Source organism: Halomonas sp. ISL-56, assembly GCF_018612805.1.
Lineage (GTDB): Bacteria > Pseudomonadota > Gammaproteobacteria > Pseudomonadales > Halomonadaceae > Vreelandella.
In genome coordinates this window covers 1-55,404 of sequence record NZ_JAGGRO010000017.1, presented here as the reverse complement: position 1 = coordinate 55,404, position 55,404 = coordinate 1, and the positions used below count along the sequence as shown (strand labels likewise).

Here is a 55,404-nt window from a genome sequence, read left to right as displayed (position 1 = left end):
GCGTTCCATATCGACACGGCCATGCCCCCAACGCAGCCAGTTGCGGTAGCGACGGGAATCGTTAGGTAATTGGTAGTAACCGGGGTCATTAATGGTGCTATCCGGGGTGATCACCCCCTCCACCAACCCCGCCAGGGCTAGAAACGGTTTAATCGTAGAGCCTGGCGGATAGTGGCCACGAATAGCGCGATTAAACAGCGGTAGGTCAAGGTCTTCCTGCAGCCCACGGTAAGAAGCAACGTCAATCCCAGTGACAAACTGGTTACTGTCAAACCCAGGAGTCGATACCATAGCCAGGATCTCGCCTGTAGCTGGCACGATAGCCACGATAGAGCCGCGCCGGCCATCCAGCAGCTCATAGGCCAGCATCTGCATGGACTTGTCTAACGTTAACGTCAAATTCGCCCCAGGCACGGGGTCAGTTCGGCCAAGTTCTCGCAGTACCCGTCCACGGGCGTTCGTTTCTACTTTGCGCAAGCCTGCCTGACCGTGCAGTTCCTCTTCGTAAAAACGCTCAATACCGGTTTTGCCGATAAAGTGGGTGCCCGCATAGCGACCCGCATCCAGCGTTTCCATCTCTTCAGCGTTAATACGACCAACATAGCCCAAGGCATGCGCCATGATTTCAGCATCGGGATAATAACGCAGCGGCTGAGCCTCTATCTCAACCCCAGGCAAGCGGTGTCGGTTAACCGCCAAACGGGCAATTTGCTCTTCGCTTAGGTCACTGGTAAGTAGCGCGGGCTGGAAGGGGCGCTGGCGTTGGCGCGAACGCACATTGAACGCCTCAATTTCTTCGTCAGGCAATTCAAGCAGATCAACCAACAGCGCCAGCGTTTCGTCAAGGTTATCGACACGCTCGCGAACCAGTGTGAGGTTGTAGGTAGGACGGTTTTCAGCCAGCAAGACGCCATTACGGTCGTAGATCAAGCCGCGGTTAGGTGGCAGTGGCTCGACACGCACTCGGTTATTTTCGGAGCGTGTGCTGTACATATCGTGCTGAACGATCTGTAAATAAACTAAGCGCCCCGATAGTAAGCCTGCAAGCGTTAGCACCACTAACACCGCGAGAAGCGCTCTAACACGAAAAATACGCAGTTCTTGCTCGGAGTTTTTTAGCGTGTTGGGGCGCTTGAGCATGGCAACGATGACTCTCAAATCAAACAATCAATTCAAACAAAGGGCACAGCAGGCTATAACAGTGATCGCTCACCATTTCTGTCAGCCGTTAGCGGTGATAAGGGTGACCTATCAGTAATGTCCAGGCGCGATAGAGCTGTTCGGCCAGCATAATCCGCACCAGCGGATGAGGCAGCGTCAACGGAGAGATCGACCACCTTTTATCAGCCATCGCCGATAGCGAGGGCTCAAGACCATCCGGCCCACCCACAAGCAAGACAATATCACGCCCAGCCATGCGCCAAGCGTCAGCTTCTTGCGCCAGCTGTTCAGTGGTCCAAGGCTTACCTTTGACTTCCAGGGCTACCACGTATTCGTCGCCACGTAGCTTATCGCGAATACGCTGCGCCTCTTGAGCACGCGCTTTCGCGATATCTGCGTTTTTGCCACGCTGACCGAGGGCAATTTCTTCTATTTCGAGACTAAAATCTCTCGGGAGCCGCTTGCGGTAAGTGTCAACGCCCTCTTCTACCCATCCAGGCATTTTGCTTCCCACCGCTAACAGCCGGATCCTCATGACATGCTGGCTCGCTCTTGAAAGCGCTCAAGGGACTCAACAATGGCACCCGAATCGCTCGGCAGGTCGGCCCACAGGCGCTCTAAGTCATAGAGGGCACGTGCCTCAGGCATCATTACGTGGACAACAACATCGCCAAGGTCAACCAGTACCCAATCGGCGTTATCGCCACCTTCAACGCCCAGCGGCCCTAGCCCTGCGGCCTTGGCTTTTTCCACTACGTTTTGTGCCAGCGCCGCCACATGGCGTGTTGAAGTGCCGCTGGCAATCAGCATGAGGTCGGTAACCTCGGTTAATTTGGCAACATTTAACTGCGTAATGTCACGTGCTTTCAGTTCTTCTAGCGCGTCAACCGCTAGATTTTTCAATGTATCGATGTGCATGACTCCTAAAGATAACCTTATTGGTTAATCGATCAATAAAGCCGGCCATTGTAACGGCTTCTTTGATGACTGCCAGCGCTATTCGCGTTGGCGATAAAGACCGCCTTGTTCAATGGCCTGTTCAACGGCGTCTGGCAGCAAATAGCGCACGCTTTTCCCCGCTTCTAAACACTCACGAATATAGGTCGCTGAGATCGCCATTAGCGACGGCAATTCCAGCGGCAGGTAGCCACCAAAGGGCCGCTGCATCAATGTCTCTACGCTATCGACTCTGCGATGCTCTACCAGTTCCATTAATGATGCTGGTAGCGGGTCACTATAGCCCGGCCTAGCAATCACCACTAAATGAGCAAGCTCGAACAAGCGCTCTGGCTGGTGCCACTGGGTGAGTCGTAAGAAGGCATCAAAGCCAATAACCATGGCCAGACGCGCTTGGTTGCCAACCTCGGCGCGCAACTCAGCCAGCGTATCTGCACTATAAGAGGGCCCTTCACGCCGCAGCTCGCGGTCATCGGCGACTAGTCCGGGGGTGTCAGCTATGCCCGCGGCCAAAAGTGCCAAACGCTGCTGAGCAGAAACCTGGGGCCGCCCGCGTAACGGCGGCTGCTGAGCGGGTATCATGTGTAGTCGATCAAGCGACAGCGCCTCATGCAGTTCTACCGCGCTGCGCAAATGACCTAAATGAATAGGGTCAAAGGTGCCGCCCAACATGCCAATGCGTAGCTCCGTTTGACTCATGCCAGCTCCCTATTCCTGCCGATACCATTCATACCAGTACCATTCATACCAGTACTATTCATATCAGTACTATTCATACAAACATCCTGTTTACAGCACCCCCTTGTCCACAGTAACTCACTACTCACGCACCTGGCCGTCACCGAATACCACGTATTTCTGCGTGGTTAGGCCCTCTAACCCCACAGGCCCTCGGGCGTGAAGCTTGTCGGTAGAAATGCCAATCTCGGCACCCAGCCCGTACTCAAAACCATCGGCAAAGCGGGTCGAGGCGTTAACAATCACCGAGCTGGAATCCACTTCCGCCATAAAACGCCGGGCGAGTGAATAATCCTGGGTGACAATCGCATCAGTGTGGTGAGAGCCGTACTGCTCAATATGAGCAATCGCCTCGTCGATACCATCGACCACTTTTATGGCCAGCACCGGGGCCAAATACTCGGCATACCAATCCGACTCTTCAGCGGCTGCGGCCTGGGGCAACAGAGCCTGTGTGCGCTGGCAACCACGCAGTTCGACGTCATGCTCGGCATAGGCGCGGGCCAATTCCGGTAGCAGCAGGTCGGCAATCGGGGCATCAACTAGCAGCGTTTCCATGGTATTGCAGGTGCCGTAGCGATGAGTTTTCGCATTAATGGCGATGGCTAACGCTTTGGCGGGATCGGCGGTGGTATCGATGTACACATGACAAACGCCGTCGAGATGTTTGATAACCGGTACGCGGGCATCACGGCTAACACGCTCAATCAGCGACTTGCCACCGCGCGGAATAATCACATCGACATATTCAGGCATGCTGATCATTTCCCCCACCGCTGCGCGATCAGTGGTGGCGACGACCTGCACGCTACCGGCGGGCAGCCCCACATCGGCTAACCCGGCTTGGATACAGTCGCTAATGGCGGCATTTGACTGGCTAGCTTCCGACCCGCCGCGCAAGATACAGGCGTTGCCTGATTTCAAACAGAGGCTTGCGGCTTCCAAGGTCACATTCGGGCGCGACTCGTAAATAATCCCGATAACACCCAGTGGTACACGCATTTTGCCCACTTGGATGCCACTAGGCCGATAGCGCATATCGCCAATTTCGCCCACCGGGTCGGGCAAGCCCGCAACCTGCTGCAGCCCTTCAATCATGGCGTCAATGCGCGCATCATTTAGGGCTAAACGGTCTAGCAGAGCACTCTCCAAACCGTTCTGGCGGCCACGCTGCAAGTCTTCAGCGTTGGCAGCCAATATTTGGCCACGTGCTTCGGCCAAGCGGTGGGCCATCGCCATCAAGGCACGGTTTTTCAAACCTGTATCCGCCCGCCGCAGTTCGCTAGCTGCACGCCGCGCCGCTTGACCCAAGGCACGCATATAGGCGGGCACATTCCCGTCAGATAAGTGCTGATAGGCCTCATCTTGGAACGGTGTTGAAGCGCTCATAGTGTCTCCGTGCAGTAAGGGTGTTTAAGTTTTTAATTAACCGAGTGCCGCCGATTTAAACGTTTTGCTTATGTTACGCCATTTCGCCGTTATACTCAGGAGGCTTAAGGCACTAATGTGGGTCGTGTAGATTAATTATTCTACAATTACCCTACTTGATGAGATGCATCTGGTTATTCAGGACAAATAGTAAGTCACCATGCAAAGCAAGTACAAAATCCGCCTGCTACGTGCCAATCTTTTAGCCGCTGCCGTAGCCTTGGCATTCTGGACACCTGCCACCCCCCCCGCTGCGGCCCTAGTGCTGTGGCTATCAGTCGGCTGGTTATTTATCACCGCGCTAATGCTTGATTTTAGTCACCGTCATTCACGAGGATTGCCGTGGCAAATGGTGCCTGGCGCACTGCTACTAAGTTTAATAGCCGCTGCCCCAGAGCGGCACGGCATTTTAATCTGGGCGTGGGCCGCGATGCTGATGCTGCCACAAAAAAACTGGGTAGCTGCTTTCAATCTCAGTGCTGGGCTGATTAGTTCTGTCATGGTAGCGCCTCTGCTGAATGGGCCGACATTTATTCTGCTGATTTGCGCTCTGCTGGTACTTGGCCTGCTTGCCTTATCCAGAGCACAGCAGCTTATCGATATGAATGGCTCCATTCGTCAACGCCTTCGGTTAATCCCAGGCCTTAACCTATGGGCCGGTGAGCAACTGCTGCGCGATATAAGCCGGGAACAAACGCGCTGTGAGCGCGAAGGTGTTCATGCAGAGCTATTTATTTTGCATGTAAAACGCCATCAACTGTGGCCAACGGCTCAAAAACTGTGCGAGCTAACCTATGATTTTGAAAACGTTTACCGTTTAAGCAGCACAACACTGGTGACGTTAATTCTCGCCCGCTCCCCCAAAGAAGCCTTGCGACGGCGCAGCCTGCTACTCGCCGATTTACCCGACAATATCACTAGCGAACATCTTGAGCTAATTGATATTGAGCCGGCAACGCTTTCGGTGGGTGAGATCAGCAAACTGCCGACCGAGCGGGTGCAGGAGCCAATATGACTGTGCACCACATTCCCAAGCGGTTGATGACGCTCGCCTATACCACCAGCATCCCGCTGATGGCAGGCTACGCGCTATGGCTGTATGCCATGGGAGATTACCGCGACCTGCTGATCCCCACTTTTATGACCCTGCTGCTTATATCTGCCCTGTTAATGCATATTGGGCAAGGGGTGAAAAGCTATCTACCACGTATTATTTTACTTTGCGCTACTTATTCGGTAGTGCTAGGCGCTTTCTACTATCAGCCTCAAGTATCGCCTATTTGGCTAGGCCTGCCGATTACCGCCGCTTTTTTACTACTACCGCTTTGGGCGGCGTTACTGATCAATATCGCCTTTGGGCCATTGTGGTGGCTGCTCCCCTCGGTCGCGTCTGCGCCACCGGCCATTATTGTTGGCTATACTGCCTTGACGCTGCTACTCGCACTCCCCCGCTGGGAACACGCGCGACGCCGTGCTCTCCTCCGTGCTACGGATCCCAACGACAGCGACTGCAATGCCTACCACATTGACACGCTAAAAGAGCGCTTACACAGCGAGTTCCAACGGGCGGCCATGCTCAACCAGCAACTCGCAGTACTGGTACTTTATTTGCCGCAGCTGGATATGGCAGAAGAGCAGTTTGGTCATCGCGCACAATCAGCTCTGCTGGGGGCGCTATGCAGTGAAGTGAATAGCCGCTGTCGCGACCATGACGTACTTGGGCGCGCGGACAGTGCCACTTTCTGGCTAGTGCTACCGGACACCAGTGAAAGCGGTGCTCTACTGGTACGCGAACGCTTGCAACGAGCACTCTCACAGCGTGTATTGGTAGAGACTGGCCAGCTAGAAGCTCGCATTGCAGCCTGCTTACCCAGCCGTACGGAACATTTTGAGCAGTATCTAAAGCGCCTTGGCGCTCGCGGCATGGCACTTGCCAACGTCTAGGGCTCGCTTTTATCACTTTCTATTACTTGCCGCCGGAGTACTCAGTGCCACTAGCAGATATGCTCCACTCATTAACACCATCACCGCCGCTTATTATCTTTTTGGTGTTGGTGATTTCATTAGTAGAATCCCTTGCCCTAGTGGGGTTACTGGTACCAGGAGTGGTGTTAATCACTACCGCTGCATCCCTGGCGGGGCATCAGGATATCGGCTTAGCGTGGTTAATCGGCGCTGCCTTAATAGGCGCTGTTTTAGGCGATGGGATTAGTTTTTCGTTAGGCTTCAAGCATCGAGAACAGGTCACAAAGAGGTGGCCACTGTCACAGCATCCGGAATGGCTAGGTCGAGGGGCGCGGTTCTTTGAGCGTTATGGCATATGGTCGGTTTTTATCGGCCGATTTGTCGGCCCTGTGCGGCCAATTATTCCGCTGGTAGCAGGTATGATGCGGATGCCACCACGGACGTTTGTTTGGGCCAATCTAACCTCTGCAGCGCTGTGGGCACCTGCCTATGTACTACCCGGCTATTTGTTGGGGCGTACCTGGCAGCACCACTTAAATCTTCCGCCAGGCCTAGAGGCGGCTTTACTTATCCTTGCTGCGATCATTGTTGTGCTCGCGATAATTTTTTCCTGGGGTCGACACCAGGCGACACGGCATGGCCGACTTTACCGGGCGATTGCCGGAAGCATTCGCCGTGTGCCACTGCTACGAAGGCCATGGCTCGCTATGAGCCAAACCGGTGACGTTCCATTAGCCTCACTATTGCTGCTGGTAATCGCGCTAGGCAGCCTGTCGGGTTGGACACTGCTGGTCATTACCCACCATGGTCCGCTGGAAATGGATCTGCTTATTCAGCAATTGTTCGCCCAGCTGCAAAGTGATGTTACTTATCTAGCGGGGAATATTTTTGCGCGCATCGGTGACACCCTGGGCATTATCGCCTTAATACTCCCCTGGGCGATGTGGTTGCTGGTGAGTAAGCGATGGGCGGCATTGCTGCACTGGTGTAGCGCCTTTACTGGCGTTGCCCTGCTGAACATTATCGGTAAGGCGCTGTTTGGGCGCGCTCGCCCGGAGACACCGGACTACCTGATCGGGTCGTTTTCCTACCCCAGTGCCCATACTTCAACCGCGGTGGTGCTATTTGGCCTTACCGCAGCCTTCGTTGCTGCCGAGATGCCCCGCCAAAAACGTTTTTGGGTTTACTGGATTGCACTAACCCTGGCGCTGCCCATGGCGCTATCAAGGCTGGTCGTGGGTGTGCACTGGTTCAGTGACTTGGTAGGCGGTGCGCTACTGGGCCTGGTCGTCTGCGCGCTCACACTGCTGCACTGGCAGCAGCAGCCCCGCCCTTCCATGCGCCCTTGCCCGTGGCGTCTGCTCAGCGCCGCTTCGCTGGTACTGATTAGCGCACGCGTGGGCCTCTTACCGCCAGTTTAAAAGCCCCTCCTAACCGAGCGCCAGCCATAAACCAACGCCAATCATCAGCGTTCCGGCGATGCGGTTAAGTAAACGCACATTGCCACTCTTACCCAGCACATTGCGCAACGTTTTGCCGCCAGTGGCATAGACCAGCATGCTGGCAAACTCAATGGTCAAAATGACCGCGATCAGCAGACTCAGCTGGCCTGGCAGCGGGCGGCTGCTATCCAAAAATGGCGGCAGCAGCACCATAAAAAATGCCCACCCTTTCGGGTTTGCCACCGCGGTAACAAACCCTTGCATGGCTAACTGCAGAGGGCTTGCGGGCGGGCCCGCATCCAGCTCACTGGGAATCGCCATGCGCCCTCGGGAACGCCACATCATAATGCCCAAATAGCCCAGGTAAGCGCCGCCCACCCATTTAAACAGCACAAATAGCTCTGGCTGACGCAGCATTAACGCCGCCACACCCGCGCCTGCGGCGGCAGCCACTAAGCCTACGCCCAGCAGCTCACCCATCATCATCCATAGCGTACGCTTAACACCTTGGGTCATGCCCAGCACCATAGCCAGGGTCATGCACATACCGGGGGTCAGCGAAACAAACAGAAACGTTGGCACAAAAACTGACAGTGTGGCCCAAGACATCATAGATCACTCATCCTTATCTCCGACCTCTCCCCAGCGAGGTACCAGCGTATGCTTGATGCCCAACTGATTAAGGATTCGCGCGACAATAAAATCAATCAGATCATCAATACTTTGTGGGCAGTGATAAAACCCTGGCGCGGCCGGCAAGATGACCACTCCCAAACGGCTCAAGGCCAGCATATGCTCTAGGTGAATCGGTGAAAATGGGCTTTCCCGCGGCACTAGCACCAGCGTGCGGCGCTCTTTAATCGCCACATCCGCCGCCCGCTCAATCAGGTTATTGCTGGCCCCTGTTGCCACGGCTGAAAGCGTGCCAGTAGAGCACGGGCACACCACCATGGCAGAGGGCGCACCAGAACCTGATGCCACCGGTGCCATCCAGTCTTCGCGGCCGAAACAGCGAATCTGACCCGGCTGCGCGCCACTGCGCTCACTCAGCGCTTCGGCTAAACGCTGGGGCTGTGCAGGCAGCTCAATATCAGTTTCCGTGGCGATGACCATATGGGCGGCTTTGGAAATCATTACCCACACTTCATGACCCGCTGCGACTAACACATCGATCAGACGTAAACCGTATTGCGCCCCCGACGCACCGGTGAGCGCCACGGTAATCGGCTTTTTAAACGCTGCCTCTGCTCTATCTGTCACGCTTTTCCCTCTTTGGCTATCGCTAATGCGGCCAGCAGTCGCTCATGAACACCCTCAAAGCCACCGTTGGACATCACCACAATGCGGTCTAGCGGTGACGCTTGAGTGACCACGGCCGCCACCAGCGCGTCAATGTCGCTAAACAGCTGGGCGTGCTCGCCCTGGCGCGCGACGAGTTCGTCCATCGACCAGTCAAGTCCAGCAGGCTGAAACCAAAATACGCCATCCGCGTCTGCCACGCTCTCCATTAGCCGTTCGCGCAGCGCGCCTAAACGCATGGTGTTAGAGCGTGGTTCAATTACCGCCAGCAGACGCCCTTTGGTCGTCGCTGCACGTAGACCTTTAAGCGTGGCGGCTATCGCCGTGGGGTGGTGGGCGAAATCATCAATGACCTGGATGCCATTGATCTCACCGCGCACTTCCTGGCGTCGTCTGGGCGTTTCAAAACGCGCCAGCGCCGCGCAGCCACGGGCTAAATCCACCCCACACACATGGGCCGCCGCCAGTGCTGCCAGTGCATTGCGGGCATTATGCTCACCGGTGAGCGGCCACTCCACGACCCCATCCTGCTCTTGGCTGCTGCCCGCCTGACCCGTCTTATCACCGCTATAAATGACCTGGAAGCGACTGGCGTCAGCACGCTCCAGCTTGAGCTGCCATTCGCTCGTGACCTGATCGCCAAAGTGCACCACCGGCGTCCAGACTCCCTGCTCTATCACACGCTCAAGCGCAGGCTGCTGATCGGCAACTAACAACTGGCCCTGGCTGGGCACGGTGCGCACCAAGTGATGAAACTGGCGCTCAATAGCGGCCAGGTCTGGAAAGATATCGGCGTGGTCAAATTCAAGATTATTGAGTATGGCGATATGCGGGCGGTAGTGAACAAATTTGGAGCGTTTATCGAAGAACGCCGTATCGTACTCATCGGCTTCCACCACAAACGGTGCTTGCGGGTCGCCCAAACGCGCCGACACGCCAAAATTACGCGGCACGCCACCAATCAGAAAACCCGGTGCTAAGCCCGCGCTGTCTAGCAACCAGGCTAATACACTTGCAGTGGTCGTTTTTCCATGGGTGCCCGCCACGGCAATGACGCGCCGTCCAGGCAGCACATGCTCGGCTAGCCACTGCGCGCCCGAGGTATACGGCAAGCCGCTATTGAGTAGCGCCTCAACCTCTTCATTGCCCCGTGACAAAGCGTTGCCGACGATCACAAGATCCGCCGCTGGCGACAGATGCTCGGCGTGATAGCCCTCCATCAGGGTAATGCCCGCATCAACCAACTGGGTGCTCATCGGTGGGTAAACATTCTGATCGGAGCCACTCACCTGGTGCCCCATTTCACGCGCCAACAGCGCAAGGCTACCCATAAAGGTGCCACAGATACCCATAATATGCAGATGCATGGCTCTCGCCCCGTTAATCGCTCATAAACTGAGTTACTAAAAGCCAAAAAATGACGTAAAAATAACCAAATGGTTTAGAAATAGCCAAATAGTCTAAAAATGGCTAGCAGCCTAGCATGTTGACGCTTTTCGCTCATCACCTCATCGCTATAAACGCTGGCAAATCGACCCTCAAGTGACAAATCCCTCCAGTTGTTGCAGGATGCAGCCACTGTTTATCAATAGTGGCTATCACTTACTTCCCACTCGTTACGCTGGTGAGAGCCGACACATCAGCAAAGGAGCTTTTCGATGCGCGTTTTAATTCGCTATTTTTTCCGTGGCCTTCGCCTGGTGCTTGCGCCGGTCATGATGGTCTCCGAGAAGCTTTCCACGCCTAAGTCTGTAGAGCGCTCGCCTGAAGAGCAAGCTAGCGTGGATCAAGCCTGCCAGAAGCTGGCGCTATACCAATTTCGCACCTGCCCTTTTTGCATCAAGGTGCGCAAAGAAATGGCACGCTTAGGCCTGAACATTGAACGACGTGATGCCCAGCTCGACCCTGCCCATAAGCAGGCGCTGTTGGAAGGGGGCGGTAAAGTCAAAGTGCCCTGCTTGAAAATTACCCACGACGATGGACGTGAAGAGTGGATGTACGAATCTGACGCCATTAATACCTGGCTACACCAGCAATTTTCCTAACATCGCCCTGCCAGGCGCTTTCAGCAGGTTGGCAAAGGTCGGCCTGCTGGATTAGAACTCTATTTTTTGCGCTTCTACATCGAACGCCACGTCAATTTCAATGCCCTCGTCTAGGCTTGGCGGTTCACCCAGCTCGATTTGCAACGCCAATATACCCGTTATTTTACCCGCCACATGCACGATTTGGCTGGAGCGTTCATAGCGCGTCAGCGTTATGACCACTTCACCGCCTTCAGAGGTGAATAACGGCGGGGAGATAGAACTTCCAATGGAATAAATAACCACCGCATTGATTAACTGCTCTTCGTTCACGGTTAAGCTAATAGAGAGCGACTCCTCGCCTTCCCATGCCTCATCGTCAACAGAACCAGTGATATCAATACTGATATCGTTACCCAGTTCAACAAAAGACGCATTTGAGTCATTGCCGTGACTTAAAATAAACCACTCATGTAGTTCATCGTCTAACGTGCCTGCTATTTCAGGCGCTGCGCGCTCTGCCCCCCCGTGATTAGGGCTACGTTGCTCCACAGGCTCAGCGGCAAAACCATTGATAGGTAGCCAAGAAGCGATCAACGCTATCCCAAGTTTTTTCCACATAAGGTGTTTCCGTCCTGTTATGCGTCGCTTTTCGCTTACTACTTTCGGCTTAAGCTAAGCCATCAGCGTGCCGCTATTAGCCTCATCATTCAGTAGACGAATGATGCCTGTCATTATTTCGATTGTATGACGTGATAAGCACTCTCTATGTTGTAAGCCTAGGTTGTAAGCTTATGTTGTAAAGAGGGCTTACAGACTGACCGTGTCTGTTTTGCTGACGTTTGCCTAGCGGGAAGAGTGCCTCAAGCCAGGCAAACGGCGACAAAGCGAACAATAAACAATGATTTAAGGGAACGAATATGACGCTCAAGAAAACCTTACTGGCTTCCGTTATTGGTGCAGTGGTAGCGGGTACGGCGTTGCTGCCAATGACCGCAAGTGCTGAAACGCTTCGCATTGGTTACTCCGCTGACCCTGAAACCCTCGATATCCACGAGCAGCTCTCTGGCGGCATGTTGCGCTTCTCTCACCTTGCGTTTGATCCGCTTGTCCGCTGGACAAAAGATTTCCAGTTTGAACCGCGCTTGGCCACCGAGTGGGAGCAAGTCGACGAAACCACCATGCGTATGACGCTGCGTGAAGGCGTTACTTTCCACTCTGGGAACGATTTTACTGCCAAAGACGTGGTATGGACCATTGAGCGTCTAAAAGAGAGCCCTGACTACCGTGCTATTTTTGAGCCGGTTGCCAGCGCTGAAGCCGTTGACGACTATACCGTTGAGATCGTCACCACCGAACCTTACCCTTTGCTACTCAACCTGGCTACCTACATCTTCCCGATGGATAGCGAGTTCTACACCGGCGAAACCGACGACGGCAATGACAAAACTGAAATCGTCAAAGCAGGCAACTCCTTTGCTTCGCGCAACGTTTCCGGCACTGGCCCATTTATTGTCACCGACCGCCGCCAGGGTGTCCGGGTTGATTTTGAACGCTTTGCAGATTATTGGGATACCGAAAGTGAAGGCAATGTATCTAGCATTGTACTGACACCTATCGCTGAGAACGCCTCACGGGTTGCTGCCTTGCTCTCCGGCGGGGTCGACTTTATTGATGCCGTTCCGCCTAACGATCTGGATCGTGTACGCGAGGCCGATGGCGTCAACCTGATTGAGATTGACGGTACACGTATCATTGGCTTCCAAATGAACGAAGAGCGCGTTGAAGCCTTCCAAGACGCACGTGTTCGTCAAGCAGTCGATTTGGCCATTAACCAAGAAGCCATTGCCGACCGTTTGATGCGCGGTTTCGCCACACCAGCAGGTCAATTCTCGCCTGAGGGCTACTCAGGTCATAACCCAGATCTAACGCCACGCTACGACATTGAACGCGCCAAAGAGCTAATGGCTGAAGCGGGCTACGAAGAGGGCTTCAGCGTTGAAATGATTGCCCCCAACAACCGTTATGTAAACGATGCCCAGATTGCCCAAGCGGTCGCTAACATGCTGGCACAAATCAATATTAACGTTGATTTGCGTACCATGCCCCTGGCGCAGTACTGGCCTGAATACGATACTCGCCAATCCGATATGGCGATGATCGGCTGGCACGCTGACACCGAAGATACCGCTAACTTCTTCCAGTACCTCTCTTTCTGTATTGATGAAGAGACCGGTGCGGGTCAGTACAACTACGGCAACTACTGCAACGAAGAGATTGATGCATTGGTGACAGAAGCCGATAGCGAAACCGATCTCGAAAAACGCAAAGAAATGCTGCGTGAAGCCGAAGCTATGCTTTACGAAGATGTAGGCTACATCATGCTGCACTGGCAGAACCTTGCCTACGCCGCCGCTGACGGCATTGAGGTTGAACCCGTGGTCAACGCCATCGATTTCCCCTACCTGGGTGATCTAGTAATTAATCGCAGCGACGACTAAGCATCAACATCGCTGATTAAGTGCCTAGCATTAAATCAAAAGAGTCACTTCAGCATAAACCGCAAGGATGCTTCGCTCCCTAAGCGCTTAGGGGGCGAAGCCTTTTGCATGGCGGTTTGAGGCTGGGAAAACTCTGTATTACATGCCCCTACTCCCTTTGATGAACCCTTCACATAGGTGGCGTACGCCATGATTGCCTTTTTAATCAAGCGGCTGATGCACGCGATTTTGGTGATGTTTGTCATCAGCGTGCTGGCCTTCGCCATTCAGGACAACCTGGGTGACCCCGTACAGCAGATGGTCGGCCAGTCGGTGCCGGAAAGTGAGCGCGCAGAGATTCGCGAGCGCTTAGGCCTCAATGACTCGTTTCTGGTGCAATACGTCCGCTTTGCCAAAAATGCCGTGCAAGGTGATTTTGGCTACTCGTATTTCTACCGCGAACCAGCGTTAGAAGTAATCGCCCGCCATTTACCCGCCACCCTGGAGCTGGTATTTGCCGCGACGCTGATTATTGTGCTGTTTTCAGTCCCCATAGGAGTGTATAGCGCCATCAAACCGCGCTCGCCGATATCGCGCCTGTTTATGGGCGTGTCGATCATCGGCATTTCGATTCCGGTGTTTTTGACCGCGATTGTACTGATTCAGATTTTCGCCATTGGCGTCACCGTTACGTTGTTCCCAGAAAGTACCGGCTGGGGCGCATGGCTCAATGCTTTCTTCTCCACCGAAGGTAATATGCCCTCCTTCGGCCGTGGCTATGATCTCGTCAACGTGGTGGGTCACTGGGACACCAACCTGGCGACCTGGAACGGTTTACAGCATCTGGTACTACCGGCGGTCTCCCTAGCCTCCATCATGCTACCGCTGTTTATTCGCCTGATTCGCGCTGAAATGATGGAAGTCCTGCAGTCGGAGTATGTGAAGTACGCCCGCGCTAAAGGCATTTCGATGCGTCGGGTGTATTTCGTTCACGCCCTCAAGAACACCATGCTGCCAGTGATTACCGTGGGCGGCGTGCAGATCGGCACCATGGTGGCGTACACCATTTTGACCGAAACCGTTTTCCAATGGCCGGGGATGGGACTGATGTTCCTAGACGCGATTAACCGCGCCGATATCCCGTTAATTGTGACCTACCTGATGATTGTCGGGGTTATTTTTGTGGTCACCAACACGATTGTAGATCTGATCTACGGCATGGTGAACCCCACTGTTAAACTGACTGGGAAGCCCGCATGAGTATGACACCTAATTCCCCCGCGAGCGCTCCACCCAGCCGCTGGGCGCGCCTACGCGACTCTTATATGTGGTACAGCTTTAAACGGGATTACACTGCCCAGCTCTGCCTGGCTGTGTTTATTTGCATGGTGATCGCGGCCTTTGCCTCACCGCTGCTGGCACCCACAAACCCTTATGACCTCTCTCAGATCGACATCATGTCATCCGAGCTACCGCCCTTCTGGATCGATGGAGCTGATGACCGCTTCGCCCTGGGTACCGACGCTCAGGGCCGCGATTTGTGGTCGGTAGTGCTGTATGGCACCCGTGTCTCGCTACTGATCGGCTTCGGCGCAGTTATTTTGCAGGCCCTTCTAGGGGTCACTTTCGGCCTGATGGCGGGGTATCTAGGCGGTCGTGTTGATACTATCTTAATGCGTCTAGCGGATATTCAGCTGTCCTTCTCGACTCTTATGGTCGCCATTGTGGTAGGCGCCTTGGTCAAAGCGACCATGGGCAGCGCCTTCTATAGCCAGTACGCGGTGATGATGCTGATCCTGATTATCGGCCTGGCCGAATGGCCTCAATATGCGCGTACCGTGCGCGCTTCAGTGCTGGCAGAGAAGAACAAAGAGTACGTTGACGCTGCCCGTGTGATGGGGCTGCGCAGCAAACGGATTATGTTCCGCCACGTGTTGCCCAACACCATGTCGCCGATCTTTGTTATCTCCACCGTGCAGATTGCCAACGCGATTATCTCTGAAGCGGCACTGTCGTTTTTGGGACTGGGTATGCCAGAGACGCACCCGTCGCTGGGCTCACTGATCAAGTCTGGCTTTGACTATATTCAGTCAGGCTCCTGGTGGATCACCTTGATTCCAGGTGCTGTACTGGTGGTGCTGGTGCTGTCGATCAATCTACTCGGCGATTGGCTGCGTGATGTCATGAACCCACGACTCTACAAAGGCTGAGGACACCATGGCACTACTTGAAGTCAACAACCTCGATGTCCGTTTTGCGCTGCGCCAAGGTGACGTACACGCCCTGCGCGATATTTGTTTCAGCCTTGAGCGTGGTGAGCGCTTGGGCATTGTCGGTGAGTCCGGCGCAGGCAAATCCGTCGCTGCGTTCTCGCTACTCAACCTGATTGCCAAACCGGGCTTTATCGCCGGCGGCACGGTGACTTTTGACGGTCAGGTGCTTAACCGCATGTCTGAGCGCGGTCTGCGAAAAGTGCGCGGCAATCGCGTTTCAATGATTTTCCAAGACCCGATGATGACGCTCAACCCGGTGCTCTCTATTGGCGAACAGATGGTCGAGTGCTTAAAAGCGCACCGACGCATCTCCTCCAAAGAGGCTCGCGGGATTGCTCTGGATAAGCTGCGTCAGGTGCAAATCCCTTCGCCAGAAACGCGTCTGGATCAGTACCCCCACGAGCTTTCCGGTGGTATGCGCCAGCGGATTATTATCGCCATCGCGCTACTCCTTAATCCAGACATTATTATCGCCGACGAGCCTACCACGGCACTCGACGTGACGATCCAGGCCGAAATCATGGCGCTGCTGCTAGATCTTTGCGAGCAGCATAACGTGGGGCTGATTTTGATCACCCACGATCTGGGCGTGGTCAGCCAAGTTACCCAGCGCATGCTGGTCATGTACGCCGGTCGAGTCATTGAACAAGGGCCAACCCGGGAAATTATTAATGACCCGCAGCACCCCTATACACAGGGGTTAATCAACGCCCTGCCACAAATGGCAACACCGGGCGAGAAGCTCAATCAAATTCGTGGCAGCATGCCGTCACTCTCTAACCTGCCGAGCGGCTGCGCGTTTCATCCACGCTGCGATTTTATCAATCGTGCCGATGGTCAGCCCCGCCCCGCCTGCACCCAGCAGGTGCCAGAATTTGTCGAATCCGGCAACTGCCGCGTAGCGTGTCATATGGTCGCCGAAATGCTCGAAGATCGCCGTTTGAAAGAGGAAACCTTATGAGTGCACAGGCAGAAACGCTGAACGCGCCTCACACGCAGAATGAAGAGAGCGCCGACTCGCTGCTGCAGATTCGCGATCTTAAAAAGCGTTTTTCTCTCTCTGGCGATTTTCTGGATCAGCTGCGTTTTAAGGGCGGTAAACTGGTGCGTCACCAGGAACACGTTCACGCTATTAACGGCGTCAATCTGGATATCAAACGCGGTGAAGCGCTGTGCGTGGTGGGCGAGTCAGGCTGTGGCAAATCCACCGTGGCTCGCACCGTTATGGGGCTGCTAACCCCGTCTGAAGGTGAAATACGCTACGATGGTAATCGCATCGACAACTTGAGTTCCCGCCAGTTGCTGCCGTATCGCAAGCGCATGCAGATGATCTTCCAGAACCCTTATGCGTCGCTCAATCCACGCATGACAATTCAACAAACTCTGGAAGAGCCGCTGCGTTTGCACCATCCTGATTGGAAACGGCCGCAGATTCTCGACAAGGTGGAAGAGGTGATGCGCTCGGTGGGTATCGACCCAGACTGGGGTAAGCGCTTTGGTCACGAGTTCTCCGGCGGGCAACGCCAGCGTATCGCCATTGCTCGTGCGCTGGCCGTGGATCCGGAGTTTATCGTTGCCGATGAGCCCATTTCTGCGCTGGACGTCTCCATTCAAGCCCAGGTACTCAACCTGCTGATGGAAGCCCAGCAAGAACGTAATCTGACCTATCTGTTCATTACCCACGACTTGGCAGTGGTGGAACATTTTGGCACCCGGGTAGCGGTGATGTACTTAGGCACGGTGTGTGAAATTGCCACTACGGCCACGCTGTTTGAAAAGCCGCGCCACCCCTATACCCAGGCGCTGCTCTCGGCGATTCCACGTTTGAAGGATGACCGCCCCCAGCATATTCGTCTTACCGGCGAAGTGCCAACTCCGGTTAATCTACCCAGCGGCTGCGTCTTCCATGGTCGCTGTCCCCATGCCAACGCCCGCTGCAAGCAAGAGATTCCCGTGCTGCAAACCCAGGGTGATGGAACCCGTGTAGCGTGCCACGCTGTTGAGGAGGGGCGCCTGTGAGGCGGCTATTTATTCCTGCACTAATTCCTGCACTGATTCCTGCACTAAGAGGTAGCGCATGGAAATTCGCTGGCTAGAAGATTTTATCGCCCTGGCCAGAACGCGGCATTTCTCTCGCGCAGCGGATGATCAACACGTTACCCAGCCCACCTTCTCCCGGCGGATTAAACTGCTTGAGGAGGAGATGGGCGTAACGCTGATTAATCGTCAAACGCTACCGCTTTCGCTCACCCCGGCAGGGGAGGAATTTTTGACCCTGTGCGAACAGGTGACTGAGCGAGTGCGTTTGACCCGTGACCGAGTGCGCGAGATTAACGCAGGTCAGCAGCGGCGTATTATGGTCGCCGCGCCGCAGAGCCTATTGCCGCACTTTTTACCGGAATGGCTAGCCTCTACAGGCTGGCAAGATCGCGTTCAGCCCTATTTGCGGGCGACCGGCTGGGTAGCCAATGACTATTTTCAAGCCTTAGCTCGAGCCGAGTGCGACTTGGCGATCTGCTACTGGCCGATCGGACGCTGCGACCTGGATATCGACACTAGCGCCTGCAACTATCGCGTGATTGGGCATGAGCGACTGATTCCAGTGACGGGGCTAACCCCAGAGGGCAAACCCCGCGCACTGTTGCCAGGATCGCGCTCCCAGCCATTGCCATGGCTTGCCTACCCTAAGCGCGGGTTGCTGGGATCTGCGGTAAAAGCCCACTTAGCCAGGCTTCCGCAAACCACCTTTCTAACTGCGCAGAGTGAAAATCTCTACGCGGCGGGCATTAAAGAGCTGGTGCTGCTGGGCTATGGAATGAGCTGGCTGCCTGAGCGCAACGTGGCCGCGGAGCTTGCTCAAGGTACTCTGGTAAGAGCAGGTGATAGCCGCTGGGATGTACCCATGGAACTACGGCTATATCGCCACCAAAGCCATCACCATGCTGAACTGGATGGGTTCTGGAGCGAGCTTACTCCGCCACGTGCCTAAGCACGTATTTGAGAAAGCTTGTTTGAGAAGGCGTATTTGATAAAGCTTACTTAACAGAAGGCACCGTTTTAAATGTCAACTAGCTTATTTAACTTGCAACGCGACCATATCGCGCATCTACAGCATGCTTATGCTGAAATTCTGGCTGACCAAAAACTGGATAGCCTAGCAATTTATAGTGGTCACGCGAGCACGCACTTTGCTGATGACCATGCCCCGCCTTTTCAAACCTATGGGCATTTGATGCACTGGGTGGGGTTAGCTGATGTGCAGCATAGCTGGCTGATTATTCAGCCCGAAAAACGCCCACAGCTCTACTTATATGCGCCCGCCGACTTTTGGCATTTGCCTACTCAGTTACCCGAAGAGCCCTGGGTAACTGAATTCGACATCCACCTATGCAGCGATAAAATCGCCCCACCATTGACCGGCAAAACCGCCGTTATTGGTGATATCGGGCGACTCACCAGCGGTGCCCAACTGGCGTCAAAGGCTGACGTTCAACCCGAGCCAGTGATTACGGCACTGGATGAACTACGTCTGTTTAAAACGCCCTATGAGATCGCCTGTCTTCGTGAAGCCAACCGCCTAGCGATAGCGGGACACCAGGCCGCACAAGCCGCTTTTATGGGGGCATCCGCTGAGCTGGATATTCAATTGGCGTACCTGGGTGCCAGCCGTCAGCGCGAATCAAACGTGCCTTACCAAAATATTATTGGCTTAAACGCACATGCTGGGGTTCTGCACTACCAACACTACGACCTTAGCGCGCCGAAACAGCGCTACAGCCTGCTGGTCGATGCAGGCCGCCGCTTTCGCGGTTACTGCGCCGATATTACCCGCACTTATGTAGGCCCCGATGCACCCTCTGTGTTTGGCGAGCTGGTCACCGCCATGCAGGGGTTAAAAGATGCGCTGGTCAAAGACGTAGCACCAGACGTTAGTTTTGTATCACTGCACGAGCAAATGCATCAGCAGCTAGGCGAAATATTGGTGGCTAACAATCTGTTTAAAGGTACCGCCAATCAAGCGGTGACCGAAGGCATTACGCGTGCATTCTGCCCTCATGGACTGGGTCATTCTCTGGGCCTCCAGGTACACGATGTGGCTGGGTTACGCCACCCGGATGGCACGCCAGCCCCTGCCCCAGAACAGCACCCAGCGCTGCGGCTTACACGCACGCTGCGCCCTGGCATGGTCATTACCATTGAGCCCGGGCTGTATTTTATCCATATGCTCCTCGCCCCGCTGCGCAATACGGATCTGCCTATTAACTGGCAGCTCGTCGACCAGCTTGCGCCCTGTGGCGGTATTCGTATTGAAGATAATGTGGTGGTGACAGAAAGTGGCTTTGCAAATCTCACGCCCTAAGCTCTGTAACAGCGCTTTCCAAGTACTAAAACAAACAACGCCCGGCACATGGCCGGGCGTTGAATTGTGTCTGGCTATCAAGTGTAGCCAGATGGAACTTAGAAACGAAACTTAGAAGCGGTAAGTAACACCACCGCCAATGGTGACAGGTTCAATGTCGACTTCACCGCCCACGTTGATATCAGCGTTCACATCAGCATAGCTTGCATAGCCATTGAGCATGATGTTATCGGTCACAGCCAGATCAACACCCACTTGGCCGATGGCGCCATAACTCTCATCAACGTTTACACCGCTAGGCTCGCCAGAGAAGCGTGTGTAATTAAGGCCAGCACCCACGTAAGGCTGAACTTTGGAATCCAGACCACCCATCGGGTAGTAGTTAACTAATAGGTTAATAGGCAGACGATCTACGCTACCCACATCACCTAAAGCAGATGTATTCAGATCGTGCTCGAACTTCTCAGAGCTGTTGAGCTCAACGCCCACCTTATCGGTAAACAGGTAACCAGCACCGAAGGTAAAGCCGCGAGCGCTCTGCACGTTCAGTGAATCACCATTCAGATTACCATTACCTGAACCCGTATCCGTTTGGGCAACGCCGCCACGAACAAATACGTCACCAGCGTTATAGGCCAGTGCTGCTTGGCTTGCCAGTGCAAAGCTAGCGGTGATAACAGCGGCAGAAATCAGTTTCATATTACTCATCAGGGTCATCCTCTATGCAGTGCGCAGTTCCATGCGCTTGGGATTGCGGTACTTGCTATCCTACTTTCCTGTACAGAGTGTAGTATACGAACACTGTTTCCAAATGTCTTGTGAAATATTGTTATAAGAAAGTGCGCCCTGATAGTTTTTCTATTTTATAAAATGCGTACATAAAATTCGGCCATAAAAAAAGTCCCCCGAAGGGGACCCAGGTGGAGCACGCCAGCTCACTCGGTTTATCGCTACTAAGTGGTAGCGATGTAGGTGAAGAAGGGAGAGAAGCAAGCTATCTAAGCCGTTGTTTCTCTATTCACTCACCCTTTGCCATATATATTGCGATTTGCGTGCCAATTTTTAAAAAATACATATAAAACAATGTATTAATAAAATATAGTTTGATCTTTATTGATCTCTCTCGCATTGCAGCAAATAAACTGCACCAGCATTGCGCAATTTGTAGCCTTTTTGCATCACAAAGCATCATGTGAGTTAGCTAGCGTCTAGAAATCATCAAAGTCACTAGGGTGTCACGATGATCTTCACTTGAGCCTTATCGTTTAACAGCGCCTCAAAGCCCTCCTCCACAATGTCCGCCAGGGGAATGCGCTGGGTGACCATATCTTCGGCCCGGAAATAGCCCCGTTGCATTAGCGCCATTACCGCTGGATACACATGGCGATAGGCGATAATGCCCTTCATGGTGCGCTCTTTAATGACCAGATCGTTAGGCTGAAAGCTGGCCTCCCCTTCCCATATACTGACCACCACCACTTCACCGCCTTCGTGGGTGCTATGCAGCGCCTGATTCAGCACCGCAGGAATGCCAGTTACCTCAAACGCCACGTCCACGCCGCCACCGCTCAGTGATTGAATTTTTGCCACCGCATCCTCCTGCTGCGGGTCAACCACAATGGCGCCTAACGCTTCGGCTTTGGCTTTTCGAGAAGGCGCCACCTCAACGGCATAAATTTGCGCTGCCCCGGCCGCTTTTAGCGCTTCAATGGTCATCAAGCCAATGGGCCCTGCGCCGAATACCGCCGCACTATCCCCGGCTTTCAGGCAGCTTTGACGCACCGCATGTAGCGCTACCGCCGCGGGCTCTACCAGGGCGCCTTGCTCGTAGCTAAGCTCATCTGGCAGCTTATGCACCATGTGCTCACCCATCACAGTGAACTCAGAGAAGCCGCCACCACCGCCCGAGAGGCCGTGAAAGCCGAGCATGGGCGTCAGGTTATAGCGCTCCATTTGGTAGGCGCCGTCTTTATTAGGCGAGAGAATCGGCTCAATAGCGACACGGTCGCCCACTTTCACTCGCGTTACCTTATCGCCGACCTCAACCACTTCCCCGGCGAATTCGTGGCCCATAATAATCGGCGCCTGTTCGCCACTAATCGGGTGCGGCTTACCCACCGGAATAAAAATTGGCCCGGCGGCGTACTCGTGCAGATCACTACCGCAGATACCACAGGCGGCGACTTTTACCTTCACCGCATGGGGATCGTTGATAGTGGGAACCGGTACTTGTTCGACGCGAAGGTCTTTTGCCGCGTACCACACCGCGGCCTGCATCGTTTGCTGACTGATGGACTGACTCATAGGTTACCCTTCCTGTTAAGACGTGTGGTGAACCGGCTGCAAACCATAGACAGGCGTTTCCAGCCCCTCCATGCGTGCCTTCAACTGCAGCGCCAAATAGTGTGAGTAGTGCCGCGACTGGTGCAGGTTACCGCCGTGGAACCACAGCGCCTCCTGCTGGGTGGGTTTCCACATATTGCGCAGCTCGCCCTCCCATGGGCCGGGGTCTTTAGTCGTGTCAGAGCCTAAGCCCCAGCATTTGCCCACTTTATCCGCCACCTCTTGGGAGATAAGCCGCGCCGCCCAGCCGTTCATGGAGCCATAGCCGGTGGCATAAACGATTAAGTCTGCTTCTAGCTCGCTGCCATCGGTCAGTGTGATGGAGTGGGGATTGATCCGCTCAATGCCTACGCCGCTGCGCAGCTTGATATCGCCATTGGCGACCAGATCACAGGCGCCCACATCGATGTAGTAACCCGAGCCCCGGCGCAGATACTTCAAGAACAGACCGGAGTCATCGTCACCAAAATCGAGTAGAAAGCCTGCGTCTTCCAGCTTTTGATAGAACTCTGCGTCGCGCTGTTTTATCGCCTCAAATGCCGGGCGCTGAATATCTGGCAGCACCTTGTAGGGAATCGAGGCAAAAATCAGATCGGCTTTTTCAGTGGTAACACCATTGGCCACCGCCTCTTCGGAATAGAGCGGCCCTAGCACCTCTTCCATCAGCGAATCCGACTTAACGATATGGGTAGATGAACGCTGTAACATGGTCACATCAGCATCGTGCTCCCATAGCGCGGCGGCAATATCGTGGGCGGAGTTATTGGAGCCCACAATGACGCACTTCTTACCTTTGTAGGCATCCGGCCCGGGGTGCTGGCTGGAGTGCTGCTGCTCCCCTGCAAAGCTTTCCGCGCCAGGGAATGTCGGCACATTAGCCATTCCCGACATCCCGGTGGCCATCACCAGTTGCTTGGGTCGCAAAGTGATCGCTTCGCCGTTACGCTTGACGTTCACCACCCACTCGCCTGCGGCTTCGTCGAAGTGTGCATTCTGACACTCGGTGGAACTCCAATAATTGAGCTCCATCACTTTTGTGTACATCTCCAGCCAATCACCTACCTTGTCTTTGGGCGCAAACACCGGCCAGTTTTCAGGGAAAGGAATATAGGGTAGGTGGTCGTACCAGACCGGATCGTGCAGACAGAGCGACTTATAACGCTTGCGCCAGGAATCCCCCGCACGCTCGTTACGCTCGATAATAATGGTCGGCACGCCCATCTGCTTCAGCCGTGCCCCCAAGCCAATACCGCCCTGGCCGCCACCAATCACTACGCAGTAGGGCTGCTGCGTGTAGCCAAGCTCTGCCTCTTCACGCTCTCGCGCTTCAAGCCAGGTTTCACGCTGCTTATTGGCACCGTGCTCAGCGCCTTTGGGGCGGTGGTGATTACGCGGTTCAGGGAAGTCGTGTAGGGACTGCATCGTGGTTAGCAGCGTCCAGCACTTACCCTCTTTCAGCCGCAGGTAGCCTTTGCCGCTGGCAACCGCAGTCTCAAAGGTGAACCACGACTCAGTAATATCGCCATTTTGGGTCGCTTCGCCTTCTAGCTGCCAGTTTGAAGGGCGCGCGTTCTCCAAAGTGGCATTGAGCATGGCTTGAATAGCATCCTTGCCCTCGCAGGTCTTTAAATTCCAAGTGAAGGTAAGGAAGTCGCGCCAGTAGCACTCTTCATTAAACAGCGCGAGCACACCCTGAATGTCCTGGGCTTGCAGCGCCTGATCAAAATTACTCAACCAGCCTTGAACAGTGGCCGTGGCGGTTTGCTGGGTTTGTGCTTGAGTATGTGTCTCTGACATAGCGGGTACTCCATGCAGGTTTGTTATTGTTGACTGTCTTGTGACACTCAACCCTAAGCACCCGCTATGCCAATCACTCAAAACAAACTACAAGCTATTGAAAAATTAAAATAAAAACTAAAAAACCGTTACCAACTGGGCGTTATGCAGCGCGTACACCTGTCACATGGTTTACAGTCAGCCGTTACAGGTGTAACCCGCGACTAACGGCGTAATAGCGCTGCGTTGACAGCCACGCCAGAGCGCATAGGCTGGAAGGACAATAACAATCTCCAGAGTGAATCACGCCATGCCCTCTCAATTGCCCCTGCCTGCACGGCTGCAATCGGTGCAGCGCCAGCATATCGAGCATGTTTTCCAGCTCGGCGAAGGCTTGGACGTACCGCAGCTACCGGCTCAAGCGACCATCCGACGCTCCTGGCTGCGCTGTCTAAACGAGTACCAGCTCGACCCGACTCGACCCCGCCCTGCCCGCGTTGTACCCCAGCAGACCCTGATTGAGCATCGGGAATCTGTCGATGAACTTTTGCACGTGGCACGCGCTGGGGTTGACCAGCTCTATCAACAAATCGCCCAGCTAGGCTATGTGCTGCTTCTCACCGATCACCGGGGGATAACAGTCGAGTTTCGCGGCGACCCTAATCAAGACCAGCAGCTGCGCAGAGCGGGCCTCTACCTGGGAGCCGATTGGGACGAGCGCTTTGCGGGTACCTGTGCCGTAGGCACCTGCCTACACGACCGCCAGGCGATTATCTGCCACCGCCAGGAGCACTTCGACGCCTCGCATATTTCGCTCACCTGCACCGCCGCACCTATCGCTGACCCTCAGGGCAATGTCATAGCGGTGCTGGATATCTCCGCGCTGCAATCACCTACTCAGCATGAGAGCCAAAATTTCAGCCTCTCGCTGGTAACGCTCTACGCGCGCATGATTGAGGATGCTTATTTCCTGCAGCGCTATCGCGACTGCCTGATGGTGCGCCTGGATACCTCGCGAGAGTTTGTACACGTTAACGGACGAGGGCTCATTGCCATTGAAGAGAACGGGCAAGTGATTGCTGCCAATGCCGTAGGGCGTGAATTGATCGCCGAGCACCGGCGCCGCTGGCCACCCTGGTCGATAGACCCTACGCCCATGCTAGGAGAGTTATTCGAGTGTGATATCGCCGATGTGCTTAGCATCAACAGCGCCACCGACGACCAACTGCGCGCTTTTCGTGCCAGAGTAGACAACACCATTTACTTTATTAGCCTGCTGGAGCCGCGACGCCCACGCCCGGCTCAAGCGCATCCGACTCCCTCCGGCCTTCCGGAGCCTCTGGCACGCTTAGGCGCAGACGACCCTGCCATGCGCAAAGTCCAGAAGCTGACCGAACGGCTGCGCAACGAAGCCAGCGTTAATGTGCTGATCAGCGGTGAAACCGGCACGGGGAAAGAGGTGGTTGCCCGAGCACTACATAACAGCGGTCAACGCGCCAAAGGGCCCTTTATCGCAGTGAACTGCGCCGCTATCCCCGAAGCGCTGATTGAAAGCGAGCTGTTTGGTTACGAGCCAGGCGCCTTTACCGGTGGCCGTTCCAAAGGTATGCGCGGGCTAATTCCCCAGGCCCACGGCGGCACACTGTTTCTGGATGAAATCGGTGATATGCCGCTGTCACTGCAAACCCGTTTGCTGCGCGTACTGGCAGAGCGGGAGGTCATGCCGCTGGGTGCCAACACGCCTGTAAAGGTCGATATTCGGGTAATCACCGCCACCCACCGTGATATTGATGCGATGATCGAGCAGGGCGAGTTCCGCGAAGACCTCTACTATCGCCTTAATGGGGCTCAACTACGCCTGCCTGCGCTGCGTGAACGCGCCGATAAGCTCTACGTGATTCGTCAGGTGTTTAACGATGTGGTCAACGAACGCGGCGGTCGTCATTCGTCCCGCCTGCGCGCCGATGCCATCAGCGCCCTGCTCGCCTACGCCTGGCCCGGCAATATTCGCCAGCTTAAAAATGCGCTGGCGTTTGCCCTGGCTACCTCGGAAAGCGACGAAATTACCGTTCACGACCTGCCCGAACAGTGCCTTAGCCAACGCATTACCCAGCAGAGCCACCACAAGCCTGCAGACACTCATGGCAACACCGATCACACATTGCTGGAAATGCTTAAGGCACAGCACTGGAACATAAGCGCCGTGGCTCGCGCGCTGGGGGTTTCTCGACCCACGGTCTACCGACAAATGCAGCGCCAGGGCATAGTGCCGCCGAATTGGCAGGTGTAAAAAAGATGCGATAGAGAAGGCTGTTGGCCTTGAAGGCGACCCTCACGTACACTTGTTTGAATCCTTTTATACACACGCTTTCGACAAGCCGAGGCTCTCCCATGGCGTTTGAATCCACTTCTTCCTATATCGCAACCGACGCGCTTAAGCAGGCGGTGAACGCCGCCGTGGTGCTTGAGCGGCCGCTTTTGATCAAGGGCGAGCCGGGCACCGGCAAAACCCTATTGGCCGAAGAGTTGGCTGAATCTCTTGATACCCAATTAATTACCTGGCATATCAAATCCAGCACCAAGGCGGCCCAGGGTTTGTACGAGTACGATGCGGTCAGCCGCCTGCGCGATTCACAGCTGGGTGTCGAAGGGGTTGAGAGCGTCGCCAACTACATCAAGCCCGGCAAGCTATGGGAAGCCTTTACCGCCAATCAGCGCGTGGTGCTGCTCATTGACGAGATCGACAAAGCCGATATCGAATTTCCCAACGACCTGCTCCAGGAGCTGGATCGTATGGAGTTTCATGTGTACGAAACCGGCGAAACGATTCGTGCCGAACAGCGCCCGATTATCATCATCACCTCGAATAATGAGAAAGAGCTGCCGGATGCATTCCTGCGCCGCTGCTTTTTCCACTACATCGAATTCCCTGACCGCGAGACCATGCAGGCGATTGTCGATGTGCACTTCCCAAATATCGCCCCCCGGCTTGTCAGCGAAGCCTTAGAGGTATTTTTCGAACTGCGTAAAGCGCCAGGCCTTAAGAAAAAGCCCTCAACCTCTGAACTGGTCGATTGGCTCAAGCTACTGATGGCCGACGATATTGCCCAAGAAGCGCTCTACAACCGCGACCCGTCAAAAGCGCTGCCCCCCATGGCGGGTGCACTGGTTAAAAACGAGCAGGATACCCAGTTGCTTGAGCGCCTGGCGTTTATGATTCGTCGCCAGAAAGGCACAGGCCGCTAAGCCATGTTTATTGGCCTATTCGAAACACTCAAACGTGCGGGCGTTCCGGTATCACTACGTGAGCTGCTGGATCTTCACGCCGTGGTGGAACGCGGCGTGGTATTCGCAGATATGGAGGCCTTCTACCAAGTGGCCCGCACGGTGATGGTCAAGGACGAGCGTCATTTCGACCGCTTTGATCGTGCCTTCGCCGCCTGGTTTAAAGGCCTTGAGGACATGGACGCCGCCATTGAGGCGCTGATTCCCGACGACTGGCTGCGCCGGGAGTTTGAGAAGCAGCTCACAGACGAAGAGAAAGCCAAGATCGAATCCCTGGGCGGCCTCGAAGAACTGATCGAGACGTTTAAAAAACGTCTGGAAGAGCAGAAAGAGCGCCACGCTGGCGGCAATAAATGGATTGGTACCGGCGGCACCAGCCCCTTTGGCGCCTACGGCTACAACCCGGAAGGTATTCGTATCGGCCAGGATGGCTCCCGCCACCGCCGGGCCACCAAGGTATGGGACGAGCGGCGTTTTCGTGACTATGACGACTCGCTGGAGCTGGGCACGCGTAATATCAAAATGGCGCTACGCCGCCTGCGCAAGTTTGCCCGCCAGGGGGCGCTTGAAGAGTTCGACGTAGACAGCACCATCCGCGAAACCGCCAAGGACGCCGGGCTTCTCAACGTGCAGATGCGCCCTGAACGCCACAACGCGGTGAAGGTGCTGCTATTTTTGGATGTGGGCGGCTCAATGGATGACCATATTCGCGTCTGTGAAGAACTGTTTTCAGCGGCCCGCTCCGAGTTCAAGCACCTGGAACACTACTACTTTCATAACTGCCTTTACGAAGGCGTTTGGCGAAACAATATGCGCCGGGGTAACGAGCGGATTCCAACCATGGATGTTCTGCATACCTATGGCGCGGATTACCAGGTGGTGATTGTCGGCGATGCTGCCATGTCGCCTTACGAGGTCACTCACCCCGGCGGCAGTGTCGAGCACTTCAACGACGAAGCGGGCGGCGTCTGGCTTAAGCGATTATGCGAAACGTTCCCCAGACTGGCATGGCTTAACCCTATGCCGCCCCGAGCATGGGAGTACACTTACTCGACAGCGCTGATTCGCGAGATCATTGAAGACCGAATGTACCCCATGACCATGGAAGGTCTGGAAACCGCTATGCGCGAGCTAGCGAAGAAGTAGGCATGACAAAAGCAGCCGTTTAAAGCGTCTGTGGAAAATCGTTTAGGCCCTTCAAAAAGGCTTGTTTAGCCTCTTCAAACGCTTTCGGGTCATGTTTGAAACGGCGCAGAATCAGCGCTTCGTCTAAGCCCAGGGTAGGCGTCAGCTCGCCAATGCTTTTGGCGGGGTGGCGCGCGCCTAAGCCGATGCGTTTGCCATCCACTCCGCCAAACCAGCGCTTAATACCGCTTTTTTGATAGAACGCTTCTTGTTCGGCGGTATCAACGTCAACGCGCAGCGGTGCCTTTAAGCTAAGCTCGCTGATCAAACGCTGCTTGGCATCCGCCTGTTCCAGGGCGCAGGCGTGGGTCACCGTCATACCTTCGCCCTCCTCGTCCAGCACTAGCAGCGCCAGCGCTTGAGGTTTACCCTGTCCATCAACAGCAGCAAACAGCCGCGCTGCTTCTTGCGGAAAAAACACACTGCAGGTGCCGGTGAACACGACCAGCGGCGTAAGACCAGCCTCTTGTCCGTATACCTCAGCGCATAATCGCGCCAGACAGGCATTGCGCTGGGCCTCTGCGTTAACGTGTACGACCTTCATTTGAATCATCCTCACCGACTAAAAACCCGCAAGCCTAGAGCAATCATCGCCGTTTTGACAGCGTATTGTGCCTCACGATGGTTCATTCATCTTTACTGATACTGAACCCTGTCGCTGTTACTCGGTCGGATAAAGGGCAAGTGTGATCAGCGACTTATTTAAGGAGTTAGCATGCCCACCTTTACGAATGACCCTACCATGCCCACACCAAACTTCCCTGGCAGTCACATGGTAGTCGATGAACACTATGTGTTTATTTCAGGGCTGACCGTCGCCGATCTCTCAAACGGTCATGCTTCACAAGGCGATGTTAAAGAAGAGACTCGCCTAGTGATGCGCGCATTATCGCGTATGTTAGAAATGGAAGGTGGCAGCCTTGCAGACGCGGTTCGCGTGGATATCCATCTCACAGATCTACACGCCATCCAAGACATGGACAGCGTTTACGCAGAGTATTTTGAACCAGGCCGCTACCCAGCCCGCACCTGTACCGAATCGCCTAATATTTGCGGTGGCAGCAGTATTGAAATTACCGTGATGGCTAAGCGCGCAAATCATTAATTTCTTTAAACACAAAAAGCCAATTTAATGGCTTTTTGTGTTTGTTTGGAGGCCGTCAATTTTATAACCCAGCCAACATCCCTGTGGGATAGGTAAGCGTTAACAGATTCGCCATCCCCATTAAGAAGAGTGTCACGCCAGCCGCTAAACTCACGGCGGCTACGGGCCTCATACGCGCTACCACCAGTAAGAACCCAAGGCAAAATACTGCGGCAGTAAATAGGAAGCCAAACACCATCACACTTGCGATCAAGGCGAAGAAACCGGCTACCCAGAACAACTGTTGGCTTAATGTCTGAATTTGCCACTTCATCGGCTTGATGACCGTTCTGATAATTTCCAGTACGCACGCCGCCACGATAATAGTAATCGCAAGCCTCGGCATGATGCCTCCTAGCATGGAAAGGTCAGCAAACGCCCACCACATATATCCAGCCACAGCTAACAGGCTGCTTAGCAATGCCACATCGATCACACCCAGCGACAGCGGCGCCACCTCTTCTTGAAGCGCATGTTTAGCAGAGTTTTCGGTTGGGCGACGCTTTTGCAGGTAGCTGCGTAAAGGGGGGACAATTAGTGATGCCGCAATCAGTGCACCAATGATCAGCACCCCCGGCCGCATAAAGGCTTCTGCACCTTGAAACTGAGCGGCTTGATAGAAGTAGGCTTCTGCACCGGGAGCTAATACAAAGCCAATCAAAAAGGCGGGGCGAGACCAGTTTGCCTGCTTAAACAGTACCCCAATCGCGCCAATAATACCGAGCGCAAATAGATCACCCAGCGAACGTGTCGCTTGATAGGCGGCGAAGAGGATCAAGATGGTAATTAGCGGCGCTAAAATAACGAATGGCACCCGGGTTAAGCTGGCCACGGGCCTAGCCAATCCCAGACAAAGAGCAGCGCCTAAAATATTAGCCAGCGCTAACGACCAAATAATGGTGTACGTCAGATCGAGGTTCGTCTCTAACATACTGACACCGGGCTGAAGGCCAAGCAGCAGCAAACCACCTAAAAACACCGCCGCAGTGCCCGAACCGGGAATACCAAACAGTAAAGTAGGCACCATCGCCCCGCAGGCACAGGCGTTGTTAGCGGACTCCGGCGCAATAACGCCGCGAATATCGCCTTTGCCAAACTGGGACTTATCCTTGGCGCTCTGCACCGCATGACCATAGGTGAGCCAATCCACCACCGAGCCTGCCAAGCCGGGAATCGTGCCCATCAAGCTGCCAACACCCGCGCAGCGGGCGACTAGTCCAGGGCGTTTGGCGACGTCCTTGACGCCCTCTTTCCAGCCTTTGCCCAATTGGCAGGGCTGCTCTGCAATCGCACCACGCTTGACCAACAAATCAATAATTTCAGGCAGTGCGAAGATACCTAAACCGACCACCACTAACGGCAACCCATCATAGAGGTAGTCAATTTCAAATGGCAGCCGAAACTCTCCAGTGGCCGGAGCCATGCCGATGGTGCCTACTAGGAGTCCAACGCCGCAAGCAGCAATGCCTTTAAAAACATCCTTTCCAGAAAGCACCGCCACCATGGACAGCCCTAGCAGCGTTAACATAAATAGTTCTGACGAAGAAAACGACAGTACAACAGGCCGGGCGATGAGAATAAAGGCCGTTAGCACCACCGCACCGATCAGGCCGCCCATCATTGACGAAAAGAACGCGCTAGAAAGCGCTCGTGCAGCCTGCCCTTTCTTAGCCAACGCAAAGCCATCTACCACGGTGGCTTGGGAAGCACTAGAGCCTGGGATCCCAAGCAGTACAGAGGCAAATGTATCGCCAGTAGGTATCACCGCCACCAATCCCATCAGCATACCCAGGGCGACTGAAGGCTCCATGCCGTAAAGAAATGGCAACAGCAACGACATACCGGCAATACCGCCAAGCCCAGGAATGATGCCCACAATCAGCCCGATCAGGACACCGATAACCATGTACAGCATATGGGGAACAGTAAACAACTGCCCCAAACTGGAGAATAAGACATCTATCATTGTCATGGCTCTTATGTTGTTTAGTGTAAGGGAGCCCAAAAGCAACGCTTAAGCAGTGCTTTTTTGTGTTAACTGGCGTGTTAAATACGGGCACCGTGCTGCTCTAGCAGCCACTCGACCAGCCACTGCCGCGTGGCATCATCAAGTGACATGGCCTCCTGGAGATGCTGCTCGACGACCTCACCCACCACTGGCGTGTAGGGGCCAAGCTGTGCCATTGCTGCCTCTTTAAACGCTTCTGTATCCACAAAACGCTGTGCCGCTTCGCGATACTCCTGGATAAGTTCAGTTGGCGCGTCGCTAGGCAGCAAGATCAATTTTTGCAGCGTGAACCCTGAGGCAAAGAATTTGCGATACGCCTCGGCGGCGGGGCCACTGGGTGCTTCGCCATGCAATGTTTCATAAACTTCATTGAAGGTTGGCAAATCAGGGAAGGCAGGGTCACGCACGATCTCGCCGCTGTCATTGAGCACGCCCAGAGAAAATAGCGGCACCGCTCGACCACTCTTCACCAGAGGCTCCACGCTGCTGAAATAGGCAGAGGTGGTTTGGAAGTCGATATCTGCCTCGCCGCGCTCAAAGGCTAACCGCCCTTCTCCACGGCTACGCATGCCAGAGACGGCCTGTACATCAGCACCCAGCAGATCAAGCGCAATCAATACCGGCAGTTCTAACCCCGTATGGCTTTGCACGGCAAATTTAACGCGCTGGTTGGTCACCGCGTTCAGCACCTCCTCTGCGCTATCACCTAGACTAGGTTGGGCATACACCACGCCGCCTGTGGGGGTCGCTAAAACCGGTGTCCAATCGTCGTAGCTATAACGTACACGCCGGTCTTGCAGCATGGCGGGGTACTGGGTGGAAGCAGAGGTGCCTATCCATTGGCTGCCATCGGAGGCAGCCCGCATAGCGAACAGGTTGCTGCCATTAATGGAGCCACCGCCGGGCACGTTATCAATGACTAGCGTCGGGTTACCTTGAATATGGTCACTCATCCAGGTAGAGAAGAAACGTGCCCACACATCGGTTCCACCGCCTACCCCAAAAGGAATAGTCCAGTGGATAGTGTCAGGCACGTTCACATCGTTAGCTTGGGCATTCACACTAATAGCGCCCAGCGTGGAACAAGCAACGACAAGTAGCGCTTTCTTGAATGTGTTAAGCGGTGTGTGCTTCGAGGTAGTCATGGCGATACTCCTGTTATTGATTATTGTCGGTTGTTAATAGTGGCCGCGTGATTCAATCAACGGTTTCGACGGCGTGATTACCTACTTCCTTTGAAGGGCTCGCATAAAAAATTTGCCCGCTCATAATTTTGCGAGCAGTTCGAATAAGCGATACGCGCGCCAGGTCAAACGCATTCTGCTGGCGATACTCTGCCGTCAGCTCAATAGAACCAGAAGGATGTTCCAGGACAATCTGAGATAGCAGCTGACCAGCGGAAAGCTTCCGAGTACTCATCGCCATTTGATTGGCCACTGAGCCGGGCACGTTAATCGCCGCCGCCACCGCCATCGCTCCTGTTACGGCAATCGCTTTGTGGCAGCGATGGGGCACAAAATAGCGAACATTCAGCGTGTGCGATGCTGCCTCAGCTGCTGAAATCAGCACCACCTTGGGCAGCACGCTCTGACTGACATCGCCCATTCCCATCCGCCGCCCTGCTTCCTGACGCAAGGTTTCTAAGCGGGTTAACAAGACCGCGTTATTATCCAGCTCAGCAGGCGATTCATGGCCGGTTAATCCGACCGACTCAGCGCGCAGCAGCATAATCGGGGTAGCCGCATCGATACAGCTCACCTCAACCCCTGCTATCTCATCGCATGCGTTTCCCGTAGGTAACAGGTGGCCTGTTTTACTGCCCATGATGTCTAAAAAGCTAAGCTGGATGCCCGCAGCACTGCCCGGAACGCCGCTAATGGTGACACTACCTTCGTACTGCACCTGCTTCCCCGGTGTAGGGACATGGCATTCGATCAACCGCTGGGTGTTTAAGTTATGGACTTTTACCACGGTGGTACCGTCTTGCGGTTCTACCAGCCCCGTCTCTATGGCATAGGGCCCGACGGCAGAGAGCATATTGCCGCAGTTGGGGTTAAAGTCGACACGCTTATTCACTACATCCACTTGAGCAAACAGATAGTCAACATCGGCGCCAGGGTGCGATGAGCGCTCGACAATAGCCACTTTACTGGTGAGCGGGTCGCCGCCCCCGATACCATCAATCTGTAGCGCATGCCCAGAGCCCATCAAGCTAAGCAGGATATCGGCCTGCTGCGCTTGGTCACTGGGCAGATCTTTCATGCGAATAAAGGGACCTCGAGAGGTGCCGCCCCGCATAATGACACAAGGAATGCTGTTCATATCGTTCCGCCATAGTTCGCGATGACTGTATGGACGGAGAATGTCAGCCAATCTTTAATGTCTCAAATGCAAATATAGATTGCTATAAATACAATTCTTGCATTAATGTGTTTTGGTTATTAATCCACTTTTTTTGCGCAACAATCCCATGCTGCATAGACTCGAATTTCTTGACCTTCATGCGTTTATTTTAGTCGCTGAATTAGGCACCTTTCATGAGGCGGCACAGCGCCTGCATTTGTCGCAGCCAGCCCTCACTCGGCGCATACAAAAACTCGAAGAACTTCTTGAAGTTGAACTACTTGAGAGAACCACTAGGCGTACTCGACTGACGCCTATTGGGGCAGATTTTTTGCCCCGAGCCAGACGCATGCTTGAGGAGTACGAGTCGTCTATTTTAGGGATTCGGGAGTTGGTCACGCACCAAAAAGGAACCGTGACCATTGCTTGCTTGCCGACGGCGGCATTCTACTTTTTGCCTAGTGTCATTCGCGTGTTTAGCGAGGCTTGGCCGGGTATTCGCATCCGAATTCTGGATGTCAGTGCTAACGAGGGGCTGGAAAAAGTTATCAATGGTGAGGCAGACTTCGGTATCAACATGATCAGCGCGCAAAGCTCCGAGGTGCGTTTTACCCCCCTGCTGCGAGATCCCTTTGTATTGGCACTGCGCTCGGATCATCCGCTTGCCAGCAAAAAGCAGATTGAGTGGAGCGATCTAGAAGATGTGCGACTCATCACCGTAAGCCGCGATAGTGGAAACCGTACTTTGTTAGATAATGCGCTTTCTGCTGAGGGCATCCACTTAAACAGTTTTTACGAGGTTCAACACTTGTCGACCTCTTTGGGTTTAGTGGAGTCAGGCTTAGGGGTGGCTATTTTGCCACGCATGACCATGCCTGGGCCGGATCACGACACACTGTGCTCAAGAGATCTGCCTGAGCCGCGCATTCAGCGCTCCATTGGTCTTGTACGCAGCAATACACACAGCCTCTCCAGTACCGCACAGTTATTTATTGATTTATTGCTTGAGCACTGGGTCAAAGAAACTATTTAACGGCTTTCATCACGCCAGCATCAATCAGCGCAATAACCGCCTCAATATCAACATTCGCTTCCAGCATATCGGCTAGACGATCAAGCTCACGCTCCCGGTGGGCTTGATAATCGAGATGCACTGCATTCTGGAGCCCGAGACGGCTAAGCAGGGCTCGGCAAGCTTGCGTATGATCAAATAAGCCATGCAGATAAGTCCCCATTATTTGCCCGTCGTCGCTAACGGCGCCTTCATTGCGCCCGTCTACTTCGAACAACGGGGAGTCAAGGGCCTGCCCTTCGCTTACGCCGTTATGAATTTCATACCCGGTGACGGCTGCCCCTTCGGCTATTGTCACGCCGCGAACGTTGCGCAACTGCTTGCCAGCGACCATGCGAGTGGTGAGATTCAATAAACCCAATCCGGCTACTTTGCCAGGCTTGCCCTCCAAACCGTCAGGATCATCCACCCACTCGCCCAGCATTTGAAAGCCACCGCAAATACCTAATACCTTGCCACCGTAGCGAAGATGACGCTGAATGGCGTTATCCCAGCCCTGACATTTTAACCACTCAAGATCGCTGGCGGTGCTTTTGCTGCCGGGCAGAATAATCACATCGGCGGCAGGAATTGGTTGGTCGGCCTTAATAAACGATAGTGAGACCTGGGAATGTAGTCGCAGCGGGTCAAAATCGGTGTGATTGCTGATACGCGGTAGCGCGGGAACGATGACGTTAAGCGTTTGGTCAGCCTTTTCAGCATGGGTTAATCCGATGCTGTCTTCGGCATCGAGTACCAGCCCCTGTAGATAAGGCAGCGTGCCCAGCACCGGTTTTCCAGTGCGTTCCTCCAGCCACTCAAGCCCAGGGTTGAGCAGCGCCATATCGCCACGAAAGCGGTTGATAATAAAGCCCTTGGTGCGCGCCTGTTCGCTCTCGCTCAATAGCGCCAGCGTACCCACGAGCTGGGCGAATACCCCACCGCGATCAATATCACCGACGAGTAATACCGGGCAGTCAGCCGCTTCGGCAAAGCCCATATTGGCAATATCGCCTTTGCGTAGATTGATTTCAGCGGGGCTGCCTGCGCCTTCGGCAATAATCACATCAAAACGGCTTTCCAACGCTTGCCAGGCGGCCATCACGCTCTCTTTCGCAGTGCGTTTATAGGCATGGTAATCCAGGGCATCCATATGCCCATGCACCTTGCCGCGCAAAATCACCTGGGCGCCGCGGTCGGTTTCCGGCTTGAGCAGCACCGGGTTCATATCGCTATGAGGCGTAACGCCAGCGGCCTGGGCCTGCAGCGCGGTGGAACGGCCAATTTCACCGCCATCCTCGGTGACGGCGCTATTTAGCGCCATGTTCTGGGGTTTAAATGGCGCCACTGATATGCCACGCCTTGCCAATGCACGGCAGAGCGCAGCCACCACGGTACTTTTACCCGCATCCGAGGTGGTGCCCTGAATCATCAGTGTGGCCATAAGGAGGTCTCGTCCAGGTGAACAAAAGCGAGACTTTAGCGGCCACTAGAAATCAGCGCAATGTGAACAAGCAAAACAGGCCCCTTTTCATAGCACTCGTTTTCATGATGGTTAACCGCCTTGTCATCATAATCACTCTAAAAATACATATTCCCGCCACTTAGCCGTCACATCCCCACTCTAGGCTGATACCTAATAAATGAGATCGATCTCATTGCATTGAAAACAGGTATTCGCATGTCAGATTTACTCACTGTGGCCAAACTCGCTGGCGTCTCTCGGGCAACCGCGGCGCGGGCTTTTTCAAGCCCCGATTTGGTACGCCCAGCTACCCGAGAACGCGTCTTTACCGCAGCCCGGCAATTGGCGTTCAGACCCAATAAAGTCGCTCAACAGCTACGCTCCCAAGCCACGCAGATGATTGGCGTGATGGTGCCCAGCCTCGACAACCCGGTGTTTGCCGAGCAGCTACAAGCCATGGAAGTAGCTGCCCGTGCGGCGGGTTACTCACTGATCGTGACCACCAGCGAATACTCACCCAGCCGCGAGGCTGACATTGTCGAAGAGATGCTGCGCCAGCGCGTCGACGGCTTGGTGCTTACCGTAGCGGAAGCGGATAACAGCGCCGTGCTGGACAAGCTGCGCTTGGAAACTACCCCCTGCTTGCTGGTCTACAACCCGCCTGGCAGCAGCGGCTTCCCCTCGGTCGGTGTCGATAACCGTGCCGCCAGCGTTGATGCCACCCGCCACTTGATCGCCCTGGGCCATAAGCGAATTGGCATGGTCGCTGGCCCACTGCTGCAGTCAGACCGCGCCCAGCAACGCTTTGAAGGTTACTGCCACGCGATGGACGAGGCGGGCCTAGTCGCCCGCCCGCTGGTAGAGATGGCCCACCATACCCAAGCAGAACTAACCCGCCTCACGTCGGCATTACATGGCGCTGATGCTCTCACGGGAGTGATCTGCACCAACGACCTGCTCGCCATCAGCCTGATGGGCGAACTTCAGCGCGCCGGATTTAGCGTGCCTGATGACCTTTCCGTGATGGGCTTTGATGGGATCGCCCTGGGCAAGCACCTCTACCCGTCGCTGTGCACCATTGAGCAGCCTCGCGCCGAGATCGGACGCAGTGCTGTCCACACACTGCTCGCCATGATTCGGGGAGAGCGCTGCGCGCCCGCCCCCCTGCCCCACGCACTGCGTAAGGGCGAAAGTGTCGGAACCCCGACACCCCGTTAGTCCACGTTCGGTACTTTAGAGAGGAGCACAGTATGAACCTTAATCGTCTTTACCAAGCATTATTGGCCACGGCAGTGATCAGCACATCGGGAAGCGTTTTGGCGCAATCAAGCGACAACGCGATCTGCTACAACTGCCCGCCAGAATGGGCAGACTGGGGCACGCAGCTGCGTTTGATTGAGCAGGAAACCGGCATTCGCGTGCCCCAAGACAACAAAAACTCCGGCCAGTCATTAGCCCAGCTGGTGGCTGAAGCAGCGAGCCCGGTGGCGGATGTTGTTTACTACGGGGTGACCTTTGGCATTCAGGCCATGGAAGAGGATGTGGTAACGCCCTATCAGCCTGCACACTGGGAGGAGATCCCCGAAGGCCTGAAAGACCCCGAAGGCAACTGGTTTGCCATTCATTCCGGCACGCTCGGCTTTATGGTTAATGTCGATGCTCTGGATGGCGCGCCAGTACCGACCTCGTGGGAAGACCTGCTCAAGCCCGAGTATCGCGGCATGGTGGGTTACCTTGACCCGGCCAGTGCCTTTGTCGGCTACGTCGGTGCCGTGGCGGTCAACCAGGCCATGGGTGGCGATCTTAACGACTTTACCCCGGCAATCGACTACTTCAATCAGCTTGCCGAGAACGACCCGATTGTGCCCAAGCAGACCAGCTATGCACGGGTGCTTTCCGGCGAGATCCCGATTCTGCTTGATTACGACTTCAACGCTTACCGGGCTCGCCACAGCGATGGTGCCAACGTGGAGTTCGTGATTCCCGAGGAGGGCAGCGTGGTGGTGCCTTACGTTATGAGCCTGGTGAAAGATGGCCCCAACCCCGAGAACGGCCAGCAGGTACTCGATTTTGTACTCTCTGATCAAGGCCAAGCGGTATGGGCAGATGCTTACCTGCGCCCCGTGCGCGCAAGCGCCATCTCCGCAGAGGCACGCGACGTATTCCTTCCAGATAGCGAGTATGACCGCGCCGAGGCACTCGACTACAACGCGATGGCGGCTGCCCAGCGAAGCTTCTCCGAGCGGTATCTGTCGGAGGTGCGTTAATCATGACAGCGGCAGCCAAGCAGCCCTCCGGGGCTGCTTCTTACGTCAATAGTCGACCAATCATGGTGGGCTCCGCACGACGGAAAAACGTTATCGCTATGGTCGCCTTACTGCCTGCACTGGTGATCTTCTGCGCCTTTTGGTTACTGCCCTTTTCACGTCTGATCATGATGGGTGCCGAGCCAGACCCAAGTAGCGGCATCAGTGCTTATCTGACGATTCTCACCCATCGGCAGTACTTGATCAGTCTAGCGACCACCGTTGGTCTCTCGCTGGTAGTGTCCCTGGTAGCGGTAGCCATTGCCGGTGTTGCCGGTTTTTTTCTCGCCCGGCAGCGTTTTTTTGGCAAGTCCATACTAGTGGCTATCCTCACCTTTCCGCTGGCCTTTCCTGGCGTGGTGGTGGGCTTTCTGGTCATTATGCTGGGTGGCCGCCAGGGTGCCCTGGCGCAAACCAGCCTGTGGCTATTTGGCGAGCGCTGGATATTCGCCTATTCATTAGCCGGGCTATTTATTGGCTACCTATATTTTTCTATTCCTCGCGTTATCACCACGGTAATGGCCGCCTGCGACAACCTGGATCAAAGCCTTGAAGAGGCGGCCCGCTCTTTAGGGGCAAATACCTGGCAAGTCACTAAAGACGTTATCGTGCCCGGCATTGCGCCCGCACTGCTGTCAACTGGCGCCATCTGCTTTGCTACCAGTATGGGCGCCTTTGGAACGGCGTTTACCCTGGGCACACGGCTAAGCATCCTGCCGCTCAATATCTACGGCGAATTCACCAACTACGCCAACTTCGCCATGGCGGCTGCGCTTTCGGTGGTACTGGGTGTGATCACCTGGATGGCGTTAAGCCTTGCTCGTCGGTTGGCAGGCGGCAATCTGGGAGCCTCCGTATGAAATCGCGTCTACGCTTCACGCTTCAATTGGTTTTCACCCTGCTGGTGTGCTTATTTATGATCGTGCCCGTGGCCATGTCGGTGATGGCGGGTCTGACCGAGAACTACTTTGTCGGCCTTGAGAGTGGGCTGACCTTGCGCTGGGTCAATGAGGTGTGGCAGCTCTACGCCGATACCATCTGGCTCTCCATTAAACTGGCGCTCGCCTGCTTACTGATCACTGTTCTGATCGGCGTACCCGCCGCCTACGGTCTACTGCGCAGCCGCCGCCGCTGGGCCAATGCCATTGAAGAGCTGCTTTTGCTACCGGTTGCCGTGCCTGGGCTGGCCACCGCTCTTGCCCTACTGCTCGCCTACGGTAGCTATCGGGAATTTCGCGGCAGTTGGCTGTTTATTCTTGTCGGCCATGTGCTGTTTACGTTGCCCTTTATGGTGCGCGCAGTGCTCTCCGTGATGCAGACCGCCAAGCTTCCCCAGCTAGAGGAAGCCGCCGCCAGCCTGGGCGCCAGCTTCCGGCAACGCTTTTTCGGGGTCGTTATCCCCAACTGCATGAGCGGCATTCTGGCGGGCGCGCTGATGGTAATCACCTTATCAATCGGTGAATTCAACATCACCTGGATGCTGCATACCCCCTTGACCAAAACGCTACCGGTTGGGCTAGCCGACAGCTACGCCTCGATGCGCCTGGAAATCGGCTCGGCTTACACGCTGATATTTCTAGTGATGGTGGTGCCCTTGCTGGTGGCGATTCAGTGGGCAGGTCGTCTCACCGAGCAGCGTCGCTAAATGCCTATTGAAAGACACCTGACTGTTTTAGTTGAGAATCCATTATGAGTTCATCTGTCAGCATCACGCTAAACCAATGCAGCCGCACCTTTGCTGGCGGCAACACGGCGCTACAGCCGCTGGATCTGCAGGTTCACCCAGGCGAGACCTTGGTGCTCCTAGGCCCTTCAGGCTGCGGTAAAACCACCACTCTGCGTATTATCAGCGGCCTGGAAAGCCCCGACAAAAGTGGGCAAGTGCTGTTTGGCGAGCGCGATGTCACTGCCCTGCCGATTGAGAAGCGCGACGTGGGAATGGTGTTTCAAAACTATGCGCTATTTCCCAACATGAGCGTTGCCGACAACATTGCCTACGGTCTTAAAATACAGCGTTTGCCGCGGGCCGAGATTGCCCAAAGGCTTGACGAAGTGATGCACATGGTCGATTTGCAAGGCTTTGGCGATCGGCGTATAGACGCCCTCTCCGGCGGGCAAAAGCAGCGCGTCGCCCTCGCTCGCGCAATTGCCGTGCGCCCCAAGGTGCTGCTGTTTGACGAGCCATTGGCGGCGCTCGATGCCAAGCTGCGTGACCGCCTGCGCATCGAGATTGGCCAGTTGCTGCGTGAATTGGGCACCACCGCCGTGTACGTCACCCACGATCAAGACGAGGCGATGGCCCTGGGTGACCGCATCGCGGTTATGCAAGCCGGACGCATTGCCCAGTTAGGCACACCCCAAGAGATTTACCACCAGCCAGCCAATGCCTTTGTGGCCGATTTTATTGGCGCGGTTAACTGCCTGGACGTGATCGGCAGCCGAGAAGATGGCGGGTTAATCGTTCATGGCGGTGAACTCTCTGCCTCTCACTTGCAGGGCGTACCCACGGTCTACTGCCGGCCAGAAGATATTCAGGTAGTGCCGCTTGACCAAGCCGATGTAAGAGGCACGGTAGTGCAAAGCATTTTCCTGGGCCAGAGCCAACGCCTAATGGTCGATACTGGCGACGCCTCCCCCCTCCAGATTGAGGCACCTTCCCGCCAGCGCTGGCCCAACGGTACCGCGATTGGCCTGGCACTCCCCTCCCGGGTGCTTTTTCACCCAGACAAGCCCACACCCTCTGTTAATGCCAAGGAGATGGCCAATGGCTGATCACTGTCTTAAAACCTCAACGCCTGAACCAACCCGGCAATGCCTTATCGCCCAGATTAGCGACCCGCATATCAAGGCGGGCGGAAAACTTTCTTACCGTCAGGTGGATACCGCCAATGCGCTGCGCCAAGCGATCAGCAAGCTCAATCAGCTAACGCCGCGGCCCGACCTGGTGCTGATTAGCGGTGACTTGGTTGATTTTGGTCATCCCGACGAGTACGCCACTTTTAAGAAAATCCTGGCTGACCTGGCGCTGCCGGTGTACTTGATCCCTGGCAATCACGACGACCGCCAACATCTGCGAAATGCATTCCCGGAACACCGCTACCTGTTTCAGCATAACGACTACTTGCAGTGGGTGGTGGATGATTACCCGGTGCGCTTAGTGGGGCTCGACTCATCGGTGCCGGACAAACCCCACGGGGAGCTAAGCGAAGAGAGCCTGCAGTGGCTGGATAAAACGCTGGCAGCGCAGCCCGATAAACCGACGCTGGTCATGGTGCACCACCACCCGTTCGTGAGTGGCATCGACCATATGGATCGCCAACCACTTAAGCGGCCAGAGGCGTTAGCCGACGTCATTGGCCAGCATGCCCAAGTCGAGCGTGTGCTCTGCGGGCATCTACACCGCTCGATCCAAGCCCGCTTTGCCAACACTCTGGCGATGAGCTGCCCCGGGGTTTCCCACCAGGTTAGCCTGGATCTCACCCCAGACGGCCCCGCCCACTTTCAACTAGAGCCTCCCGGTTACCTGTTGCACCACTGGTCGGCGGCTAGCGGCATGGTGACTCACCAAGGGTTTATCGACCCTTACCCCGGCCCTTTCCCGTTTTATGATGCGAATGGGCTAATTGATTAAGATGCGGCCATGGGAGAAAGCGATTCGTTGTCAACCTTTGCCAACTCCCAGGCTTGCACCATCTGCTTTTTGTCTAACCCCCAGCGATAGCCACCCAGTGCGCCACTTTGTTGAATCACCCGGTGGCAGGGTATCCATACCGCGATGGGGTTAGCGCCCACCGCATTGCCCACTGCACGGGACGATTTAGGCGTGCCCAATGCCTGGGCGATATGCGAATAGCTGGCCAACTGACCTTCGGGAATGGTCAGCAGCGCCCGCCAAACCGCTATTTGAAAATTAGTGCCGGTCACGTGCAGTGACAGAGCGGCAGTTCCCTCTTCGGGTTGATTAAACAACTTTTCCACCGCAAATCGGGTAGCATCGGGGCTATGGCACAGCGTGCTGCGCGGCCACTCTTTACTAAGCCGAGCCAGTAACTCCTCTGAATTCGACGCATCGACAAAAGCCATGCGGCAGATACCCCTGGGGGTTACCGCTACAAACATGCTACCTAAGGGCGTTTCATGAACCCCGTAGGCGATCTCCACGCCTTCACCCTGGCGCTTATACTCTCCCGGGGTGACCGCTTCTAACTGCACAAAGTGATCGTAGAGCCGGGAGCCGCCGCTTAGCCCCAGCGTATGGGCAATATCCAGCAGGGATGTCGATGCCTGAATCAGTTGCTTACTGCGCTCTAACGTCAGCGCCTGCAAAAAGCGTTTGGGGCTGATACCCGCATAACGACAAAATAGCCGCTGGAAATGAAAGGCGCTTAAATGCACCTGCGCGGCCACTGTTTCCAGGTTGGGTTGCTCCGCTGCGTGGGCCACCATATAAGCCATGGCTTTTTCGATACGCGCATAGTCGTTCATTGTGTTATCTCTGTGCTTTGGGGCTGCCTATCTTCATCAGCCTAAGCGTTCACAAGCGAGTTGCCGACCCGAATCTTGCTAATGGCGTTAGCAGACAGCTCCCAACTTTTCCGCTAGGGTAATGCCCCGCCTCCACTGACGGTACACGAAAAGCCCATGCAAGACTTGATCAATGACATTGCGGCCACCATGGCGAATGCCGAACAGCGTGGCAAGGTCGCCGACTATATCCCCGAGCTTGGCCACGTTGACCCACAGCAGTTTGCCATTTCGCTGGCGACCGTAGATGGCAACGTGTACTCGGCGGGATGTGCCACAACCCCCTTCTCCATTCAGAGTATCTCCAAGGTATTTACGCTGACTATAGCGCTGGGGCAAGTGGGTGATTCGCTGTGGTCGAAAGTCGGCCGGGAGCCCTCAGGCGATCCATTTAACTCCATCGTTCAACTAGAGCATGAAAGCGGCAAGCCGCGTAATCCGTTTATCAATGCCGGGGCCATTGCGGTGGTCGATGCGATCATGATGGGCCATGAACCCAAAGAGACACTGGGCGAGATTCTCAGCTTTGTGCGCTATATCGCCGATGACGACAGCATTTATTTCGACCACGCCGTGGCCGCCTCAGAGATGGCCCACCGTGACCGCAACGCGTCACTGGCGCACTTTATGAAAGCCTTTGGGCATCTACGCCACGATGTCGATAAAGTGCTGGGCACTTACTTCCACCAGTGCGCCATCGCTATGAGCTGCGAGCAGCTTGCCCATGCAGGATTGTTTTTGGCCTCGGATGGTATCAACAAACCCAGTGGCAAACGCGTGGTAGCGCCCCAGCGGGCCCGCCGGATCAACTCATTGATGATGATGTGCGGGCACTACGACGCCTCGGGAGAATTCGCCTTCCGCGTCGGCCTACCCGGCAAAAGTGGCGTCGGCGGCGGCATTCTGGCGATTGCACCGGGACACGGTTCTATTGCCGTCTGGTCGCCGGGGTTAGACGCCTATGGTAATAGTTTACTGGGCACCCAGGCTCTTGAAATGTTTGTGCAGCGTACCGGCTGGTCGGTGTTTGGGCATTATTAAAAGCTAAGCGTGAAAGGCAGTCGCTTAAGTAGCCACCTCAATTTTGTTCAATACCCCCAGTGGGCACCCCTGCAAACTCCTTGCACTACCAAGGAGGATAACAATGAGCGCTACCCTACTGCTGCCGACGCTACTACCCATGTCTGCATTTGCTCTCGCCGCGTCTATTTCGCCGGGGCCGGTCAACATTGTTTGCTTGAGTAGCGGCACGCACTACCCCATTGTCAAAGGGCTTATTTTTGTAACCGGCGCCACGCTGGGGTTTGTTGCGCTGTTTTTAGCCATCGGCGCGGGGCTTTACTCACTGCTGAGTGTGGCGCCGCTGTTGGAAGCGCTTTTACGTTGGGCAGGTATTGGTTTTTTACTCTACCTTAGCTATCAACTGTTTCAGCACGATGGACGAGTACAGGAACGAGGCGCCAACAACGCACCAGGGTTTTGGGCTGGCGCTATGATGCAATGGCTTAACCCTAAAGCATGGCTGGCGTCTGCCGCTGGCATCAGCGCTTATACCAGTGGAAACGAGCCCTACCTGCTATGGCTATTCGCCGCCCTCTATCTGCCTATTTGTTGGCTATCGCTAGCCAGTTGGGTAGCTGCAGGGGCTTTTCTCAAACGCTATGTGCACCGCCCTATCATCCTGCTGACGATTAACCGCGTATTGGCTATCTGCCTGGCCGCCAGTGCACTATTTCTGTTGTTTTGAGTGCGCTTGTTGTTTTGAGTACGTTTGTTATTTGAGGAGCGGATAGCGGTACTGGTTGGGTGTGGCGGCCACCAGCCGCTTAAACGTTCTTTGAAAGTGGGGTTGGTCATTAAAGCCCGCGCTCAAGGCTGCCTCAACTATCGGCTGCCCTTGCTTTAGCGCCTGCTGCCCCAACTGGATGCGCTGGTTAATCAGGTAGGCATGAGGCGTCAGCCCGAAGTGCTGTTTAAAGGCACGAATCAGGTGCCCAGCACTATAGCCCGACTGCTGACATAAGCGTTCAAGCGAGATATCAGCGGCACAATTGGTACGCAAATAGGCCGCAACCTGTTCTAGCGCACTGGGCGATTGGGGCAATGCCGCTGGTGACTCTTGTGCAAGCACTTGCATTACATTGGATAAATACTCGATTAGCGCCGCCTGCTTATCATCAATTTCCCGTTGTTCATCCAGCAAACAAGCGGCCATATCGCAGTACCCGGCATAAAGCGCTGGTTGGGTGATAACGGCGGTAGCGATGTCTTGCCAGTTAGGCGCATCCAGCAGGCCCAATTGATAGCGCAACTCACTCAGCCACGCGGTATCGACATAGAGCATCAAGTAAGCCCAGGGCTGATTCTCGATGGGGTTACAGGCATGCACCCAGTGGGGGTTCATCATCACGATGTCACCCGCACTAATCTGATACTTCGCGTCACGATAGCAAAAGGTGCTTTTACCTGCGGTCACAGCCCCCAGCGACCAATGCGTGTGGCTGTGCGGCGCATAGCAGACCTGTCGAGCATCGCTGATTTTACGCAGCTCCACATAGGGCATACGCGCATCGCGCCAGAAGATAGGTGCTGAGATAGGTGCTGAAATAGGTGACGAAACTCTACTCATGCTCTGCCCACAATATTAAAAAATAGTGAAAACAGCGATTAGCTCTGTTACTTGACCTAAGCTGGACAATAGCACAGCACAAGCACAGTATGGGCCGCTGATAAGCACTATATGAACTAGATTGCATAGGATATGCAACGCCAAACACGTCAGGAGGACACCATGGCCGACAGTATAAAGAACCCCGACCATCGTGATGCGATTACCCTTTTCGCCCGCATGGGCTACGCCTCTCGCGGTATTGTGTATGTATTAGTAGGCGGCCTCGCAGCGCTGGCACCCCTTGGCCAAGGCGGTCAAACCGAGGGCAGTCGGGGCGCCTTAGAGCGGGTGCTCACCGCCCCCTTTGGTAACGTGTTGCTAGGCCTCATTGCCGTTGGCTTGGTGGGCTACGCTATGTGGCGGACTATCCAAGCGGTTAAAGACACCGACCACCACGGCAGTGGCGCCAAAGGGTTAGCGATTCGTGCGGGTTTATTAGCCAGCGCCATTACCCATACGCTGTTAGCGTTTTTTGCCGCAACGCTCATCTTCCAATATGCGGGTTCTTCGGGTGATTCAGGTGGCGGCTCGCAGGGGGTGGCCGGCTGGCTGATGGAGCAACCTTTCGGACGTTGGCTGGTAGGCGGGGTTGGCCTCATCATGATCGGCGTAGGCATGTCCCACGCTTTTAAAGGCTACAAGGCCAAATTCGATAAACACTTCGCCATGCCACCACAAACTCAACAATGGGCCTATCCCATCTGCCGCTTTGGCTTAGTGATTCGTGGACTTGTGTTTGTAATCGTGGGTAGCTTTTTTATCATCGCCGCTTATCAAATCGACCCCAATGAAGCAGGCGGGATGGGTGAAGTGTTTAGCACGCTGCGAGGACAACCCTACGGCCAGTGGCTGCTTGCATTTGTCGCTTTAGGGTTATTCGCATTCGGTCTTTATAGTGTGCTAGCGGCTATTTACCGCCGCATTAATCCCGAGATGTAGTCACCACCATGGCCATAACCTCAAAGCGAACTAAACAGTGGTTCGAGCGCATTAATGGCTCAAAGAACATGCTGTGGTTACTGGGAACTCTCTCCTTTCTGGAGACGATTATTCTGCCCATTCCCATCGAGCTGGTATTGATACCGCTGATGGCGGCGAACCGACAGCGCATCTGGGCAATTGCCACGGCCACCACGCTGGGCTGCTTAGTGGCGTCGCTCATCGGCTATGGCGTGGGCATGGTGCTATTCCAATCCGTTGGTACCTGGTTTATCGAATTCATGGAGATGGAGCAGAGCTATCAGGCGTTCCAAAGCTTCTTCGACCAGTACGGTTTTGCTGCGATTCTGGCCATTGGCATTTTGCCAATTCCTTTTCAGATCGCGATGATTACCGCCGGGCTGTCTGGCTATCCCATTCTGCTTTTTGCCCTGGCGGCGCTCATCGCCCGCGGCTTACGCTATTTCGGCCTGGCTTGGCTGGTTCACCGCTTTGGTCATGACGTTCTGGTGTTATGGAAACGCCATGCCTTGGTAACCAGTTTGGTAGCAGGGGTCATTGTACTGGTGGTAGCGCTAGGGATGCAGGCGCTGGCAGGGATGGTTGTGTAGGCAACTGAACCTGTGGCTCATCTCTTAAATGCCGTAATCCCGCTCTACCTTGGCGATACGGGTTTTAAAGTGCTGATACCACTTTTGATGCCCCAACCGCTGGGCTTCTTGATGCTCTGCATGGGCTTTCCACGCTTTAATAGATGCTATATCAGCCCAGTAGGAAACGGTCACACCCACTTCATTTCTGGCGGATTCCACCCCCAAAAATCCCGGCTGCTGGGCTGCAAGCTCAACCATTTTTGCCGCCATCTCGTCATAGCCATCATCGACCTCGGTGCGTCGTGAGGTAAAAATAACCGCGTAGTAAGGAGGTTCAGGGGTGTCAGCGATATATAGCATAGGCCTCGTCGCGGTTAAAAAAGGAATGAAGCTCGCACCAATAAGCCCAGTTTAATGCTCAGGCTCCGGAAGTGACGACTCGCCTTCCATTGTGATTAAAAAGCTCGCCCATAACGTATGTGTACGCGCCTGGGTAAGCTGTTTTTTACATGAAAGCGACATCACGCCCCTTATCGTACCATCACGCCACTGGGTATACACCGCATCGCAATGGGCTTCGCGGTAGCCTTCCCAAGCCTCTTGAGCCAGCTGAATCGACTCCACTAAGCTGGCATCTGCTTCATGGTCGTTTAGCGCCGCATCTAAATAGCGGTACATTTCCGCCTCAGCCATTTCTAGCTGCAACAGCGCACACTGATTGATTTCCATCGTCGACGTGGCGTTTTGGCAATCTGGCGCAGCATCTGTCGCAAACGCTGACAATGAAACGAAAGCGAACAGTAGCGAAATCATTTTATTCATGCAGTGTGGTTAACCATTATGCAGAAACGATTAGTTCACATAATAGCCGCTTACCCGCCAAGTGCCCTCTTCCAAGTGAGGAGTGATGGTCTCAGTGATTTGAGGTTTGTTCTCGAAGCGTGTCTGAAAGGTTAGCACTGCATAGTCGCCTCGTGGAGCTCCTGGCATAGACGTTTCACGGACAACGCCCACTCGCCGACGCGATTGAACGGCCCCAAAGTCGCGACGCGCCGCCCCAATCGTACGTTCTAACATGTGCGGCGAAAGCGGCTTCTTTAGTAGCGGAGATGAAGATTCCCATGCCTGTTCATACTGGCCACTATCAATGGCCTCCAGCCACGCCAACGCCGCCGCCTCTGCATCACTGGTGTGTGCATAAGCTTGGGAGGGTAGCGTGAGAAACAAGGTAACAAAAATAAAGATCAGCGTTTTAGGCATAGCAGGGTCTCTTGGCATTTAGCAACGACCAGAGAAATCTTCATGGCCTTAGTTATATATCGGTAAACGTCAGGATTTCTTTAGGGCCACAGAAGGTATTTGACTAACACCAATGCTGCCTGCCGTACACGCTTCTAAAACCCTACCCGCTCGTTTACTATGCGCCACCCACCATTTTTCAGTTGCCACTATTAGGTCACTATGTCCGCCAACGCCCTCTATACCGACCTTTCTGGCTACTACGATTTGATGTGCGTGGATATCGACTACCGAGCACAAAGCAATGCCATTCGCAGACTGCATCAGATGTTCGGTAACGGCGGAACTACGCACCTGGATTTAGCCTGTGGCACCGGCCCACATGTGCGCCATTTCATCGACGCTGGATACCAAAGCAACGGGCTGGATTTTAATCAACCTATGCTGGATATCGCCGCCGCGCGTTGCCCAGAAGCTCAGTTCACGCGCCAAGACATGAGTCATTTTGAGGTTGGTGAACCCAGCGACTTAATCACCTGCTTTTTGTACTCCATCCACTACAACGATGGGATTGAAAAGCTCACAGCGTGTATATCCAGCGCGCATCGCGCGCTAGCATCCGGCGGTATTTTCTGTTTTAACGCGGTCGATAAAGACAAAATCAATAACGATTTATTTGTTAAGCACACCGCCAAACAAGCAAACGATTTATTTACCTTCCGCTCTGGATGGCACTACAGCGGTCAAGGCGAAAAACAGTCACTTAGGCTGAGCATTGAGAAAGCCAATGCAGACGCGAAGCAAGTGTGGAACGACGAACACCCCATGGTGGCGGTCAATTTTGCGGAGTTAACTGCCCTGCTAGCGCCTTACTTTGAAGTGCACGTGTTTGAGCACAACTACGAGACCATCAAGCCCTGGGATACGACCTCTGGAAACGCTATTTTTGTCTGCGTGAAGAAATAACCCCTACTTGCGCCTGGGATCTCCCTTTGCCGTGGTGTTAACTAGAAGACAATGCCTAGACATGGCCGAATCTGCCCCCTTTGTGACCGGACAACGCATCGTTGGCAGAATGTATAACAGCTAATCTGTAATCTCACTTCCACACGATGAGATTAGCCATGATCCAGTCTAAAACGGCGCTGCTATTAATTGACGTTCAAGCCTCCTTCCCCGCCCGCGATTACTGGGTAGAATCGATGGCTCAGGCGTGGCGCCCCAAGCAACGTGCAGTGCTGAACGCCGCACAGGCAAACAATATTCCCGTAGTTCGCATTCTGCATGAAGAGCTTGGCAGCCAAGGAGCTTTCGACCCTGATAATGGCCTGATTCGTCCGCTTGATGGCTTTAACGATGAAGTGACGGTGACCTACAATAAACGTGTCCATAACGCCTTCACCGATACCTCGCTTGAAGGCTGGTTAAGGGAGCGCGGCATTGAGCGGCTGGCGATTAGCGGTATTCGCACCGAGCAATGTTGTGAAACCACCGCACGGGTGGCGTCAGATTTAGGCTTTAGCGTCGACTTTATCAGCGATGCTACCCTCACCTTCCCCATGACGCGCCACGGCGTCACCTGGTCAGCCGATGAGATTAAAGCCCGCACCGAACTGGTACTGGAAGGCCGCTTTGCACGTATTATCAGTACACATGACATGATCAACGAATGGCAAAATACGCGTGAGTGAAGAGCAACAAACTAGCCAGCTGCAATCTGCAAGAGCTAAAACCTTGCAGATTGCGGTGCTGATGATGCCCGGCCAGGTGCCGCTCGATTTGATTGGCCCACTTCAGGTTTTGCAGTGTGCTGACCGGCTCTCTATAGACGTTCAGGTGCGCTATATAGGCCCCAAAACGGCCATGCAGTGGTTAGGGCCGCTAACCCTTAGCGGCATTGACCCATTACCCGAACAGCTTGCTCCTCAAGATTTACTGCTGATTCCGGGGCAATACCGCAATAGCCTTGAGCCATTGGCGCAACAAGAGTGTGTCGGTTGGCTCAAGGCGAACGCCCGATATGCAGATACGCTAATGACCGTTTGCTCCGGCACGCTATTACTTGCGGATGCGGGGCTATTAGAGGGGCGACGCTGCACCACCCACCACGCTCTCATCGAACAGTTACGCCTTAAAGCCCCCAGGGCAAAAGTACAGAGCGACTGTATCTTTATTGAGGATGGGCGCTACTTAACCAGCGCGGGGATCTCAACCGGTATTGATACCATGCTCTACTGGCTTACCCGCGCGTGTGGACACTCGCTGGCCCTGGCGGTTGCAAGGGAGATGGTGCTGTATCTGCGTCGCAGTGGTCAGGAACCTCAACTGGGCGCCTGGCTTGAGGGTCGCAATCATGTGGATGAGCGGCTGCATCGCGTTCAAGATGCCATATGCGCCGCGCCCTCGCAGACCTGGCGTATCGAAACATTGGCGGCTCAGGCAGCCATGAGCGAGCGGCATTTTCGGCGCCAATTCAAAAGTCTCACCGGCATGCTGGTGGGCGACTACATCACGGGATTACGCTTGCAGCGTGCCAAAGCGTTAATGACCGAAACGACCTGGACGCTAGCGCGCATAGCCGAAGCGTCCGGATTCGGAGATGAGCGCCAGCTAAGGCGCGTATGGGCACGCCAGGAAAAAGCACCGCCTAGCGTATGGCGGCGGGCCAGCTCCCAAAAACGGCCTGATTGAGTCAATAAGAGGCTATCATTAATAAAACTTCTCGCTGATTGACACCATGACCAACCTTATCCTGCCAGGCAACGCTAACTATCTAAACTTTCGGTATCGTCTGCCTGATAAGCGATTAACCCCCTGGGTTCAATGCTTTTGGTCAATGGGAGGCCCTGGTCACCTCACCGAGCCCAGAACCGAAAAATTCTACCCCGATGCCGGGGCTAGTCTTAGCATAAAGCTCGCCAGTTCCCACCCTGTCATCACGCTCTGTTTCAACAGGCGAACGTTGATAGAGACGCTCGATACGACCACCCCCTGTTTGGGCATTCGTTTTAGAGCTGCAGGTGCCCACAGCTTGCTGGGCTTACTACCCGAAGCATTCACAGATACATACCATCGCTTGGAAAACGAGCTTGAAGCACTAAGTTTGCAAAAATTAAAGTTGCAAGGATTAATGCCCGTGGTAGAGCGCCTTTACCAATCGGACTCACAGCAAGGCTTACGACTGCTGGAAACATGGCTGCTAGATCGACTAAAAAGCCAGCCACCTGCCAATAGCCGTATCACTTCGCTTGTTCAAGCCATTGGAGAGCTACAGCTTCCACCCCAGCAGTTAGGCGCCACGCTAGGGTTTACGCGCCGCACCCTGGAGCGCAAATTAAAACGCGAGGTGGGCGTTACCCCAGGCCAATTAGTCGCCTATGCCCGACTCAACCGTGCCCGGCAAGGTCTGCTGGCAACCACACTGCCCCTAGCGGAAATAGCGCTGCAATGCGGCTACTATGACCAAGCTCACTTCACCCACGCCTTCCAATCACTCGCCTATGAAACGCCCGCCGCCTATCGCAAACGCAAACTGTCGCAAATTTACAAGGCATAAAAAAACCTCAACGTTAAGCTGAGCCCTCAACTTACTCATCGAGGTCTCCTAAATGTCTACTCGTATGTCTCAACAGACGGTATATCGTCTTTGCCCAAGCCTAGCTAAGCACCTCACCGCATTAGGTAACATTACTTCAGACTCAACGGTTAATCGCTCGATAATCCACTTAGTAAAACTGCGTGTTTCGCAAATTAATCACTGCTGCTTTTGTCAGCACATGCATTCGCAAGAGGCCAGAGACGACGGCGAGCACCAGGTTCGCCTGGACGTATTGCCTGCATGGCGTGAAGCTCCCTGCTTCAGCACACAAGAGCGCGCCGCACTCGCCTGGGCAGAAGCGCTCACACTTGTCAGCCAGCAAGCTGTGAGTGACAGCGACTATCAAAACGCACTAGATGCGTTTGGCGAGCCAGGGCTGATTGACCTCACCGCCATTATTGTTCAAATCAACAGCTGGAATCGAGTATCGGTGGGCTTTCAGTTTGCCCCCGACATCAGTATTTAAACCCGGTGAAGCACTTGAAAGTAATATTGCAGACAAGGAAATAAAATGAACAGTGAGACGACGCAGCGTCAACAGCTACCCAATCTACTCGGTCTCTTATCAAGCTTATTTTTCTTCTTTGGCAGTCTTTTATTTCTTCCCGCAGGCGCGATCTATGCAACCGTAGGCGTATGGTGCTTTGTGCTGGGGTCACTGACCATGTTTATTATTTACGCAATGAGTTTGAGAAATGCTGGTAAGAAGTGCGGCTAATTGATTCAACATTGGACGTTGATATAGCCGCTGGGGTTTAGCTACCCAGCGGCTTACTGACTGTAATGCCTTTCAACATTGGCTGATATCTTCCCCCACGCGGAAGCTTTCACTCTAACTTGATGAAACGCAAAAGATTCTCGATTTAAAAATTCCTCATACACATCGAATCGATAGGGATTTGTAGTGCATTGAACAACCTCAAAAACGAGGCAGCCTGGCTCAGCCAGGGTTAACCGCTTATGGTTGATGAGCTCTGCTTTAACGGCATCCAGATCCTGTTGGGGGACGATAATAAATCCTTTCAGTATGACCTTTGGCATTGAATTCTCTTCGACGCATAATCCGCTATCAGGGCCGATAATGTGGCTCCAACACCAGTCTATAGACGGGCTTGATGGCCTTGTCATCAGGTCTAATTTACTGCATGATTTTGACATTGCCGTTTCACAAGGCTGAGTGAAAAAATGAATACAGCGCAACTCGAAACTATCACGAGCGAAGCAATGACTCTATCGGAGAAGGAACGGGCTAAACTCGCTCATGATTTGGTTGCAAGCTTGGACGGTATGGCTGAAATCAGTGTATCGGAAGCCTGGGACGAGGAGATATGTCGCAGAATCAATAATCTGGAATCTGGCAAAACCGAATCGTTAGAAGTAAGCGAAGCCATTGAACGTGCCCGAGCTCTGATAAGGAACTAATTTTGATGGGATAGGCCAAGCAAGAAAACTTGGCGCAAAGGGTTTGATCCTTCAACAATTTCCTTTTTCCCTTGTGACTGTGGTCAATAACCAAACAATTACCATTGTTGCTTTCGCCCATCATTCGAGAAAGCCAGGGTACTGGCATAATCGAGTCAGCTGACGGTCTCCAACTCTTGGGGCTACTCATCGTGCAATTGTCGCGTTCATGCCCTTAGTATGAAGTGCGTCCCACTGACTCTGATTTAACCGATACAACCTCACTGGGCGGCCATGGAAGTCATAGATGTCGAACGTAGAAAACCCTGCTTTTGCTGCAACCTTAAGTGACGCAATATTCTCAGGCTCAATAATCGCCACCACCGACGATAGTTGCTTTTGACTAAATGCATCATTGAGCACCGCTTGCACTGCTTCAGACGCCAGACCTTTACTCCAGTACTGTTTGGCTAGCCGATACCCTAAACCGATCTCCTCAACGCCATTTACCTCTTCGGTACCGACACCGCAAAAGCCGACAAGCTTACCGGAAACCTTTTCTACCAATGCCAACGGCCCGATACTGTGAGAGGCATAGCTCTTCAAACACCATTCAATAAACCGCCGGGTCGCCGCTTCATCGCAAACGCCACGGATCGAGTATTTCATCACCTCAGGATCGCTGAGGATGGTGGTCAGCTCGGGAACATCATCTAGGGATAATGTCCGTATAAATAGCCTTTCCGTTTCGCAAGTTTGCACCACTTCCTCCTTGTTGATGATGCTCTCGGCAAGCGCTAGCCCCGAACACAATTGATTGTCGTGGGAAGTACCGTATTTACGACCAATTTTGGCCAGGTTTGCAGCCACCGTTTGCTATATATACGTGCCTCAAAATCTGCTCGCTTTGGCCTTTTGGGATTTAATGTGACGGTATAGTCAAACAGTGGCTTAACACCAAAGGGAGCCACAATAATGACTTCTCCATCATCAGCCAAAGAAGCACCTACGGCAGTCTCTACTTCAACCCAAAAACTCATAGCATCTTCAGTTGAGGTATATGGACGATCCATATTCCGCTCGTGCATTCTGGCCTGATTCTTTACCGACCACGGGAGCTTCAAAGCGGCCCTTAACTCGCCTTCAATTTCCCGATCACGAGAATCGCTGGTGTCGTGTAAATCGAAATAAATTAAATCAATGTCGTTTAGCGGTGTACTCGCTGAAAAATCATGTAGCTTGTCCCACACCAAATTTCTAACGAACCCAGCAGCGAGGCACCAACCCGGCAGTCTCTGAGCAGCCGCTATAGTAAGCGCCTCCATCCGCACCGGTTCATTCGTCACCCAATGTTTGATCACTGCTCCCTGATCCATCTAAATACCTAACTGGGCGGTCTCCAACTC

The 55,404-nt window shown here is 54.4% G+C and carries 58 protein-coding genes (1 of these 58 only partly in view); 33 read left to right on the top strand and 25 right to left on the bottom strand.

What is annotated here, in order from left to right; genetic code table 11:
• The 5 genes from mrdA to J7J49_RS15320 all read right to left on the bottom strand — a co-directional run.
• Positions 1-1,140, bottom strand: the 5' portion of a protein-coding gene (gene mrdA, locus J7J49_RS15340; protein WP_064233431.1) for a penicillin-binding protein 2. The gene continues 768 nt to the left of window position 1, outside the view; 1,140 of the gene's 1,908 nt are visible here — the first part of the coding sequence; its start codon is at positions 1,138-1,140; the stop codon falls past the left edge of the window.
• Between the two features lie 88 nt (positions 1,141-1,228).
• The gene (rlmH, locus tag J7J49_RS15335; protein ID WP_064233430.1) at positions 1,229-1,696 is read right to left on the bottom strand and encodes a 23S rRNA (pseudouridine(1915)-N(3))-methyltransferase RlmH; all 468 of its coding nucleotides are present in this window, start codon (positions 1,694-1,696) and stop codon (positions 1,229-1,231) included.
• Positions 1,693-2,079: a ribosome silencing factor gene (gene rsfS / locus J7J49_RS15330; protein WP_215093792.1), complete on the bottom strand. Its 387-nt coding sequence runs from the start codon at positions 2,077-2,079 to the stop codon at positions 1,693-1,695. Before rsfS ends, rlmH begins: the two co-directional genes overlap by 4 nt.
• A gap of 78 nt (positions 2,080-2,157) precedes the next feature.
• The gene (gene nadD / locus J7J49_RS15325; RefSeq protein WP_215093790.1) at positions 2,158-2,817 is read right to left on the bottom strand and encodes a nicotinate-nucleotide adenylyltransferase; all 660 of its coding nucleotides are present in this window, start codon (positions 2,815-2,817) and stop codon (positions 2,158-2,160) included.
• A 120-nt stretch (positions 2,818-2,937) separates the two neighbouring features.
• Positions 2,938-4,245 carry a glutamate-5-semialdehyde dehydrogenase gene (locus J7J49_RS15320; protein WP_215093788.1) on the bottom strand — a complete coding sequence of 436 codons (1,308 nt, stop codon included), beginning with the start codon at positions 4,243-4,245 and terminating at the stop codon, positions 2,938-2,940.
• Positions 4,246-4,444: 199 nt separating this feature from the next.
• On the opposite strand from J7J49_RS15320, the gene J7J49_RS15315 reads away from it, so the two are divergent.
• Genes J7J49_RS15315 through J7J49_RS15305 form a run of 3 tightly spaced genes read left to right on the top strand, consistent with a single transcriptional unit; the run spans position 4,445 to position 7,670 of the window.
• Positions 4,445-5,299: a hypothetical protein gene (locus J7J49_RS15315; RefSeq protein WP_064233426.1), complete on the top strand. Its 855-nt coding sequence runs from the start codon at positions 4,445-4,447 to the stop codon at positions 5,297-5,299.
• The gene (locus tag J7J49_RS15310) at positions 5,296-6,228 is read left to right on the top strand and encodes a diguanylate cyclase domain-containing protein (protein WP_215093786.1); all 933 of its coding nucleotides are present in this window, start codon (positions 5,296-5,298) and stop codon (positions 6,226-6,228) included. The genes J7J49_RS15315 and J7J49_RS15310 overlap by 4 nt, the downstream gene beginning before the upstream one ends.
• Positions 6,229-6,272: 44 nt before the next feature.
• Entirely contained in the window at positions 6,273-7,670 is a 1,398-nt protein-coding gene (locus tag J7J49_RS15305) for a bifunctional DedA family/phosphatase PAP2 family protein (protein WP_064233424.1), read from the top strand.
• A gap of 9 nt (positions 7,671-7,679) precedes the next feature.
• Here J7J49_RS15305 and J7J49_RS15300 read toward each other — a convergent pair whose 3' ends face one another.
• The 3 genes from J7J49_RS15300 to mpl are packed head-to-tail and all read right to left on the bottom strand — an operon-like array spanning position 7,680 to position 10,357.
• Entirely contained in the window at positions 7,680-8,303 is a 624-nt protein-coding gene (locus tag J7J49_RS15300; RefSeq protein ID WP_205634143.1) for a LysE family translocator, read from the bottom strand.
• 3 nt (positions 8,304-8,306) lie between these two features.
• Complete coding sequence (locus J7J49_RS15295) at positions 8,307-8,951, bottom strand: flavin prenyltransferase UbiX (protein ID WP_215093784.1); 645 nt, start codon at positions 8,949-8,951, stop codon at positions 8,307-8,309.
• On the bottom strand, positions 8,948-10,357 hold the full coding sequence (mpl, locus tag J7J49_RS15290) for a UDP-N-acetylmuramate:L-alanyl-gamma-D-glutamyl-meso-diaminopimelate ligase (protein WP_215093782.1): 1,410 nt from the start codon (positions 10,355-10,357) through the stop codon (positions 8,948-8,950). Before mpl ends, J7J49_RS15295 begins: the two co-directional genes overlap by 4 nt.
• Positions 10,358-10,648: 291 nt before the next feature.
• On the opposite strand from mpl, the gene J7J49_RS15285 reads away from it, so the two are divergent.
• The gene (locus J7J49_RS15285; RefSeq protein ID WP_064233421.1) at positions 10,649-11,035 is read left to right on the top strand and encodes a glutaredoxin family protein; all 387 of its coding nucleotides are present in this window, start codon (positions 10,649-10,651) and stop codon (positions 11,033-11,035) included.
• Positions 11,036-11,086: 51 nt separating this feature from the next.
• Here J7J49_RS15285 and J7J49_RS15280 read toward each other — a convergent pair whose 3' ends face one another.
• Positions 11,087-11,635 (bottom strand): hypothetical protein, encoded by a 549-nt coding sequence (locus J7J49_RS15280; RefSeq protein ID WP_064233420.1) that lies wholly within the window; start codon positions 11,633-11,635, stop codon positions 11,087-11,089.
• A 299-nt stretch (positions 11,636-11,934) separates the two neighbouring features.
• Here J7J49_RS15280 and J7J49_RS15275 point away from each other — a divergent pair, with 299 nt between their 5' ends.
• The 7 genes from J7J49_RS15275 (at position 11,935) to pepQ (ending at position 20,127) form a co-directional block, all read left to right on the top strand.
• The gene (locus tag J7J49_RS15275) at positions 11,935-13,515 is read left to right on the top strand and encodes an ABC transporter substrate-binding protein (RefSeq protein WP_064233419.1); all 1,581 of its coding nucleotides are present in this window, start codon (positions 11,935-11,937) and stop codon (positions 13,513-13,515) included.
• 189 nt (positions 13,516-13,704) lie between these two features.
• Positions 13,705-14,754: an ABC transporter permease gene (locus J7J49_RS15270; RefSeq protein ID WP_064233418.1), complete on the top strand. Its 1,050-nt coding sequence runs from the start codon at positions 13,705-13,707 to the stop codon at positions 14,752-14,754.
• Positions 14,751-15,704, top strand: a complete 954-nt coding sequence (locus J7J49_RS15265) for an ABC transporter permease (protein WP_205634142.1) — start codon at positions 14,751-14,753, stop codon at positions 15,702-15,704. Before J7J49_RS15270 ends, J7J49_RS15265 begins: the two co-directional genes overlap by 4 nt.
• Before the next feature lie 7 nt (positions 15,705-15,711).
• On the top strand, positions 15,712-16,728 hold the full coding sequence (locus tag J7J49_RS15260) for an ABC transporter ATP-binding protein (protein WP_215093780.1): 1,017 nt from the start codon (positions 15,712-15,714) through the stop codon (positions 16,726-16,728).
• Positions 16,725-17,786 carry an ABC transporter ATP-binding protein gene (locus J7J49_RS15255; RefSeq protein WP_064233416.1) on the top strand — a complete coding sequence of 354 codons (1,062 nt, stop codon included), beginning with the start codon at positions 16,725-16,727 and terminating at the stop codon, positions 17,784-17,786. The genes J7J49_RS15260 and J7J49_RS15255 overlap by 4 nt, the downstream gene beginning before the upstream one ends.
• 58 nt (positions 17,787-17,844) lie before the next feature.
• Complete coding sequence (locus J7J49_RS15250; RefSeq protein ID WP_064233415.1) at positions 17,845-18,756, top strand: LysR family transcriptional regulator; 912 nt, start codon at positions 17,845-17,847, stop codon at positions 18,754-18,756.
• 72 nt (positions 18,757-18,828) lie between these two features.
• The gene (gene pepQ, locus J7J49_RS15245; protein WP_215093778.1) at positions 18,829-20,127 is read left to right on the top strand and encodes a Xaa-Pro dipeptidase; all 1,299 of its coding nucleotides are present in this window, start codon (positions 18,829-18,831) and stop codon (positions 20,125-20,127) included.
• Between the two features lie 111 nt (positions 20,128-20,238).
• Here the strand turns inward: pepQ and J7J49_RS15240 are convergent, their stop codons facing one another.
• The 3 genes from J7J49_RS15240 to J7J49_RS15230 all read right to left on the bottom strand — a co-directional run bounded on the left by J7J49_RS15240 (position 20,239) and on the right by J7J49_RS15230 (position 24,267).
• Complete coding sequence (locus J7J49_RS15240) at positions 20,239-20,835, bottom strand: OmpW/AlkL family protein (RefSeq protein ID WP_215093776.1); 597 nt, start codon at positions 20,833-20,835, stop codon at positions 20,239-20,241.
• A gap of 519 nt (positions 20,836-21,354) precedes the next feature.
• A complete protein-coding gene (locus J7J49_RS15235) occupies positions 21,355-22,431 on the bottom strand; it encodes a 2,3-butanediol dehydrogenase (RefSeq protein ID WP_276204774.1) in 1,077 nt (358 codons plus the stop codon).
• A gap of 15 nt (positions 22,432-22,446) precedes the next feature.
• Entirely contained in the window at positions 22,447-24,267 is a 1,821-nt protein-coding gene (locus J7J49_RS15230; RefSeq protein ID WP_215093773.1) for an NAD(P)/FAD-dependent oxidoreductase, read from the bottom strand.
• Between the two features lie 289 nt (positions 24,268-24,556).
• Here J7J49_RS15230 and J7J49_RS15225 point away from each other — a divergent pair, with 289 nt between their 5' ends.
• From J7J49_RS15225 to J7J49_RS15215, 3 genes are all read left to right on the top strand, one after another.
• Entirely contained in the window at positions 24,557-26,536 is a 1,980-nt protein-coding gene (locus J7J49_RS15225) for a sigma-54-dependent Fis family transcriptional regulator (protein ID WP_215093771.1), read from the top strand.
• Between the two features lie 101 nt (positions 26,537-26,637).
• The gene (locus J7J49_RS15220; protein WP_215093769.1) at positions 26,638-27,492 is read left to right on the top strand and encodes an AAA family ATPase; all 855 of its coding nucleotides are present in this window, start codon (positions 26,638-26,640) and stop codon (positions 27,490-27,492) included.
• 3 nt (positions 27,493-27,495) lie between these two features.
• Positions 27,496-28,677 carry a vWA domain-containing protein gene (locus tag J7J49_RS15215; protein ID WP_215093767.1) on the top strand — a complete coding sequence of 394 codons (1,182 nt, stop codon included), beginning with the start codon at positions 27,496-27,498 and terminating at the stop codon, positions 28,675-28,677.
• A 19-nt stretch (positions 28,678-28,696) separates the two neighbouring features.
• Here the strand turns inward: J7J49_RS15215 and J7J49_RS15210 are convergent, their stop codons facing one another.
• Positions 28,697-29,260 (bottom strand): hypothetical protein, encoded by a 564-nt coding sequence (locus J7J49_RS15210; RefSeq protein ID WP_215093765.1) that lies wholly within the window; start codon positions 29,258-29,260, stop codon positions 28,697-28,699.
• Positions 29,261-29,431: 171 nt separating this feature from the next.
• Here J7J49_RS15210 and J7J49_RS15205 point away from each other — a divergent pair, with 171 nt between their 5' ends.
• Positions 29,432-29,821, top strand: a complete 390-nt coding sequence (locus tag J7J49_RS15205; protein ID WP_215093763.1) for a RidA family protein — start codon at positions 29,432-29,434, stop codon at positions 29,819-29,821.
• A gap of 61 nt (positions 29,822-29,882) precedes the next feature.
• Here the strand turns inward: J7J49_RS15205 and J7J49_RS15200 are convergent, their stop codons facing one another.
• The 3 genes from J7J49_RS15200 to J7J49_RS15190 form a co-directional block, all read right to left on the bottom strand.
• Positions 29,883-31,826: a tripartite tricarboxylate transporter permease gene (locus J7J49_RS15200; RefSeq protein ID WP_215093761.1), complete on the bottom strand. Its 1,944-nt coding sequence runs from the start codon at positions 31,824-31,826 to the stop codon at positions 29,883-29,885.
• Positions 31,827-31,906: 80 nt separating this feature from the next.
• Positions 31,907-33,013, bottom strand: a complete 1,107-nt coding sequence (locus J7J49_RS15195) for a type 2 periplasmic-binding domain-containing protein (RefSeq protein ID WP_251048338.1) — start codon at positions 33,011-33,013, stop codon at positions 31,907-31,909.
• A gap of 52 nt (positions 33,014-33,065) precedes the next feature.
• Entirely contained in the window at positions 33,066-34,190 is a 1,125-nt protein-coding gene (locus J7J49_RS15190; RefSeq protein ID WP_215093759.1) for a 4-oxalomesaconate tautomerase, read from the bottom strand.
• A 148-nt stretch (positions 34,191-34,338) separates the two neighbouring features.
• Between J7J49_RS15190 and J7J49_RS15185 the strand changes: the two genes are divergently transcribed.
• On the top strand, positions 34,339-35,244 hold the full coding sequence (locus J7J49_RS15185; RefSeq protein ID WP_215093757.1) for a LysR family transcriptional regulator: 906 nt from the start codon (positions 34,339-34,341) through the stop codon (positions 35,242-35,244).
• Here the strand turns inward: J7J49_RS15185 and J7J49_RS15180 are convergent.
• Entirely contained in the window at positions 35,237-36,706 is a 1,470-nt protein-coding gene (locus tag J7J49_RS15180; protein ID WP_215093756.1) for a cobyric acid synthase, read from the bottom strand. The genes J7J49_RS15185 and J7J49_RS15180 overlap by 8 nt on opposite strands.
• Before the next feature lie 237 nt (positions 36,707-36,943).
• On the opposite strand from J7J49_RS15180, the gene J7J49_RS15175 reads away from it, so the two are divergent.
• From J7J49_RS15175 to J7J49_RS15150, 6 genes are read left to right on the top strand one after another with little or no spacing between them, the layout of a single operon-like run.
• On the top strand, positions 36,944-37,945 hold the full coding sequence (locus J7J49_RS15175) for a LacI family DNA-binding transcriptional regulator (protein WP_215093754.1): 1,002 nt from the start codon (positions 36,944-36,946) through the stop codon (positions 37,943-37,945).
• A 32-nt stretch (positions 37,946-37,977) separates the two neighbouring features.
• Positions 37,978-38,994 carry an ABC transporter substrate-binding protein gene (locus J7J49_RS15170; RefSeq protein WP_215093752.1) on the top strand — a complete coding sequence of 339 codons (1,017 nt, stop codon included), beginning with the start codon at positions 37,978-37,980 and terminating at the stop codon, positions 38,992-38,994.
• 2 nt (positions 38,995-38,996) lie between these two features.
• On the top strand, positions 38,997-39,893 hold the full coding sequence (locus tag J7J49_RS15165) for an ABC transporter permease (protein ID WP_215093750.1): 897 nt from the start codon (positions 38,997-38,999) through the stop codon (positions 39,891-39,893).
• On the top strand, positions 39,890-40,678 hold the full coding sequence (locus J7J49_RS15160; protein WP_215093748.1) for an ABC transporter permease: 789 nt from the start codon (positions 39,890-39,892) through the stop codon (positions 40,676-40,678). Before J7J49_RS15165 ends, J7J49_RS15160 begins: the two co-directional genes overlap by 4 nt.
• A gap of 44 nt (positions 40,679-40,722) precedes the next feature.
• Positions 40,723-41,805: an ABC transporter ATP-binding protein gene (locus J7J49_RS15155; RefSeq protein ID WP_215093746.1), complete on the top strand. Its 1,083-nt coding sequence runs from the start codon at positions 40,723-40,725 to the stop codon at positions 41,803-41,805.
• Positions 41,798-42,664, top strand: coding sequence for a phosphodiesterase (locus J7J49_RS15150; RefSeq protein ID WP_215093745.1), 867 nt, complete (start codon positions 41,798-41,800; stop codon positions 42,662-42,664). Before J7J49_RS15155 ends, J7J49_RS15150 begins: the two co-directional genes overlap by 8 nt.
• Here the strand turns inward: J7J49_RS15150 and J7J49_RS15145 are convergent.
• Positions 42,661-43,518 carry a bifunctional transcriptional activator/DNA repair enzyme AdaA gene (locus J7J49_RS15145; protein ID WP_215093743.1) on the bottom strand — a complete coding sequence of 286 codons (858 nt, stop codon included), beginning with the start codon at positions 43,516-43,518 and terminating at the stop codon, positions 42,661-42,663. The genes J7J49_RS15150 and J7J49_RS15145 overlap by 4 nt on opposite strands.
• Before the next feature lie 156 nt (positions 43,519-43,674).
• On the opposite strand from J7J49_RS15145, the gene J7J49_RS15140 reads away from it, so the two are divergent.
• Both J7J49_RS15140 and J7J49_RS15135 read left to right on the top strand, forming a co-directional pair.
• On the top strand, positions 43,675-44,598 hold the full coding sequence (locus J7J49_RS15140) for a glutaminase (protein ID WP_215093741.1): 924 nt from the start codon (positions 43,675-43,677) through the stop codon (positions 44,596-44,598).
• A gap of 103 nt (positions 44,599-44,701) precedes the next feature.
• A complete protein-coding gene (locus J7J49_RS15135) occupies positions 44,702-45,304 on the top strand; it encodes a LysE family translocator (protein ID WP_215093739.1) in 603 nt (200 codons plus the stop codon).
• A gap of 27 nt (positions 45,305-45,331) precedes the next feature.
• Here the strand turns inward: J7J49_RS15135 and J7J49_RS15130 are convergent, their stop codons facing one another.
• Positions 45,332-46,186, bottom strand: a complete 855-nt coding sequence (locus J7J49_RS15130) for an AraC family transcriptional regulator (RefSeq protein ID WP_251048337.1) — start codon at positions 46,184-46,186, stop codon at positions 45,332-45,334.
• Positions 46,187-46,348: 162 nt separating this feature from the next.
• Between J7J49_RS15130 and J7J49_RS15125 the strand changes: the two genes are divergently transcribed.
• On the top strand, positions 46,349-47,167 hold the full coding sequence (locus J7J49_RS15125; protein WP_215093737.1) for a DUF1206 domain-containing protein: 819 nt from the start codon (positions 46,349-46,351) through the stop codon (positions 47,165-47,167).
• 8 nt (positions 47,168-47,175) lie between these two features.
• Positions 47,176-47,778, top strand: a complete 603-nt coding sequence (locus J7J49_RS15120; RefSeq protein ID WP_215093735.1) for a YqaA family protein — start codon at positions 47,176-47,178, stop codon at positions 47,776-47,778.
• A 24-nt stretch (positions 47,779-47,802) separates the two neighbouring features.
• Here J7J49_RS15120 and J7J49_RS15115 read toward each other — a convergent pair whose 3' ends face one another.
• The 3 genes from J7J49_RS15115 to J7J49_RS15105 are packed head-to-tail and all read right to left on the bottom strand — an operon-like array spanning position 47,803 to position 49,020.
• A complete protein-coding gene (locus tag J7J49_RS15115; protein WP_215093733.1) occupies positions 47,803-48,120 on the bottom strand; it encodes an antibiotic biosynthesis monooxygenase family protein in 318 nt (105 codons plus the stop codon).
• Positions 48,121-48,171: 51 nt separating this feature from the next.
• Positions 48,172-48,582: a lysozyme inhibitor LprI family protein gene (locus J7J49_RS15110; protein ID WP_215093731.1), complete on the bottom strand. Its 411-nt coding sequence runs from the start codon at positions 48,580-48,582 to the stop codon at positions 48,172-48,174.
• A gap of 30 nt (positions 48,583-48,612) precedes the next feature.
• Positions 48,613-49,020 carry a DUF4019 domain-containing protein gene (locus J7J49_RS15105; RefSeq protein WP_215093729.1) on the bottom strand — a complete coding sequence of 136 codons (408 nt, stop codon included), beginning with the start codon at positions 49,018-49,020 and terminating at the stop codon, positions 48,613-48,615.
• 201 nt (positions 49,021-49,221) lie between these two features.
• Between J7J49_RS15105 and J7J49_RS15100 the strand changes: the two genes are divergently transcribed.
• The 6 genes from J7J49_RS15100 (at position 49,222) to J7J49_RS15075 (ending at position 53,315) form a co-directional block, all read left to right on the top strand.
• A complete protein-coding gene (locus J7J49_RS15100; protein WP_215093727.1) occupies positions 49,222-49,965 on the top strand; it encodes a class I SAM-dependent DNA methyltransferase in 744 nt (247 codons plus the stop codon).
• A 158-nt stretch (positions 49,966-50,123) separates the two neighbouring features.
• On the top strand, positions 50,124-50,690 hold the full coding sequence (locus J7J49_RS15095) for an isochorismatase family protein (protein WP_064233390.1): 567 nt from the start codon (positions 50,124-50,126) through the stop codon (positions 50,688-50,690).
• Positions 50,683-51,690 carry a GlxA family transcriptional regulator gene (locus J7J49_RS15090; RefSeq protein WP_215093725.1) on the top strand — a complete coding sequence of 336 codons (1,008 nt, stop codon included), beginning with the start codon at positions 50,683-50,685 and terminating at the stop codon, positions 51,688-51,690. Before J7J49_RS15095 ends, J7J49_RS15090 begins: the two co-directional genes overlap by 8 nt.
• Positions 51,691-51,736: 46 nt before the next feature.
• Positions 51,737-52,555, top strand: a complete 819-nt coding sequence (locus J7J49_RS15085) for a helix-turn-helix transcriptional regulator (protein WP_251048336.1) — start codon at positions 51,737-51,739, stop codon at positions 52,553-52,555.
• A gap of 52 nt (positions 52,556-52,607) precedes the next feature.
• Positions 52,608-53,063 carry a carboxymuconolactone decarboxylase family protein gene (locus tag J7J49_RS15080; RefSeq protein ID WP_215093723.1) on the top strand — a complete coding sequence of 152 codons (456 nt, stop codon included), beginning with the start codon at positions 52,608-52,610 and terminating at the stop codon, positions 53,061-53,063.
• Positions 53,064-53,108: 45 nt separating this feature from the next.
• Entirely contained in the window at positions 53,109-53,315 is a 207-nt protein-coding gene (locus J7J49_RS15075; protein ID WP_215093721.1) for a YrhK family protein, read from the top strand.
• Between the two features lie 53 nt (positions 53,316-53,368).
• On the opposite strand, the gene J7J49_RS15070 is transcribed toward J7J49_RS15075, so the two are convergent.
• Positions 53,369-53,638, bottom strand: a complete 270-nt coding sequence (locus J7J49_RS15070; protein WP_215093719.1) for a putative quinol monooxygenase — start codon at positions 53,636-53,638, stop codon at positions 53,369-53,371.
• A gap of 144 nt (positions 53,639-53,782) precedes the next feature.
• On the opposite strand from J7J49_RS15070, the gene J7J49_RS15065 reads away from it, so the two are divergent.
• Positions 53,783-54,019 carry an addiction module protein gene (locus J7J49_RS15065; protein WP_215093717.1) on the top strand — a complete coding sequence of 79 codons (237 nt, stop codon included), beginning with the start codon at positions 53,783-53,785 and terminating at the stop codon, positions 54,017-54,019.
• Positions 54,020-54,205: 186 nt separating this feature from the next.
• Here the strand turns inward: J7J49_RS15065 and J7J49_RS15060 are convergent, their stop codons facing one another.
• Complete coding sequence (locus J7J49_RS15060; protein WP_353048383.1) at positions 54,206-54,760, bottom strand: GNAT family N-acetyltransferase; 555 nt, start codon at positions 54,758-54,760, stop codon at positions 54,206-54,208.
• Positions 54,761-54,795: 35 nt separating this feature from the next.
• The gene (locus J7J49_RS15055; RefSeq protein WP_215093715.1) at positions 54,796-55,374 is read right to left on the bottom strand and encodes a nucleotidyltransferase family protein; all 579 of its coding nucleotides are present in this window, start codon (positions 55,372-55,374) and stop codon (positions 54,796-54,798) included.
• Positions 55,375-55,404 lie beyond the last annotated feature (30 nt).

Excerpts from the sequence above, each read along its gene's own strand:
- J7J49_RS15310 (WP_215093786.1), top strand. The coding sequence starts at position 5,296 with ATGACTGTGCACCACATTCCCAAGCGGTTGATGACGCTCGCCTATACC.
- J7J49_RS15145 (WP_215093743.1), bottom strand. The coding sequence starts at position 43,518 with ATGAACGACTATGCGCGTATCGAAAAAGCCATGGCTTATATGGTGGCC.
- J7J49_RS15190 (WP_215093759.1), bottom strand. The coding sequence starts at position 34,190 with ATGAACAGCATTCCTTGTGTCATTATGCGGGGCGGCACCTCTCGAGGT.
- J7J49_RS15065 (WP_215093717.1), top strand. The coding sequence starts at position 53,783 with ATGAATACAGCGCAACTCGAAACTATCACGAGCGAAGCAATGACTCTA.
- J7J49_RS15070 (WP_215093719.1), bottom strand. The coding sequence starts at position 53,638 with ATGCCAAAGGTCATACTGAAAGGATTTATTATCGTCCCCCAACAGGAT.
- mpl (WP_215093782.1), bottom strand. The coding sequence starts at position 10,357 with ATGCATCTGCATATTATGGGTATCTGTGGCACCTTTATGGGTAGCCTT.
- J7J49_RS15225 (WP_215093771.1), top strand. The coding sequence starts at position 24,557 with ATGCCCTCTCAATTGCCCCTGCCTGCACGGCTGCAATCGGTGCAGCGC.
- J7J49_RS15300 (WP_205634143.1), bottom strand. The coding sequence starts at position 8,303 with ATGATGTCTTGGGCCACACTGTCAGTTTTTGTGCCAACGTTTCTGTTT.
- J7J49_RS15100 (WP_215093727.1), top strand. The coding sequence starts at position 49,222 with ATGTCCGCCAACGCCCTCTATACCGACCTTTCTGGCTACTACGATTTG.
- rsfS (WP_215093792.1), bottom strand. The coding sequence starts at position 2,079 with ATGCACATCGATACATTGAAAAATCTAGCGGTTGACGCGCTAGAAGAA.
- J7J49_RS15125 (WP_215093737.1), top strand. The coding sequence starts at position 46,349 with ATGGCCGACAGTATAAAGAACCCCGACCATCGTGATGCGATTACCCTT.
- J7J49_RS15155 (WP_215093746.1), top strand. The coding sequence starts at position 40,723 with ATGAGTTCATCTGTCAGCATCACGCTAAACCAATGCAGCCGCACCTTT.
- J7J49_RS15195 (WP_251048338.1), bottom strand. The coding sequence starts at position 33,013 with ATGACTACCTCGAAGCACACACCGCTTAACACATTCAAGAAAGCGCTA.
- J7J49_RS15265 (WP_205634142.1), top strand. The coding sequence starts at position 14,751 with ATGAGTATGACACCTAATTCCCCCGCGAGCGCTCCACCCAGCCGCTGG.
- J7J49_RS15140 (WP_215093741.1), top strand. The coding sequence starts at position 43,675 with ATGCAAGACTTGATCAATGACATTGCGGCCACCATGGCGAATGCCGAA.
- J7J49_RS15160 (WP_215093748.1), top strand. The coding sequence starts at position 39,890 with ATGAAATCGCGTCTACGCTTCACGCTTCAATTGGTTTTCACCCTGCTG.
- J7J49_RS15055 (WP_215093715.1), bottom strand. The coding sequence starts at position 55,374 with ATGGATCAGGGAGCAGTGATCAAACATTGGGTGACGAATGAACCGGTG.
- J7J49_RS15280 (WP_064233420.1), bottom strand. The coding sequence starts at position 11,635 with ATGTGGAAAAAACTTGGGATAGCGTTGATCGCTTCTTGGCTACCTATC.
- J7J49_RS15180 (WP_215093756.1), bottom strand. The coding sequence starts at position 36,706 with ATGGCCACACTGATGATTCAGGGCACCACCTCGGATGCGGGTAAAAGT.
- J7J49_RS15075 (WP_215093721.1), top strand. The coding sequence starts at position 53,109 with ATGAACAGTGAGACGACGCAGCGTCAACAGCTACCCAATCTACTCGGT.
- nadD (WP_215093790.1), bottom strand. The coding sequence starts at position 2,817 with ATGAGTCAAACGGAGCTACGCATTGGCATGTTGGGCGGCACCTTTGAC.
- J7J49_RS15240 (WP_215093776.1), bottom strand. The coding sequence starts at position 20,835 with ATGAGTAATATGAAACTGATTTCTGCCGCTGTTATCACCGCTAGCTTT.
- J7J49_RS15175 (WP_215093754.1), top strand. The coding sequence starts at position 36,944 with ATGTCAGATTTACTCACTGTGGCCAAACTCGCTGGCGTCTCTCGGGCA.
- J7J49_RS15285 (WP_064233421.1), top strand. The coding sequence starts at position 10,649 with ATGCGCGTTTTAATTCGCTATTTTTTCCGTGGCCTTCGCCTGGTGCTT.
- J7J49_RS15105 (WP_215093729.1), bottom strand. The coding sequence starts at position 49,020 with ATGCCTAAAACGCTGATCTTTATTTTTGTTACCTTGTTTCTCACGCTA.
- J7J49_RS15120 (WP_215093735.1), top strand. The coding sequence starts at position 47,176 with ATGGCCATAACCTCAAAGCGAACTAAACAGTGGTTCGAGCGCATTAAT.
- J7J49_RS15275 (WP_064233419.1), top strand. The coding sequence starts at position 11,935 with ATGACGCTCAAGAAAACCTTACTGGCTTCCGTTATTGGTGCAGTGGTA.
- J7J49_RS15085 (WP_251048336.1), top strand. The coding sequence starts at position 51,737 with ATGACCAACCTTATCCTGCCAGGCAACGCTAACTATCTAAACTTTCGG.
- J7J49_RS15115 (WP_215093733.1), bottom strand. The coding sequence starts at position 48,120 with ATGCTATATATCGCTGACACCCCTGAACCTCCTTACTACGCGGTTATT.
- J7J49_RS15250 (WP_064233415.1), top strand. The coding sequence starts at position 17,845 with ATGGAAATTCGCTGGCTAGAAGATTTTATCGCCCTGGCCAGAACGCGG.
- J7J49_RS15130 (WP_251048337.1), bottom strand. The coding sequence starts at position 46,186 with ATGAGTAGAGTTTCGTCACCTATTTCAGCACCTATCTCAGCACCTATC.
- J7J49_RS15185 (WP_215093757.1), top strand. The coding sequence starts at position 34,339 with ATGCTGCATAGACTCGAATTTCTTGACCTTCATGCGTTTATTTTAGTC.
- J7J49_RS15215 (WP_215093767.1), top strand. The coding sequence starts at position 27,496 with ATGTTTATTGGCCTATTCGAAACACTCAAACGTGCGGGCGTTCCGGTA.
- J7J49_RS15230 (WP_215093773.1), bottom strand. The coding sequence starts at position 24,267 with ATGTCAGAGACACATACTCAAGCACAAACCCAGCAAACCGCCACGGCC.
- J7J49_RS15095 (WP_064233390.1), top strand. The coding sequence starts at position 50,124 with ATGATCCAGTCTAAAACGGCGCTGCTATTAATTGACGTTCAAGCCTCC.
- J7J49_RS15150 (WP_215093745.1), top strand. The coding sequence starts at position 41,798 with ATGGCTGATCACTGTCTTAAAACCTCAACGCCTGAACCAACCCGGCAA.
- J7J49_RS15205 (WP_215093763.1), top strand. The coding sequence starts at position 29,432 with ATGCCCACCTTTACGAATGACCCTACCATGCCCACACCAAACTTCCCT.
- J7J49_RS15220 (WP_215093769.1), top strand. The coding sequence starts at position 26,638 with ATGGCGTTTGAATCCACTTCTTCCTATATCGCAACCGACGCGCTTAAG.
- J7J49_RS15320 (WP_215093788.1), bottom strand. The coding sequence starts at position 4,245 with ATGAGCGCTTCAACACCGTTCCAAGATGAGGCCTATCAGCACTTATCT.
- J7J49_RS15270 (WP_064233418.1), top strand. The coding sequence starts at position 13,705 with ATGATTGCCTTTTTAATCAAGCGGCTGATGCACGCGATTTTGGTGATG.
- J7J49_RS15200 (WP_215093761.1), bottom strand. The coding sequence starts at position 31,826 with ATGATAGATGTCTTATTCTCCAGTTTGGGGCAGTTGTTTACTGTTCCC.
- J7J49_RS15110 (WP_215093731.1), bottom strand. The coding sequence starts at position 48,582 with ATGAATAAAATGATTTCGCTACTGTTCGCTTTCGTTTCATTGTCAGCG.
- J7J49_RS15080 (WP_215093723.1), top strand. The coding sequence starts at position 52,608 with ATGTCTACTCGTATGTCTCAACAGACGGTATATCGTCTTTGCCCAAGC.
- J7J49_RS15235 (WP_276204774.1), bottom strand. The coding sequence starts at position 22,431 with ATGAGTCAGTCCATCAGTCAGCAAACGATGCAGGCCGCGGTGTGGTAC.
- rlmH (WP_064233430.1), bottom strand. The coding sequence starts at position 1,696 with ATGAGGATCCGGCTGTTAGCGGTGGGAAGCAAAATGCCTGGATGGGTA.
- J7J49_RS15135 (WP_215093739.1), top strand. The coding sequence starts at position 44,702 with ATGAGCGCTACCCTACTGCTGCCGACGCTACTACCCATGTCTGCATTT.
- J7J49_RS15170 (WP_215093752.1), top strand. The coding sequence starts at position 37,978 with ATGAACCTTAATCGTCTTTACCAAGCATTATTGGCCACGGCAGTGATC.
- J7J49_RS15210 (WP_215093765.1), bottom strand. The coding sequence starts at position 29,260 with ATGAAGGTCGTACACGTTAACGCAGAGGCCCAGCGCAATGCCTGTCTG.
- J7J49_RS15260 (WP_215093780.1), top strand. The coding sequence starts at position 15,712 with ATGGCACTACTTGAAGTCAACAACCTCGATGTCCGTTTTGCGCTGCGC.
- J7J49_RS15315 (WP_064233426.1), top strand. The coding sequence starts at position 4,445 with ATGCAAAGCAAGTACAAAATCCGCCTGCTACGTGCCAATCTTTTAGCC.
- J7J49_RS15165 (WP_215093750.1), top strand. The coding sequence starts at position 38,997 with ATGACAGCGGCAGCCAAGCAGCCCTCCGGGGCTGCTTCTTACGTCAAT.
- J7J49_RS15255 (WP_064233416.1), top strand. The coding sequence starts at position 16,725 with ATGAGTGCACAGGCAGAAACGCTGAACGCGCCTCACACGCAGAATGAA.
- pepQ (WP_215093778.1), top strand. The coding sequence starts at position 18,829 with ATGTCAACTAGCTTATTTAACTTGCAACGCGACCATATCGCGCATCTA.